The organism is Methylobacterium sp. yr668, assembly GCF_900116245.1.
GTDB lineage: Bacteria > Pseudomonadota > Alphaproteobacteria > Rhizobiales > Beijerinckiaceae > Methylobacterium.
On the sequence record NZ_FOZY01000005.1, the window covers coordinates 1 to 55,517 of the forward strand.

A 55,517-nucleotide genomic window follows, 5' to 3' on the forward strand; every position below is an offset into this window, starting at 1 on the left:
CCTTCGTGCGGCTCTCACGCGGGCCGGTGACCGCGACCGTGCCGCTGACCACGGTGGTGTCGAACCCGCGTGAGAACATCTACCTGCGGCCCAACGACGTGCTGACGCTGGTGCGCGACCCGCAGACCTTCATCGCGGTGGGCGCGCTGGGCAACAGCACCGAGCTGCCGTTCCAGGCCGACGGCATCACGCTGGCGCAGGCGCTGGCCAAGGCGCGCGGCCTGTCGGACTTCGCCGCCGACCCGGCCGGGACGTTCATCTTCCGGTTCGAGCCGGCCAGCGTCGTGCGCCGGCTCAGCCCCGGCTCGAAGCTGCTCGGCACGCCTCTGGTGCCGGTGGTCTACCGGATCGACATGCGCGACCCCAACAGCCTGTTCGTGTCCCAGGCGTTCCGGATGCGCAACCGCGACCTGATCTACGTGTCGAACGCCCCCTTCACCGAGGTCCAGAAGGTCCTCACCGCCTTCAACGGCGTCACCGGACCGGTCGCCTCCGCCGCGACGGCCTACGCCTACGCCAAGTAGGGACCAGGTCGTCGACAGGACCGCCGCGGAAAAAAATCGCGTTTCGCCGCGTCCTCGCGTATGGGCACTGGGTGCGGGGCGGGATCGAGGCTACGGAGCCGCATCCGCCGTCGCGCCGACGTGTCGCGCAAGGATGCCCAGAAGAGCCCGATGAAGATCGGACGTTTCGTCCCCGCCCACGGGCCGCTCCGGCCCGCGCTGATCGCCCTGAGCCTGTGTCTCGCGCTCCTGCCGGCCACCCAAGCGGTGGCCGACGTGGTGGTCGGCGTCGCGGTTCCGCGGTCTGGTCCCTACGTGGCGGTCGGCGAGCAGGTTCTGCGCGGTGTCGAGGCCGCCGCCCGGGACGCCAACGCCATGGGCGGCCTCGACGGCCAGCCCGTCACCCTCGACGTGCAGGACGATGCCTGCGACTCGAACACCGCCATGGCGGTGGCCAACCACTTCGTCCGGTCGAACGTCCGTCTCGTCGTCGGCCATGTCTGCTCCAACGCCTCCATCGCGGCCTCCGACATCTACGCCCAGAACGGGGTGGTGATGATCACCGCGGCCTCGGTGGCGGCCCGGCTCACCGACCGGGGGCTGCCGAACATCTTCCGGGTCTGCGGCCGCGACGACGACCAGGCGCGCCTGTCCGCCGCCGTGCTGGCCGAGCGGTTCCGCGACCGGAAGATCGCGCTGATCCAGGACCAGACGCCGGCGGCGCGCAGCCTCGCCGCCGCCACCAAGGACAACCTCAACCGCATTGGCGTGAACGAGGCGCTGTTCCTGTCGTTCTCGCCGAGCGACGCCGACGACGCCGCCCTGGTCGACCGCCTCAAGGGCGCGGGGATCGAGGTCGTCTACTACGGCGGCGACGCCGCCGAGATGGGCCGCCTCGTGAAGATCGCGGCGGACCGGGGCTTCCGGCCGCAATGGTTCGGTACCTCGGCCATCGCCACGCCGGACTTCGCCAAGATCGCCGGATCGGCCAGCAACGGCGTGCTGATGACCTTCTACCTCGACCCGAGCCGGCAGCCCGCCGCCGCGGCCGTCGTGAAGGCCTTCAAGGCCGAGGGCGTCGATCCCACGGGCTCGACGATCTACGGGTACGCGGCCATGCAGGCGCTGGTGGCGGCCGGCAACTTCGCCCACTCCACCGAGCCGAGGCCGATCGCGCAGGCCCTGCACACCGAGCGCTTCGATCTCGTGCTCGGCACCGTCGGCTTCGATGCCAAGGGCGACGTCACCGCCCAGGGCTACGTGCTCTACGTGTGGAAGGACGGGAGCTTCACGCCGGCCGGCAAGTGAGGGGCGGACCCCGCACAGGCAACCCACAAGGTCTCTGCGGCCTCGACCTCCGCGCCGCGCCCGAGGCCGCGCAGCAGCTCTGCCAGATGCGGGCGGACCCGCAATTGCAGGGCGTGCAGCCGCCGCACCGCCGCGCTGAGTTCCCCGTCCCGCCCGAGCATCGCGTCGGCGTAGCCGATCATGCGCGCGTTCGGCCAAGCCGGCTCGCGCAGGGCGTGGAGCCGCTCCACCAGGGCGGCGGCGGACGCGTCCGGCTCGGCCTGCGCGAACAGGGTCAGCAGCGCCGCCGTGGAGCGCGACAGGCCGTAATGGCAGTGGACCAGGAGATGGCCGGCCCCGTCGAGCGCCCGCCCGAAATCCAGGATCGCCGCGACGTGCTCCGGCTCGGGCGGGACGAGACCGTCGCCCGGGCCGAGGCAGTCGTGGAACCGGAGGGTCGTGCGGGCGTGGGCGCCGTAGGCGGTGAAGGCCGCGGGCTCCGGCGTGCCGGGATCGAGCAGCGACAGGACGTGGCTCACGCCGCGCGCGCCGTGGCCGGCCAGTTCCTCCAGGCCGCAGACGGTGTGCAGGGTGACGGCGGGCTCGGTTCGCATCCCGGGCGCCTAGCACGGGCACGGTCCGGTTTCGAGGCGCCACGGAACTGCCCGGGCCGCCCGCGGCTTTCGAGAACCGGCACGCACGTGCTACCTGCGACCCCCGATCCGGCCCGGACGGGTCGGACCTGCTCGGACGAGACGCCGTTGGACGAACCTCACCTCGCGCGATCCCCCGCGGCCGGGACGCGGCGCCGCAGCGTGCTGACCGCCGGCCTCGGCGCCGCCGCGGCCCTGACCGGGCCGCTCGCCGCGCCGGCCCGGGCCGAGTCCGCCCCGGAGCTGCGCTGGCGCCTGTCCTCCGCCTACCCGAAGACCCTCGACATCCTGTACGGCGCCCCCGAGGCGCTCAGCCGGATCGTCGCGGAGGCCACCGACGGGCGCTTCCAGATCCAGGTCCAGGGCCCCGGCGAGCCGGTCCCGGCCGAGGGCCTGCTCGACGCCGTGGCCGCCGGCACCGTCGAGATGGGACACGGTCCTGCGACCCTCGGCATGGCCAAGGATCCGACCTTCGCGCTGGCCACCGCGGTGCCCTTCGGCCTCAACGCCCGGGGCGCCGCCGCGTGGTGGCAGGCGGGCGGCGCCGCCGAACTCTTCGCCGAGGTCTTCGCCAAGGCCGGGCTGGTCTGCCTGCCGGGCGGCAACACCGGCGCCCAGATGGGCGGCTGGTTCCGTCGCGAGATCAAGACCCTCGCGGACCTGCAGGGCCTGAAGTTCCGGATCGGCGGCATGGGCGGCCAGGTGCTCGCCAAGTTCGGCGTCCAGCCGCAGGCGGTGCCGGGCCCGGAGATCTACGCGGCCCTGGAGAGCAAGAAGCTCGACGCCGCCGAGTGGATCGGGCCCTACGACGACGAGCGGCTCGGCCTGCAGAAGGTCGCGCCGATCTACCATTATCCCGGCTTCTGGGAGGGCGGCGCCCTGCTGCACTTCTGGTTCAACGCCGAGAAGTGGAAGGCGCTGCCGAAATCCTACCAGGGGATCCTTCGGGCCGCGGCGGCCGAGGTCGGCGCCGACGTCCAGGCCAAGTACGACGCCCGCAACCCGCAGGCCCTGCGCCGGCTGGTGGCCGGGGGCGCGCAGCTGCGGCCGTTCCCCCAGGACGTCATGGAGGCCGCCCTCAAGAACGCCAATGACGTCTACGCCGAGATCGCCACCAAGAACGCCGATTTCCGCCGCGTCTACGAGGCGATGCGGACCTTCCGCAACGAGGAGTACCTCTGGTTCCAGGTGGCAGAGTACACCTACGACAACTTCATGATCCGCGCCCGGGCGCGGGGCTGAGGCGCGCGCCGCCGCGGGAGGCCGGCGCGGCGCCCCGGGGGCGCTTCAAAGATGGGGACGTCGGGGCCGCGCCCGATTGCCACGCGATCGGGAACGGCTCTAGCGTCCGGCACGGCATCCGCGAGGGGAGGGCTGCATGTTCGGGACGCTGCGGGTCGGATTGGCTCTGCTCGGGGCGGCGCTGCCCCTCCAGGCCTTTGCACAGTCGGCCGCCAACCTGTCGGCCCTGCGCGGGCTGGTCCCGGTGGCCCGGCTGCAGTTGACCCCCGACGGCAAGGCGGCGCTCGACGCGAACCTGCGGGTCACCGGCGACATCCAGAGCGGCGCGCTGAAGCAGCCGACGCTCCTGCCGTTCCCCGAGCAGCAGCAGCTCGCCCTGCAGGACTGCTTCATCACCGACGGCAACGCCGCCAACCTCGCCGACGGCCTCGGCACCACGCTCGCCCGCGCCTACCACGCCAAGGCGACCTACAGCGACTACAAGACCTTCACCAGCATCGCGCCGGCGGTCGCCAACCTGATCGGCTACACCAACAACGTGACCAAGTCGGATTCGAATTCCGGCAAGTACTTCTTCGCCAACGCCACGACCAACGGCAAGCATCCGGTCTCGGACGAGGCCGCCGCGATCCTGTCGAACGGTGCCGTCACCGACGTCTTCGGCAAGGCCTACGACCGGCCGGCCGGGAGCCCCGGCGCCGACCGCTACGGCAATTCGCGGCCGTTCCAGACCCTGCCACGCCTCCTCTCGTATCGCGGCAAGGACTATTTCGGTGACGCGTCCGACAGCCTCGACTGGCTGCGCGGCCCCTCACAGGACCTCGTGAACAGCCCGTCCTACCCGAGCGGGCACACCACCTACGGCTACACCGAGTCCATGGTGCTCGCGCTCCTCGTGCCCGAGCGCTACCAGCAGATGGTCGCCCGCGCCGCCGAGTACGGCAACGACCGGATCATCGTCGGGGCGCACTACGCCATGGACGTGCTGGGCGGCCGGGCGACCTCGCTGCACGCCCTCGCGCACCTGCTCGCCAACGATCCGGCCTATGTCGGCCAGATCCGGAAGAACCCGGCCGTCCTCGACAAGGCGTCCGCCGAGGCCGACAGGACGGTCGGCGTGACGGATTACCGGGCGCTCCTGACGGAGGCCCGCGCGGCGATGACCGAGGCGCTGAAGGCCGGCTGCGGCGACGCGGTGTCGGCCTGCGCGGCGAAGGATACCGGCCGGTTCAAGGACGCGGCCGCCAACGCCGCCTTCTACGCGGCGACCCAGACCTACGGCCTGCCCGTGGTGCATCCGGACACCGCCGGCCGGCGGGAGGACGTGGGCAAGGTCGCGCCGGAGGCCGGCCACCTGCTGACCGCGGCCTTCCCGGCGCTGACGCTCGACGAGGCCAACGCGATCCTCACCGAGACGCAGGGGCCGGGCGGCGGTTTCCTCGACGACGGCTCGGAATTCGGCGTCTACGCGCGCCTCGACCTCTACACGGCGGGCGGCAAGGCCGCCGCGCTGGCGGCGAGCCGGGCGGGGTCCAGCGCGACGCGCTGACACGCCGTGGCCGAGGGCCTGTCGGATCGCCGGCGGCGCGGATCTCCCAGAGAGGCAGGGCCGCCGGAGAGGAGTCCGTCGCGCCCCGGGCGCTCAGCTTGCGCGGGAAGCGCGCTGCCCCTCACCGCGCTCGTGGAAGGGCCGGACCGGGGCCCGCGCCTGCTCCGGACAGAAAAAAGGCCACTCCCGAAGGAGCGGCCCGAAGTCTAGGGAGGAAACGCCCAAGAAGGGCTGCGGAAGGGCGACGCCATCGCCTTCCCGCGCTGCACAATCTGCGCTCCTCGACGGAAAATTCAAGAGCATCAGGACAGCAGGGCTGTCCTTTCGTGCGCTCGCGCACGCGTCGCTTCCCGCCTGTGTTGAAAATGTCGCAGGCCATCGAGCGCGATCGAAACCTGCATTGTCGCGGGCGGGACCGATCGATCGCCGTGCAAGTCCCTGATGAGGCGGGGTTTTGGCGGCTGGAGCCGGAGTTCGGCCCGTCGCCTCGACTGCGGCTTTTCATCCGTCCGGTCCGGACGGACGAAAATCCCGCCCGCTCTACCTTCTCCGGCCAAGGTTCCGGCGCGGCGCGCCAAGCAAGGAGCAGGTGAGCATGGCGATCCAGGGCGAACGGATCCGGATCCTCAACGATGTCGAGCCGCGCGAAGACGGCGCCTACGTCCTGTATCTCCTGCAGCAGGCCAACCGGGCGACGTTCAATCCGGCCCTTGAACTCGCCATCGAGGAGGGAAACCGCCTCGATCTGCCGGTCGTCGCCTGCTTCGGCCTGCTGGACGGCGCGAGCGGCTTTCCCGAGGCCAATGCCCGGCATTACGCCTTCCTGCTCCAGGGTCTCGCGGACGCGAAGGCAGGCCTGGAGAAGCGCGGGATCGGCTTCGTCATGCGCAAGTGCTCGCCCGCCGAGATCGCCATCGCCCTCGCCGAAGACGCCGCGCTCCTCGTGCTCGACCGCGGCTACCTCGCGATCCAGAAGGGCTGGTACCGGGAGATCGCCAAGTCGGTGAAGACGCGGATCGTCCAGGTCGAGGGCGACGTCGTCGTGCCGGTCGAGACGGCCTCGCCGAAGCACGAGTACGCCGCCCGGACGCTGAGGCCGAAGCTGAACCGGCTGTGGGACCCGTTCCTCGCGGCGCTGAAACCCCGCCGGGTGAAGCGCGCGGCCGATCGCCTGACGCTGAAGAGCGCGATCGACGTCTCCGATCCGGAGGCCGTGCTGGCCGGCATGACCCTCGACCGGGAGGTCGGCCCGGTGAAGCGCTTCACCGGCGGCGAGACGCAGGCCCGCAAGCGCCTGAAGGCGTTCCTGCAGGACGGGTTCTCGGGCTACGGCGCGGGGCGCAACATGCCGGAGGCGGCCGCCGCCTCGCACATGAGCCCCTACCTGCATTTCGGGCAGATCTCGCCGGTGGAGATCGCCCTGGCGGTGCGGGAGGCCAAGGTCGGCGATGCCGACGACCGCGGCGCCTACCTGGAGGAGCTGATCGTCCGGCGCGAGCTCGCCATGAACCACGTCTTCTACACGGAGGGCTACGACGCCTACGGCAGGGCCGTTCCGGACTGGGCGCGCAAGACCCTGGCCGAGCACGCGAAGGACGAGCGCCCCTACGCCTACTCGGAGGCGCAGCTCGCCGCCGGCGAGACCCACGACCGCTACTGGAACGCCGCGATGCGCGAGATGCGCGAGACCGGCTACATGCACAACCAGCTGCGGATGTACTGGGGCAAGAAGATCCTCGAATGGTCCCCGTCGCCCGAGGAGGGCTTCGCGCGGACGCTCCGCCTGAACAACCGCTACTTCCTCGACGGACGCGATCCGAACTCCTTCACCAACGTCGCCTGGGTGTACGGCCTGCACGACCGGCCCTGGCAGAGGCGCGAGATCTTCGGCACGGTCCGCTATCAGAGCGAGAACTCGCTCAAGAAGTTCGACGCCAAGGCGTATGTGCGGGCGGTGGAGAAGCTCTGCGCCGCCGAGGGCTGAGGCGGGACGGCCGCGCGGCCGCTGGGGCGCTTCGGTATCCTCGCAATCGTCGCACGATGACCGGACCGGGCGGCAGCGTATTGCGACGCTTGTCTTCGCGAAGGCTCAGTCGTCTCGCGCGCACAGGTTCGTGAAGAAACGCTTCCCTGGCCTCGGATGTTTCGAGCCCACTTCCGGCCCGTCGCGGACGGCCGGACATGATCCGGCGACAACTCGGTCGGACCGGGGCCGGATCATCGCGCTGCTCGAAACTGAACGGAGGACGACGATGCGGATGAAGCTGGCAGGCGCAGCACTCCTCGCGCTCGGAACCTTGGCCGCCACGGCCGGTACGGCGGAGGCTGCCCAGGGCTGCGGCCCGGGCTTCCACCGGGGCTGGTCAGGCTGGTGCAAGCCGAACTGGCGCCCCTACGCGTACCGCCCGGTCTACTACGCCCGGCCGGTGGCCTACGGCTGGGGCCGTCCCTGGGGCTGGCACCATCGGTGGGGCTGGCGCCACGCGGGCTGGCATCGCCCCTGGGGCTGGCACCATCACGGCGGCTGGCATCGGGCCGCCTGGCACCACAGGTGGTGATCGGTTGAGCGGCGGGGCCGGCACGCCGGTGCCGGCCCCCGTCTAGCCCGCGGAGGGGCCTTTCCTTGACCATTGCGCTATAGCGTCCGCTCTCACTGCGCGGACGAGGTGCTCTTTCATGGTCGAGAAGCGGGACGAGGTGCGGGACACGACGGATGCTCCGCCCCCGCAACGGTCGCGCTACCGCCGCTCGATCATGCGCCTGCGGTCGGCCTCGATGGAGGCCTATCCGCTCTGGCGCGGGCGGCTGCTCTTCCTCGTGGGCGGCATCGGCGTGGGCCTCGCCGCCGTGCTGATGGCCAAGGGCGCCGACCTCGCGCAGGACGGGTTCCGGCGGCTCACCGCGCCGTCGCCGCTGATCGCCCTGGTGCTGACGCCCGCGGGCTTCGCCCTCGCGGCGCTGCTCGCCCTCACGGTCTTCCCGAACTCGCAGGGCTCGGGCATCCCGCAGGTGATCGCCGCCCGCCACGCCCGGGATACCGGCTTCCGCTACTCCCTGATCTCGCCGCGCGTGGCCTTCGGCAAGGTGCTGGTCCTGTTCCTGGGCCTGTTCTGCGGCGCCTCCGCGGGCCGCGAGGGGCCGACCGTGCAGGTCGGCGCCGCGATCATGGCCGCCTTCGGCCGCCTGACCCCGGAGCGCCTGCCCGGGCTGCTCCTCGCGGGTGGCGCGGCCGGCGTCGCGGCGGCCTTCAACACGCCCCTCGCCGGCATCGTGTTCGGCATCGAGGAACTGGGACGCGCCTACGAGGCGCGCTCCTCCGGCCTGATCGTGGCCGGGATCGTGGCCGCGGGCCTGACCTCGCTCGGGCTCCTCGGCAACTATACCTATTTCGGGACGACCGACGCCGCCCTGCCGCTGGCGGCCAGCTGGATCGTGCCGCTGATCGCCGTGGTCGGCGGCCTCGCCGGCGGCCTGTTCAGCCGCCTCGTCATCCTGTTCGCCCGCGGCCTGCCGGGCGCGGCCGGACGGTTGATCCGGAAGCGGCCCGTGATCTTCGCGGCGGCCTGCGGGCTGTGCGTCGCTCTGTGCGGCCTCGCATCCGGGGGCGCCGCCTACGGGACCGGCTACGAGGAGGCCAAGGCCATCCTCCACGGCGACGCGACGGCCGGCTGGACCTACGCGCCCCTGAAATTCGCCGCCACCGTGCTCAGCTCGATCAGCGGTATCCCGGGCGGCCTGTTCGCGCCGTCCCTGGCGGTCGGGGCCGGCCTCGGCGGCACGGTCCACGGATTCCTGCCGGGCATGCCCGTCGGCGCCGTCGTGCTGATCGGGATGGTGGCCTACCTGACGGGCGTGCTGCAGGCGCCGATCACCAGCTTCGTCATCGTCACCGAGATGACCCAGAACCACGCGATGGTGATCCCGTTGATGGTCGCGGCGCTCCTGGCCGACGCGGCCTCGAAGGCGATCTGCCGCGGCGGCCTCTACCACACTCTGGCGGAGATCATGCTGGAACGGGCCGACGTGCCGGCGCAGCCCGTGGCGAAGACCGGCTGACCGCGTCCCCGACCGAGCGGCCGGACGCGGGTAAGAATAAAAGCGGACCGTTCCGGAATCCGCGGAACGGTCTCGCTTGGCGTCGGTTGAGGCAGCAGCATCAGGCCCCGCGCCGGGGCGCAGCCGGAGTGACGCCATGACCCTTCTGAAATGGGCCCTCATCTGCTTCGTGATCTCGCTGATCGCCGGCGGTCTCGGCTTCACCGGCATCGCCTCCGGCGCCGGCTCGCTGGCCCGCATCCTGTTCGGCCTGTTCCTGCTCATCGCCATCGTGATCGTGGTCATCGCCTTCGCGGTCGGCCAGGCGGTGTTCTGAGGCCGGCGCGGTGCGCGGCGCGGTCTGCCTCGTCACCGGGGCGACCGGCGGCATCGGCTACGAGACGGCCCTCGGTCTCGCGCGCCTCGGCGCGCGGGTCGCCATGGTCGGCCGGGACAGCGGGAAGCTGCAGGCCTGCGCCGACAGGATCCGCGCCGCGGTACCTGGCGCCGCCGTGGAGCCGCACCGCGCGGACCTGTCCGCGCAGGCCGAGATCCGCCGGCTCGCCGGGACCCTGCGGGCGGCCTATCCGCGCCTCGACGTGCTGGTGAACAATGCCGGCGCGATCTTCGACCGGCGCACGCTGACCGTCGACGGGATCGAGCGGACCTGGGCGCTCGACCATCTGGGCTACGTGCTCCTGACCCTCGAACTCCTCGACACGCTGAAGGACGCGGCGGCGGCGGGCGGGAAGCCGCGGATCGTCAACGTCGCATCGGCGGCCCATTACCGGGGGCACATCGACTTCGACGACGTCGAGGGCGCCCGGCGCTACCGGGCGATGGGCGCGTATGCCCAGGCCAAGCTCGCCAACGTGCTGTTCACCTACGCGCTCGCCCGGCGCCTGCGCGACAGCGGCATCACGGCGAACGCCGTCCATCCGGGGGTGGTGAATACCGGCTTCGCCAAGAACACCGGCGGCCTGCTCGGCGCGGCCTGGGCGCTGATGCGGCCGTTGCTGATCACGCCCGAGAAGGGCGCGCGGACCTCCCTCCACGTGGCCAGCGACCCGGGCCTGGACGGGGTCACGGGCCGATACTTCTCCCACGGTCGGCCGAAGGTCTCCTCGGCCGAGAGCCGCGACGAGGCCGTCCAGGAGCGGCTCTGGGCGCTGAGCCTCCGGCAGGTGGGCCGGAGCGACTGAAGATCGGAGCGTTCGGTGGCGGCGGTCTCAGGGCGGCGGCGGGTCGAGAAGCACCCAGAGTCGCGCGATCCTGCCGTCCACGATCTCGGCAACGTCCGTCCCGGTGACCGCGACCGGGCCGCCCTCCGGACCGGCTTCCCAGCGCAGCGATCCCACGCCGTGGTGTCCAGCGGCCGTGCCGACGGGCACGAAGCGGAAGGTCGGCCCGAACCGGTCCAGGAGCGCCCCGGCGACCGCAGCGATCGCGGCCCGCCCGCGCACGACGTTGTCCGGCTCGAACAGGGTCGGCTCGGCCACGTAGAGCTCGGCCAGGGCGGCCGCCCGCGCGCCGGCGTCCCGCGCGTTGAAGATCCGCGCGAGATTGGCGCGCAGCAGCCGGTCGTAGTCGGGCTCTGCCGCCGGCGCGGCCTCCGTGCCATCGGACATCGCGCGTCTCCTTCGAAGGGGGTTGTCGGGCGTGCCGCGCGGCGGCCGGCGGCTCATATCAGGCGGCCGCCGCCGTCGATGTGCAGGGTCTCGCCGTTCATGAAGCCGTTGCTCATCAGGAAGACGACGGCGGCACCGGCCTCCTCGGCGGTGCCGAGGCGTCTCTGCGGCAGCCTCTCGGTCAGCCCGGCCACGTAGGCGTCGCGGTGGGCGCCGAGTGTGCGGGCCAGGAGCGGGGTGTCGGTGGTGCCGGGCGAGAGCGCGTTCACCCGCACCGGTGCCAGTTCGAGCGCGAGGCCGCGGGCGAAGGCCTCCATCGCGGCCGACGCCGCCGCCAGCACGGCGGTCCCCTGCGCGCTCGGGCGGTCCGCCAGGGCGCCGGAGATGAGGGTGACCGAGCCGTCCCCGGCGAGCCGGCCGCCGAGGGCGCGCAGGGCATGAATGGCGGCCCAGATTCGCTCGTCGAAGGCCCGCGCGAGGTGCTCGACCTCGGCCTCGAGGACCCTGCCGGCCACGAAGGTCCCGGCCAGCAGCGCGAGGTGGTCGACGCGGGGGATGTCGGCCAGAGCGGTCGCGATCGTCTCGGGCCGCGTCACGTCGGCGGCGCGCCAGCCGGCGAAGCCGTTCTCCGCCGCGGCGCCCTCGGCGCCCGCCGCGTGGCGGCCGACGACGACGACCTCCGCGCCCGCCGCCCTGGCCTGGCGGGCGGCCGCGAGGCCTATGCCCGAGGTGCCGCCGAAGACCACGACGGTGCGATCCTGAAGGGTGCTGCTCATGGCGGGAAACCTGGCCGGTCGTCGCCAGCGCGGCGCCGATGGACGGGAGATTGGGCCAGCGACCCCTCCTTGATAATCGGTCCGCTCTTCGCTTCAGTCGTGCCGTCATGGAACAGATCGGCCTCGACCGGCTCACGGGCATCGTCGCCTTCGCCCGCTCCGCCTCCCTCGGCAGCTACTCGGCGGCCGCCCGCTCCCTCGGCATCTCGCCCTCGGCGGTGAGCAAGAGCGTGCAGCGGCTGGAGGCGCGGCTCGGCGTGAGCCTCTTCACCCGGACCACCCGCTCGCTGACCCTGACGCCGGAGGGGCGCGACCTGCAGGAGCGCGCGCTGCGGCTCCTCCGCGAGGCCGAGGCGATCGAGCAGGCGGCGGTCGCGGCACGCTCCGAGCCCGCCGGCACCCTGAAGGTGGCGGCGTCGATCCCGGTCGGCGTCCACCTGCTCGCGCCGGCCCTGCCGCGCTTCCGCGCGCGCCACCCGAAGCTGTCGGTCGACCTGCGCCTGAGCGACCGCTTCGTGGACCTGATCGAGGAGGGCATCGACGTCGCGATCCGGGTCGGCGACCTCGCGGATTCCCGGCTGGTCTCGCGCCGCCTCGCGCCGCACCGGGTCTGCGCCTTCGCGGCCCCGGCCTATCTGGCGCGGCGCGGCACGCCGCGGCATCCGGACGATCTGGTCCACCACGACTGCGTGAACTTCCGCTTCCAGAGCACGGGGCAGGCCCTGCGCTGGCCGTTCCACGTGGGCGGCCGCAGGGTCGAGATCACGCCGGATACCGGCATCGTCGCGGATTTCAGCGACGCGGTGACGGCGGTGCTGGTGGCCGGTGGCGGTATCGGCATCTCGCCGACCTACATCGCCGCACCGCATGTCGGGCGGGGTGCGCTCATCCCGATCCTGCAGGACTTCGCGGTCGAGCGCTCGGTCTTCACGGCGCTCTGGCCGGAGAGCCGGCGCGGCAGCCCGAACGTGCGGGCGTTCCTCGCTTTCCTCGACGAGGTCTTCCCGTCGCCTGTCCCCTGGGACGGCGTGCTCGCGCCGGCCCCGACGCCCGGTGCGGCCGCCTGACAGAGATCCGTGCGCGCCGGCGAGGCGGCACCCCTCAGGCCGCCGCCCGGACCGTGTGGTCGCCCTGCTGCTGGATCTCGATGAAGACCCGGGTCACGTCGGGGCTGCGCGCCTTCAGCGCCCGGTCGAGGCGCGTGACGAGGCTCTCGACCTCGCCGGCGCTGAGATCGTCGGTCATGTCGATGCTGAGATTGACCAGGATGTCGGACGGGCCGAGGTGCTGGGTCAGCACCTCGTTGACGTGGACCACGCCCGGCTCGCCGCGGACCAGCTCCGCGATCGCCGCTACGACCTCGGGATCGGCCGCCTCGCCGATCAGCAGACCGTGCGTCTCGACCATCAGGAACGCCGCCATGCCGATCAGCACGAGGCCGATGCCGACCGACGCCCAGCCGTCGAGGCTCGGCATCTCCAGGAGGTGGGACAGGGCCACGCCGGCGAGCGCGATCAGCAGGCCGATCAGGGCGGCGGTGTCCTCCGCGAGCACCGTGAACAGGGTCGGGTCCTTGCTGCGCCGGATCGCCCGCACGGCCGAGTGCTTGCCCTTCTCGGCCCAGAACTGGCGCATCGCAACGAAGAACGACGTGCCCTCCGCCGCGATGGCGAAGCCCAGGATCGCGACGTTCACCCAGAGGCCGGGCAGGCGGTAGCCGAACAGCTCGGCATCGACGTCCGGCTCGGGATGGCGGACCCGCTCGATCCCCTCGTAGACGGCGAACAGTCCGCCGCCGAGGAAGATCATCAGCGCGACCACGAAGGCGTAGAAGTAGATCTCGCGCCCGTAGCCGAACGGGTGGCGGGCGTCGGCCGGGCGCTCGGCCCGCTTCATGCCGACGAGGAGCAGCACCTGGTTCGCCGTGTCGACCACCGAGTGTACGCCCTCGGCGAGCATGGCGGTCGAGCCGGTCAGCGCCCCGCCCACGAACTTCGCCGCCGCGATGGCGAGGTTGGCGCCCGCCGCCGCGTAGATCGCTCCCGTGCTCTCGTGCGCCATCCGGAACTCCCTGCGCGGTCTGGGGGACACCGGGCTCTCGGACCCCGGCACGGCGCCGCCGCCGCGGCGATGCAAGCGTCGCGGCGCGCATGTTGTTCCCGTGTGGACGCGGGCCGGTGCCCCGTGCAACCTGCGGCCGCTCAAGGAGTCCCGGAGGCAGCATGGCCGACGCCCGCTACGATCCCGACAACATCTTCGCCAAGATCCTGCGGGGCGAGATCCCCTGCCACCGCGTCTACGAGGACGCCCACACCCTGGCCTTCATGGACGTGATGCCCCAGGGCGAGGGCCACACGCTGGTGATCCCGAAGGCGCCGGCCCGGGGCCTGCTCGACGCCGACCCGGACTCGCTCGGCGCCCTGATGGCGAGCGTCCAGAAGGTCGCCCGCGCCGTGAAGGCGGCGTTCCGGGCCGAGGGTCTGACCGTGTTCCAGTTCAACGAGCCGGCCGGCGGCCAGACCGTCTTCCACCTGCACGTCCACGTCATCCCACGGCGCGAGGGCGTGCCGCTGAAGCGCCACGAGGGCGGGATGGCCGATAACGGGGTCCTCGCCGAGCACGCCGCCCGCATCCGCGCGGCGCTCGAGGCTCAGGCCTGACGGTCAGGCCTTACGATCAGGCCGCGCTCGCCGAGTCGCTCGACTGGGCCATGCTGGCGAGCAGCCGGCGCAGGGCGGCGTTCTCAGTCTCGAGCTCGCTGATGCGCTTCAGCAGCAGGGTCACGGAGGCGTCCGTCGCGGCCGGATCGGGCGAAGCGGGCGCGGTGCCGGCCCGGGCCGGCGCCTCGAAGGTCACGCCGATTCCGTCCTCCCGGCGCCAGCGCAGGGTGGCCCGGTAGGTCCGGTCCTTCTGCGGGATGTAGAGATCGAACGCGTCCGGAAGCGTGGTGGCCTCGCTCATCACGAGGCGCGCGCCCGTGGGGGACATGTCGCGCACCAGGCAGTCGAGGCTCGACGACCCGTTGTTGAAGACGATGCGGCCCTTGAGGAAGACCCTCTGGCGCGCCTCTCTGCGATGCTCCGACATGCGGGCGGCTCCGGACAGCTGACGGTTCCGCGAAACCTGCACGCGAGCCCTTAAGGAATCTTGGTCGCGATCGCCGAGTCGAGGCCCGCTATAGGGCTCGATACCGGTAACGTGCTGCCGCCAAGGCTCCGGAAGAGCGAGTCCGCGCCCCGGGCCGGTCCGATTAACGCGCGACGACTTCGGTTCGTCGTTCCGTGGCCGGAGCGGCGACCCGGCAGCGCCGCGCCGATCGTCCCGACGCCGGCCTGCTCGCCGTGACGGACGGGGCCCGCTCAGGCGATGAAGCGCCGGTCCACGGTCTGGAACAGGTAGAAGCCGTTGAAGCGCACCGCGGTGTCGGCGGCCCGCCCGTCGAAGTCGAGGGGCTGCCGGCCGCCGTCGCCCAGCTTGCCGCCGAAGGTCCAGCGACCCGCGCCGATGAAGGGCGGGACCGTGCTGGCCTCCGGCACCGCGCAGCAGAGGCCCTCCTCGCCTTTGAGCTGGAACAGGTTGTAGCTTCGCATCCGAAGTCCTCCGCCTGGCCGCCCTCGAAGCCAATTTTCCCAATACAAGATTTCGCATTGCGAAGAATCGGCTTGACCGTGCTCATAATGGCACAATCGGTCGAGTTTGTGACGGTCAAGTTTCAGGGACGTTTCGGTTCAACTCGTCGATCCAGATCCGCGCCGACCCGTCGGAGGGCGCGCGCCAGTCCCCCCGGGGCGACAGCGAGCCCCCCGCCGAGACCTTCGGCCCGTTCGGGAGCGCCGAGCGCTTGAACTGGCTGAAGCCGAAGTAGCGGCTCAGGAAGACGCCGAGCCAGCGGCGGATCTCCGGGAGATCGTAGGCGACCCGCTTGCTCTCCGGGAAGTCCGGCGCCCAGGTGCCGCGCTCCCTGTCGCCCCAGGCGTGGAGCGCCAGGAAGGCGATCTTCGAGGGCCGGAACCCGTAGCGGAGCGTGTAGAACAGGTTGAAGTCCTGCAGCGCGTAGGGGCCGATCGTGCCCTCCGTGCTCTGCGGGCTGTCGTCCTGATCCACCGGCACCAGCTCGGGGGAGATCTCGGTGTCGAGGACAGCCTGGAGGGTGCGGGCCTCGTCCGGGCCGACCTCGCCGTTGCCGATCACCCAGCGGATCAGGTGCTGGATCAGCGTCTTGGGCACGCCGGCATTGACCGCGTAGTGGCTCATCTGGTCGCCGACGCCGTAGGTGCACCAGCCGAGCGCCAGCTCGGAGAGGTCGCCGGTGCCGACCACGATGCCGCCGGCGTGGTTCGCCAGCCGGAACAGGTAGTCGGTGCGCAGGCCCGCCTGCACGTTCTCGAAGGTCACGTCGTAGACCGCCTCGCCCTTGGCGAAGGGGTGGTCCATGTCGGCGAGCATCTGCTTGGCGGCCGGGCGGATGTCGATCTCGGCGGCCGAGCAGCCCAGCGCCTTCATGAGCGCGTGGGCGTTGGTCTTGGTGGCGTTCGAGGTGGCGAACCCCGGCAGCGTGTAGGCCAGGATGTCCGAGCGCGGGTATCCCAGGCGGTCGAACGCCTTGGCGATCACGATCAGCGCGTGGGTCGAATCGAGGCCGCCCGAGACGCCGATGACGGCCTTGCGGGTGCCGGTGGCCTCCAGGCGCTTGGCGAGGCCGGCGACCTGGATGTTGTAGGCCTCGTAGCAATCCTGCGCGAGGCGCGACGGGTCGGCCGGCACGAACGGGAACCGCTCGATCCGCCGGATCAGGCCGAGATCGGCCTCGGGCGGGTTGAGCCGGAACGGCACCCGGCGATAGGGCAGGGCGCGGCCGCGCGCGTCGTCGTCGAAGCTGCCCGCCTGCAGGCGCTCCTGGGCGATCAGGTCGAGGTCGATGTCGGCCAGCGTCGTCACCGGCTTCTCGGGGAAGCGCTCGCCCTCGGCGAGGCGCACGCCGAGCTCGTCGACGCTGGTCTGGCCGTCCCAGGACAGGTCGGTGGTCGATTCGCCCTGGCCGGCCGCCGCGTAGACGTACGCGCAGGCACCCCGCATCGAGGCCGCCCGGGACAGGAGCGCTCGCGACTCGGCACGGCCCACCGTGATCGGGCTGCCCGAGAGGTTCGCCAGCACGGTGGCGCCGGCGAGCGCGGCGCGCATGCCGGGGGGCTCGGGCACCCACAGGTCCTCGCAGATCTCCACCCCGACCACGAGGCCCGGCAGGTCCTCGGCCGGGAACAGTAGGTCGGTGCCGAACGGCGCGTCCTGACCGGCGACCCGGACGGTCTCGCCGACGATCCCGGCGCCGGAGGCGAAGTGGCGCTTCTCGTAGAACTCCCGGTAGTTCGGCAGGAAGGTCTTCGGGACGACGCCGAGCAGGCGGCCGCCCTGGATGGCGAGCGCGCAATTGTAGACGCGGTGCCGCCAGCGCAGGGGCGCGCCGACGATCAGCAGCGGCCGGAGACGGGCCGAGTCGGCGATCACGCGGGCGGCCGCGACCTCGACCGCGTCGAGCAGGGTCTGCTGGAGCAGCAGGTCCTCGATCGCGTAGGCCGAGAGGCCGAGCTCGGTGAAGACCGCCAGCACCGCGCCCGAATCGTGGCAGGTCCGGGCGAGGTCGAGGACGACGTCGGCGTTGCGCTCGGGCTCGGCCGGATGGCTCCGGCCGGTGCAGGCCGCGACCCGGGCGAAGCCGTGGCGGTAGAGGGAGCGGAAGCGGGCCGACGATTCGGAGGTGGCTGGAGACACGGGCACCTGTCCGGGTGAGGGGTGGCTGCGGGTTACTATAGCGGACGCGGGCGGGGGGCGGCGCGGAGCCTGTTCGCGCCCTGGCCTGTTCCCGACGTCATCGCGAGAGACTGCGCTGCGGCGGATCGGGACGGGGCCCAGATCGCGATTTCCGGTCCATCGGGCGTCGTTACCTCGAGATTCCGCGTTCGAATCGGTCGCCGGTGGCCGTGACGGCCCGGCCGCGGCGATGCGGGGCCCTGCCGGAGCGCCGGGCCGATCGTCCCGCATGGTTTCCGCACCGCGGCCGACGGCAAGCCTCCATTAACGACGAATGGCCTAACTCAGGAACAGCCGCCGCGCGTCGGCGGATCCCTGTTTCGAGTATCGTCTGAGAACCCATGCGCGCATCGGGACGGCCTCCGTACTCCCACCGTGACCCCGCCCGCCCTGTCCGCGGCGGCGACCGCTCGGGCCTCTCCCTGGGAGCCCTGGCGCACCGGCTAATGGCGCTCCGCGCGAGCCTCACCCGCCGCCTCTCCGGCTCTCCCGCGGGCCTGCCCGCCCGCCCGTCCTACGGCGCGCCCGGGCGCCGGGCCGAGCCGAGCTGGCTCACCCCGCCGGGCGCGATGGTCGGCCGCGAGGGCTCCGAGCGCGCCCCGCGCGCCGCGGCGCCCGAGCCACACTGGCCGGCCCAGGTCTTCGACGACCGGGCGAGCCTCGACGCCCTGGACGCCCCGATCTTCGAGAGCCGGATCGACCGCAGTGCCTCCTCGCCGGGCGTGCTGGTGCGCCAGCCGCGCCGCCCCGCCGCCATCGCCCCCGACTACGCGCCGGCCGCGGCTCCGCTCGCGGGCCATGCCGCTGGCCATGTGACCGGCCACGTGACCGACCACGTCGCGACGCCGGCCGCCGCGCCGGCGCCGGCCGCGCCCTCGGCGGTCCGCTACACCCGCACTCCCGATTCGGTTCTGCAGGAGCGCCGCCAGCGCGCCCTCGAGGCCGAGCGCGTCGCCCTGGAGCGCGCCCGTGCCGAGGCGCAGGCCGCTGCCCTCGCCCTGGAGACCGAGCGGGCCGTCCGCGAAGAGGCCGAGCAGGAGCGGGTCGAGCGCGCGCGGATCGCGGCCGAGGCGGCCGAGCGCGCCGCAGCCGTGCCGGCCCTGCCCGAAGCCGCCGCGCCGGACGCGGAGCCGGTGCCGCTGTGGCGCCAGCCCTTCGTCGCGCCGCCGGGCGTCCGCTTCTTCCGCACGCCGGACCGCCGCCCGGTCCGGCCCGCGGTCGAGCTGGCCGCCTCCACGGCGGCGATCGCCCCGGTCGCGGCCGCGTTGGTCGCCGCCGCCCCGGTCGAGACGGTCACCGAGGCCCCGGCCCGCGACTGGTCGGACCTGCCGGACTGGTCCGAGGTCCAGCCCTGGTTCGACGGCGGCGACTGGTCGTCCGTCGATGCCTGGTCGGCCCTGGAGGCGCAGCCCGCCGAGGTCGCGCCGACCCCGGCCGCCGTCTCGGCGCCGGCGGCGTCCGACGAGCGCTTCGTCTCCATGCCCCTCGACATCTCGCACCTGCGGTCGCTGCCGCCGCGGCCGGTCTACGTGCTCGACCGGCTCGTCCGGTTCGACCAGCCGCCGCGTCCCGCCGACGGGCAGGATAATGGGACGGAGACCGGCCAGCGGATGGACGAGGCCGCCTCGATCCGGAGCGCCTTCCTGCCGCCCGTCGCGCCGCCGGCCGCGTCCGGCCTGTCGCTGGTCTTCGGCCCCGGCAGCGCCGCGGCCGAGCCTCCGGCCGCCCCCGCGTCCGAGGCGCCCCGCCGCGCGCCGGCTCTCAGCGCCATGGCGGCCCGGGCGGCGATCCGCGCGGCCGGCCAGCCGACCGCCGTCCCGCCGGCACCCCCGGCCGTGCCCGAAGCCGGTCCCGCCCCGGTCGTTGCCGCCCCGGTCGTTGCCGCGCCGGTCGCCGCGCGCGCCGAGGCGGAGCGCGTTGTGATCCCGATGACGCCGCGCCCGGTCCTGCTCCGCGGCAAGCTGGCGCCGCAGCCGGAGCCGGTCGAGGCGGAGATCGAGGCGGAGATCGAGGCGGAGATCGGGGTCGAGGCCGAGCCGGTCGCCGCTGCCGTCGAGACGATCGAGAACGCGGCCCTGCCGGCCCCCGCGCCGGCGTCGGTCCCCCTGGTGGCGCCGCGGGCACACCTGATCCCGGCCGGCCGCCACCTCGAGATCGCGCCGATCGAGAACGCCGATTACGAGCTGCCGTCCCTCGAACTGCTCGCCCTGCCGGCGCCGGGCGGCAGCGAGGAGGTCGACGCCGACGTGCTGGAGCAGAACGCCCTCAACCTGCAGCAGACGGTCCAGGATTTCGGCGTGCGCGGCGACATCCTGGCGGTGCGGCCGGGCCCGGTCGTCACCCTCTACGAGCTCGAGCCCGCGCCCGGCACCAAGTCCAGCCGCGTGATCGGCCTGTCGGACGACATCGCCCGGTCGATGTCGGCGGTCTCGGCCCGCGTCGCGGTCGTCCCCGGCCGGAACGTCATCGGCATCGAGCTGCCGAACGAGACCCGCGAGACCGTGTACCTGCGCGAGCTGCTCTCGTCGGCCGACTTCGCCGAGAGCAAGCACAAGCTGGCGCTGTGCCTGGGCAAGAACATCGGCGGCGAGCCGATCATCGCCGACCTCGCGCGCATGCCGCACCTCTTGGTCGCCGGCACCACCGGCTCGGGCAAGTCGGTGGCGATCAACACCATGATCCTGTCGCTGCTCTACCGGCTGAAGCCCGAGGAGTGCCGCCTGATCATGGTCGACCCGAAGATGCTGGAGCTGTCGGTCTACGACGGCATCCCGCACCTGCTCTCCCCGGTCGTCATCGACCCCAAGAAGGCGGTCATCGCCCTCAAGTGGGCCGTGCGCGAGATGGAAGAGCGCTACAAGAAGATGGCCAAGATCGCCGTCCGGAACATCGACGGCTACAACGCCCGCATCAACGAGGCCCCCGACCGCGGCGAGACCATCACCCGCACCGTCCAGACCGGCTTCGACCGCCACACCGGCGAGGCGGTGTTCGAAGAGGAGGCAATGGATCTGACGCCGCTGCCGTACATCGTGATCGTGGTCGACGAGATGGCCGACCTGATGATGGTGGCCGGCAAGGACATCGAGGGAGCGATCCAGCGTCTGGCGCAGATGGCGCGCGCGGCCGGCATTCACCTGATCATGGCGACGCAGCGCCCGTCGGTGGACGTGATCACCGGGACGATCAAGGCGAACTTCCCGACCCGGATCAGCTTCCAGGTGACGAGCAAGATCGACAGCCGCACGATCCTGGGCGAGATGGGCGCCGAGCAGCTTCTGGGCCAGGGCGACATGCTGTTCATGGCCGGGGGCGGGCGCACGACGCGGGTGCACGGGCCGTTCTGCTCGGACAGCGAGGTCGAGAGCGTGGTCGCCCACCTCAAGCGCCAGGGCCGCCCCAGCTACCTCGACGCCGTCACCGCCGACGATTCGCCCGAGGAGCCCGCCAAGGAGGGCGGCCGATCCGGCCGGGGCAAGGCGGCCGCGGCCGACAAGGCCGAGCGGTCCGACGAGCCCGAGGAGGAGGCCCCCGTCTTCGACATCGGCGCCTTCGCGGCGGCGAGCGGCGGCGACTCCGACGACCTCTACAAGCAGGCGATCGAGGTGGTGCTGCGCGACCAGAAGGCGTCGACGAGCTACATCCAGCGCCGCCTGCAGATCGGCTACAACCGCGCCGCCTCCATCATGGAGCGGATGGAGATCGAGGGCATCGTCGGCCCGGCCAACCACGCCGGCAAGCGCGAGATCCTGGTCGCCGGGGCGACGCACAGCTCGGCCGGGATGTACGACGACGAGTGAGACGCTGTCCGGGCCGCCTCGCCACGGGGCGGCCCGGACGTCGCATCTTCGCCACAGGGCGAGGTTCTAAAAGGGGGCTGCGAAGCCCGCCCCGTCTCTGCGAGCGGAGCGAAGCAACCCAGAGTAGCGCGACCTCCGGTATCGTGGCGCACCTGGATTGCCTCGCTCCGCTCGCGAAGACGAGGGGACGGCAAGGCGTCCGCAGCGGCCCGCCCACCTCTGTTTCGCCGCCGGAGCTTGCCCGCGGCTCCTCAGGAGACTCTGCCGATGATCGGCCGCCGCACCCGCACAGCCGGCTCCGTGATCGCCGCCGGGCTGTGGCTCGCGACCGCCAACCCGGCCCACGCGCAGGTCGGCGCCTTCATCGACAGCCTGTTCGGCCACAAGGAGGAGCCCGCCCCACAGCCGGAGGCCGCCCCGGCGGCCCCCGCGCCGGCCAAGAAGGCCGCGCCCAAGGCCAAGGAGGCGAGCAAGGAGACGAAGCCCGGCACGGCCAAGTCCGGCAAGGGCGGCGACAAGGCCGCTGACAAAACCGACCACAAGGCATCCGAGCCGAAGGTCGCGGCGGTGGGCGCGCCGACGGCGATCGTCACCGCCGACTCGGCCGATCCCGCCGCGCTGCTGGCGCAGGCCAACGCCTACTTCAACGGCATCAACACCCTGACGGGCAATTTCGTGCAGATCGGCGCCGACGGCCGCCGGATCGGCGGCAAGCTGACGCTCGTCAAGCCCGGCCGCCTGCGCTTCGACTACGACCAGCCCTCGCCGCTGGAGGTGGTCGCCGACGGGACCTCGGTGGCGGTGCGCGACCGCAAGCTGAACACCCAGGACCTCTACTTCATCGCCCAGACGCCGCTGAAATTCCTCCTGCGCGAGAAGATCGACCTCGCCCGCGACCTCACCGTCACCGACGTGGCGAGCGATCCGGGCAGCGTCCGCATCAGCCTGGAGGACCGCGCCACCCTCGGCGGCACCTCGAAGATCCAGCTGTTCTTCGACGCCGAGATGAAGACCCTGTCGCAGTGGCGGATCACCGACCCGCAGGGCTACGTCACCACGGTGACGCTCTCGAACCTGCAGAAGGGCAAGAGCGTCGACGGCAGCCTGTTCTTCATCAATTATGGACGGTCCGAGGACAAGGCGATGCAGCAGCAGATCCAGCAATCGCAGAAGTGACGGGGTCGCCCCGTCAGGGGGCGCCGATCCCGGCCGCGTCGCCGGGCCGCCACCGGTTCAACTCCCGATCGATCGCGCCCTCCGTCCCGTGCAGGAACTCCGCGGTCGACAGGCCGGGGGCCAGGGCCGCGAGGTAGCTCACCACCACCGTGCCGGACCGGGTCGCCGCGCCCCCGGGCCAGAACAGGCCGGAATTGAGCGCCACCGGCACCACCGGCAGGCCGAGACGGCCGTAGAGCAACTCGACGCCGCGCTTGAAGCGCAGCGGCTCGCCGATCGCGCCGCGGGTGCCCTCGGGGAAGATCAGGACCGACCGCCCCGCCGCGACCGCCTCCCGACCGCCGTCGATCATGGTGCGCAGGGCCTGGGTGCCCTTGGCCCGGTCGATGACGATCATCGGCGAGCGTCGGAGGAACCAGCCGACCACCGGGATCGCCAGCAGCTCCCGCTTCGCGACGATCGCCACGTCCGGCACCAGGACCAGGAAGGCCAGCGTCTCCCAGGTCGACTGGTGGTTGGCGACGATCAGGCAGGGCTCGTCCGGCAGGTGCTGGCGGCCCTCCTCGACGTAGCGCAGCCCCACGATGCGCCTGAGCCCGCCCAGGATCCCGCGCGCCCAGAGCCGCGTCGCCCTGCGGATCGGCCGCTGGGGCGATCCGGACAGGAGGAAGATCGCCAGCGGCGCGAGGAACAGGGTCGTCCAGGCGGCCCAGTAGACGGCGAACAGGAGCGAGCGGGCGTGCGCCATGGCGGGCCTCGACGAGGGGCCCGGGACAGGGCAGGGCCCGGACATAGCGCCTGCCGGCCGGGCGCGCACGGCCTTTCGCCGGGCGGGCGGTGAGCGGACTGTCGCGGGCCGCGAAATCGGCTATCGGAGCGCAACGCCGTCAGAACCCCAGCGCCGCCCGTGCAATTCACCGTCACCACTTGGAACATCAACTCGGTGCGCCTGCGCATCGACCTCGTGCTGCGGTTCCTCGCCGAGCACAGACCGGACGTGCTCTGCCTCCAGGAGACCAAGTGCCCGGATGACGCCTTCCCGCTGAAGGCCCTGCGCGGTTCGGGCTACGAGCACGTGATGTTCGCCGGCCAGAAGGGCTACAACGGCGTCGCGATCCTCTCCCGCTTCCCCCTGCACACCCGCGCCGTGATGGGCTTCTGCGAGCGTCAGGACGCCCGCCACATCTCGGCGGTGCTGGGGCCGGAGGCCGGGGCGGCCTCGGGGATCGTGCTGCACGATTTCTACGTCCCGGCCGGCGGCGACGTGCCGGACCGCGACCTGAATCCGAAATTCGCCCACAAGCTCGACTTCCTGTCCGAACTGCGCGCCTGGGGCGGCAGGCGCGTCTCCGGGCCGGCGATCCTCGTGGGCGACCTCAACGTCGCGCCCCTGGAGCACGACGTCTGGTCGCACAAGCAGCTCCTCGACGTGGTCAGCCACACGCCGGTGGAGACCGAGGCGCTGGAGGTGCTGCGCGGGGAGGCGGGCTGGATCGACGCGGCGCGCCACCTCACCCCGGAGCCGGAGAAGATCTACACGTGGTGGAGCTACCGCTCCCCCGACTGGTCGGCCGCCAACAAGGGGCGGCGCCTGGACCACGCCTGGGTGTCGCCGGACCTCGCCGGCACCGTCCGCAAGGTCGAGGTGCTGCGCGAGGCCAGGGCCTGGGAGCGCCCCTCGGACCACGCCCCGGTGACCCTCACGCTGGAGCTGTGACCGGGCGCGGAACTGCGGCGCGGTCCGAGCATTGCCCGCTCACGAACCCGTGACGTGAGCGAGCCCCGATGCGCAAGATCCTGATCGCTTTCCTCCTTCCCAAGGTCGTGTCCTACCTGCGCCGCCGCTACGGCGGCCCGCACGCCAACCGCAACCGGGCCTTCTGAGACGGCCCGGTCGCGGCCACCGCCTGTGACCCCCGGGCGCAGGCGGTGGCCGCGGCGACGGCCCTAGATCCTGCGGGTCCCAAGCCGAGGAGCCGCACCCGATGACCCAGGACCCGCGCGAGGCCGGCCCCCGGCCGCCCTTCCCCGGCGACCAGCAGCAGACCCGCCCGGGCCTCACCACGAAGATGACGCCGCGCCCCGACCACGGCGAGGAGAGCTACGTCGGCAAAGGCCTGCTCACGGGTCAGGCGGCGCTGATCACCGGCGGCGATTCCGGCATCGGCCGGGCGGTGGCCATCGCCTACGCCCGCGAGGGCGCCGACGTGGCGATCTCCTATCTCGAAGCCGAGCAGGAGGATGCCGAGGACACGAAGGCCTGGGTCGAGAAGGCCGGCCGCCGCTGCCTGCTGCTCCCCGGCGACATCCGCGACGAGGCCCGGTGCCGGGATCTCGTGGCGCGCACCGTCGCGGCCTTCGGGCGCCTCGACATCCTCGTGAACAACGCCGCCGCCCAGGTGGTGAACGAGGGCCTCGACGATCTGGCGGCGTCCGACATCGAGGGCTCGTTCCGCGCCAACGTCTTCGCCATGTACTACCTCGCCCAGGCGGCGGTGCCGCACATGAAGCCGGGCGGCGCGATCGTGAACAGCACCAGCGTGCAGGCCAAGGTCGCCGACCCCAGCATGCTGATCTACGCCGCCACCAAGGGCGCGATCGCGAGCCTGACCATCGGCCTGTCGAACCTTCTGGCACCGAAGGGGATCCGGGTGAACTGCGTCGCCCCCGGGCCGGTCTGGACGCCGATCCAGCCGATCGTGAAGAGCCCGGAGCAGATGGAGCAGCTCGGTGCGCAGACGCCGCTCGGCCGCGCCGGCCAGCCCGCGGAACTCGCGCCGGCCTACGTGCTGCTCGCCTCCCGCGAGGGCAGCTACATGTCCGGGGCACTGGTGCCGGTCACCGGCGGCATGCCGATGCTCTGATCCCGCACCCGTCGCCGCTCTTTGCGGCGGCACCACGCCGTCGTCCCGAGCGCAGCGACGTGCCCCGGACCCGCGGGACATCCGCCGGGCGTGGCGCTCCCGGGCCGCTTCGCTGACGCCGGTCATCGCCGCACGGATGTTCGGGCAGACCCTCGACGGCGCGCGCGCGATCCATCAGACGTTGCGGGCGGATCGGTTCACAACGGCGGGACGGCCCGGAAGGCCGCCCGGGTCCGGCGCGCGGTGATGGCACCGCCGCGGACCCGAACGCTGACCCGCGCCATCCGGGCGCCGCCGATCCCGACGGAGACGACCATGAGCGACGCCCAGGCCCGGACCGCGCTGGTGACGGGGGCCGCCCGCGGCATCGGCCTCGCCACCGCGACCCGCTTCCTCACCGACGGCTGGAACGTCGCCCTTCTCGACATCGACGGCCCGGGCGCGGCGGCGGCGGCCGAGCGGCTCGGCCGTCCGGAAGCCACGCTCGCGGTGACGGCCGACGTCTCCGACCCCGAGGCGGTGGCGGCGGCGATCCAGCAGGTCGCCGACCGGTTCGGCCGCCTCGACGCCCTGGTCAACAATGCCGGCATCGCGATCTTCAAGCCGCTGACGGAGACCACCTTCGCCGACTGGTCGCGGGTGCTCGCCGTCAACCTGTCCGGCCCGTTCCTGTGCACGCAGGCGGCCGTCCCGCTCCTGTCCGAGCGCGGCGGCGCCATCGTGAACATCACCTCGATCTCGGGCCTGCGCGCCTCGACGCTCCGCACCGCCTACGGCACCAGCAAGGCGGGCCTCGCGCAGCTCACCAAGCAGCAGGCCGCCGAGCTGGCGCAGTACGGGATCCGCGTGAACGCCGTCGCCCCCGGTCCGGTGGACACCGCGATGGCCAAGGCGGTGCACAGCCCCGAGATCCGGGCGGATTACCACGATGCCGTCCCGCTCGGCCGTTACGGGCTGGAGACGGAGCTCGCGGAGGCGATCGTGTTCCTCTGCTCGGAGCGCGCCTCCTACATCACCGGTCAGCAACTCGCCGTCGACGGCGGCTTCGAGTCGACGGGAATCGGCCTGAAGACGCTGCGCGGCGCGCGCAACATCTGAACGCGTCGGCCCGATCCGCCGGGTTCGGACAGGGTTCGTTAACCCTGCCGCCGTAGCCCGGAGGCTTGGTCAACAGGCGCGGGCACCATGCCGAGACTCGGCTCCATGATCGTCGACGGTCTAGCGTTCGTCCTCGTGGCGATCGCCCTCGCGGCGGTCGTCGCCGGCTACGAGCGGAACCTGCCGGATCCGTCCGCGTCACCCGCGCTGGTCGCCGCGGGCGCCCCCGTCTGGACCGACCCCGAGACGACGGGCTCGATCGCGCCGGCCGCGGGCCCGGTCGCCCGCTGGGCGGACGCGCGACCCCCGTTCGCGGCGCCGGAATCGGATCGCGCCGCCGGCGGAACCTGGGTGAGCCCGCCCCGCCGCTGAGGCGCCGCGGGGCGGCTCACCGGGGCTCCCGCCGCGATCACAACTGATCGTTAACTATGGTTGCCGAACCTTCCACCGCACAGCGAAGCGGAGAGGCACCCATGGCGCGCGACGGCAACCGACCCCACCCGAGCGCCCTGGCGCGGTATCCGGTTCCGATCGAGCTGATCTCGGCCCTGTTCCGCGCCGACGACGCGGAGCGCGACCGGCTGCTCGCGCCGATGCCGGCCTACGGCCGCGCCCGGATTGCCGCCTACTGCGCCGAGCACGCGCGGCTCGAGGCGCTCGGCCTGAAGGTCGCGCGCTCCTGCGACGAGGCCACGCTGGTCAGGGCTGCGGGCGAAACGGTCGGCGCCGACCTCTTCGCGCGCTCGCGGGCGCCCGAACCGGCGCCGATCCAGCTCCAGGCCGCCTGACCGACCCGCCGCGCGGAGGCCCGGCCGAGAGTGTCGGCTTGATGAATGCCCAAGCCTGTCCGGGTTCACAGCGGCCGGCGCATCCTCCTGTCATCGGCCCGGCGCGTCCGGGCCGCAGGTTCAGGAGATCGTGTCATGATGCGCGCCAAGGTGATCGGCCTCGTCGCGGTGGCCGCCGCGGCCCTCGCGACCACCACGACGGCCAACGCGGCGCCGTTCGGCTACGGGCCGCCCGATGCCGGATCGGTGATCGAGCGCGTGGCCGGAGGCTGCGGTCCGGGCTTCCATCCCAAACCCTGGGGCCATTGCCGGCCGAACGATCGCGGCTGGGGCTGGGGCGGACCGCGGCAGCCCTACGGCGGCCGGCCCGGCTACGGCGGCTACGACCGCGGCTACGGCGGCTACGGCGGCTACGAGGGCCCGCGCCGGTCCTACGGCGGCTGGTGATCCGCGTCGGCGACCCGAGTTGGGGTCGCCGCGTCCAGAGCTCGGCCTGCCGCGCGCGATCCGGATCCGCGGCCGGCCGGTGCCGGGTCAGTGCTCGGCCATCGCGTTGTCCCCTGGAACGGACAAACCCATATTCACGACGGCATAGAGCCGTATTAATCTCTTTCGGGACGCAACATAGTGTCCCGGAGATTCTTCGTCATGAGTCGCTATGTATTTGCATCCCTGATGATCGCCGGCCTGGTGGCCGGCGCCGCGCCGGCCGCCGCGCTCTCCGCGAAGGATTGCTCGGTCAAGTATCAGGCCGCCAAGCAGGCCGGCACGCTCAACGGCCAGAAGTGGAACGACTTCCGCAAGGCCGAGTGCGGTGCGGCGGCCGACAACGCCCCGACGACCGCGCCGAACCCTGTCTCGCCGACCGCGACGACAGCTCCGGCCGCGCCGCCGGCCGCCCCGCGCGCCGGGACGACGTCCGCCGCCGCGGCGTCGGCCACGTTCCCCCGCGCCGTCGATCCGAAATACGCCAAGGAATCGGCCGGCAAGGCCCGGATGCACACCTGCCTCGACAGCTACAACGCCGCGAAGGCTGCCGGCACGCTGGGCGGCATGAAGTGGATCGAGAAGGGCGGCGGCTACTACTCGGCCTGCAACCGGCAGCTCAAGGGCTGAGCGGCGGCGCTCCGGGGCGCCGAAGGCGCGCGGCCCGAGACGTACGCAGGCGGATCTGGATCCCGGGCACCGCCGCGCGGTCCCGGGATGCTGCCTTGAAACGGCTGCGCTGACGCAGCCCAGATGTCCGGGTCACCCGGGTCGGGCAGGCCGACTCGGGTGACGGTACAGGGCCTCCGGATCGCAGGCGGTCCTAGAAGGGGATGTCGTCGTCGAGGTCGTAGCCGCCGCGGCTGCCACCGCCACCGCCGCCACCCGAGGAGGCTGGGGCCGGACGCCGCTCGCCGCCCTGGGCCCGACCGCCGCCGAAATCGCCGCCGCGATCACCACCCCGGCCACCGCCGAAGTCGCCGCCGCGGCTGATCTGGCCGCCGCCCTCGTCCTCGCCGGCGAAGTCGCCGCCCCCGCCGCCGCGCCCGTCGAGGATCGTCATCTCGCCGCGGAAGCGCTGGAGCACCACCTCGGTCGTGTACTTCTCGACGCCGGAATTGTCGGTCCACTTCCGGGTCTGGAGCTGGCCCTCGATGTAGACCTTCGAGCCTTTGCGCAGGTACTGCTCGGCCACCCGGGCGAGGTTGTCGTTGTAGATCACGACCGAGTGCCACTCGGTCTTCTCCTTGCGCTCGCCGGTCGCCTTGTCCTTCCACGACTCCGACGTCGCGAGCCGCAGGTTGCAGACCGGGTCGCCCGAACCGAGGCGGCGCATCTCGGGATCGCGCCCGAGATTGCCCACCAGAATCACCTTGTTGACGCTGCCCGCCATCGCTCTCTCCTAGTCGTACGGATCTCACAGGGCATCTGCCCGGCGGCGCGCGAACCATGCGCCCGGGCCTCCGGAGCGGCAACCGGCGGGGCGGGCTTGTGCCCGCTTTCCGCAGCGCCGACGGATCGATTTGTTCTATATCTGTTCCGTTTCGGCAGCAAGCCGCTCTCAGGCGACGCGGACGACGAGCTTGCCGAAATTCCGACCTTTCAACAGGCCGATGAACGCCTCGGGGGCGTTCTCCAGCCCCTCGACCACGTCCTCGCGGTAGCGGACGCGCCCGTCCTGGATCCAGCCGGCGACCTCCTTGCGGAACGTGTCCGCCTGCTCGGCGAAGTCCCAGACGATGAAGCCCTGGATGTGCAGCCGGTTGGTCAGGACCGCGCGCATCAGGCCGGGCAGGCGGTCCGGGCCGGGGGGCACCTCGGTGGCGTTGTAGGCGGAGACGAGGCCGCAGACCGGGATCCGCGCGAACGGGTTGAGCAGCGGCAGCACGGCGGCGAAGACCGCGCCGCCGACATTCTCGAAGTACACGTCGATGCCCTTCGGGCAGGCGGCCGCCAGCGCGCCCGGCAGGTCGGACCCGCGATGGTCGATCGCGGCGTCGAAGCCGAGCTCCTCGGTGAGGTAGCGGCACTTCTCGGGGCCGCCCGCGATCCCGACGGCGCGGGCGCCGTGGATCTTGGCGATCTGGCCGACCAGGGAGCCCACGGGGCCGGCGGCGGCGGCCACCACGACGGTCTCGCCGAATTTCGGCCGGCCGATGTTGAGGAGGCCGGTATAGGCGGTCATGCCCGGCATCCCGAGCACGCCCAGCGCCGTGGAGGGCGGGGCGGCATCGGGGTCGACCTTGCGCGAGCCCTTGGCGTCGGTGACGACGTACTCCTGCCAGCCCGCGAAGGCTGTCAGCAGGTCGCCCACGGCGTGATCGGGGTGGTTGGAGGCGACCACCTCGCCCACCGTCTCGGCGGTGATCGGCGCGCCGATCTCGACGGGCGCCGCGTAGGATTTCGCGTCGCTCATCCGGCCGCGCATGTAGGGGTCCAGCGACAGCCAGCGGGTGCGCAAGAGGACCTGGCCGGGTCCGGGCTGCGGCACCGGCACCTCCTCCAGGCGGAAATTCTCGGGCCGCGGCTCGCCGTGCGGGCGCGAGGCCAGGACGATGCGGCGGTTCATGGCGGTGGTCATTCCGGACTCCGGGACACGGGCTTCCGCCCCGATCTGGGGCGCCGGGCCCGCGAGGCAAACGCGCCGCCGCGATCGCGCGGCCGAGTCGCGCGTTGTCCCGACTCGAGAGCGCGGAGCGGTTGCATGCGGGAGACGGCACTGGGACTCGGGCTGGCAGCTATGGCGGCGGGGGCCGCCCTGGCCGGTCCCCTCGATGGCTATCGCGACCGGGCGCGGGTGCTGGTGCTGTCGGCGCCCGAGGCCGGGGACGCGCAGCTCCGGGCGTAGCGGGCGGCGCTGGCCTCGGTCCGCACCGGCGTCGCCGAGCGCGACCTCGTGGTGCTCGAAGCGGTCGGCGCGGGGGCCGAGGCGCGGGCCCTGCGCGAGCGCCTCGGCCTGCCCGCGGACAGCTTCCGCGCGGTCCTGGTCGGCAAGGACGGCGGTGCCAAGATCACCGAAGCGGCGCCGATCGCGCCGCAGAGGCTGTTCGCCACCATCGACGCGATGCCGATGCGCCGCAGCGAGATGCGCGAGCGCCGCTAGGGCCCGATCCCCTGTGAACGGCGGGGCCGCGGACACCATCGGTTAAGCCTACCGGCCTATCACCGAAACGTGTCGACGGCCGCGCACCGGCCGTCCGTTGAGGCCCGCCAGGACGTTCGGACGAGACGCTCGAATCGATGACCCGACAACAAGTCGCCACCGCCATCCGCCGCCTCGTCGACCTGCAGGTCGAGGATATCGAGCGCGCGGTCCGCGACGGCCACAAGACCATCGCGCTGAACGAGCTGGCGGATCTGAACCGCCAGCTCAAGGCCTTCGCGGCCGCCCTCAGAAAGGCGCCGGCCCGCATCTGAGCCGGATTCCCGCGCTACCAGCGCGGCCCGCCCCAGCGACGGGGCGGGATGTCCTCCGGCGGCGGGGGAGGCGGCGGCGGCCCGCGGTCGACGACCGGCTCGTCGCAGACCCGCACCCGTCGCAGCACCGGCTCCCCGTCCGGACCGAAGCGCCGCCGCACGAATTCCCGGCACGCCTCCGGGGACGCTTCTGGGGGCGCCGCTGTGAAGCGGGGGCCGCGGACTTCGGGTTCGGGTCGCGGTCCCGGAGGGGGCGGGGGCGGCGGTGGCCGGCGCTCCGGCTCGTCGTCCTGGGCGGGCCCGCCGTCGCCGTGCGGCGGGTAGGGGCCGTCGAAATCGGCGGCCAGGGCCGGGCCGGCGGCGAGGAGCAGGGCGCAGAAGCCGGTTCGTAAGAGGAGACGACGAGCGGGCACGGTGGCCTCGGCGTGAGCGGGCGCGCGGGGATCGCGGCCATCATCGCCGGAGGATGCGACCGGGTGCCTGAACCGCCTCCGAGCCGCGGTGTCGGCCGCCGTTCAGCCGGCTACTTCTGCATCGCGTTCACTTCGCACTGGGCGTAGTCCGCGCTCGCCTTCACGTAGGCATTGAGCTTCTGCAGGTAGGCCTCGGCGATCGGCCGGAAGGCCTGCGCCTGCAGGTTATAGGCCTTGATCGCGTCGTTGTAGCTGTAGGCCTCCCAGCCCGGGCAGCCCTCCTTGGCGTCGAGGCAGGCGGGCTTCGGCGGCAGCTCCGGCTTGGCCGGGCGCGCGGAGGCCGGCGGCGGCGCGGGCGGCGTGCAGGCCGCGGCTGCCGGCGCGGCGGCGGCCGGCGGCGGCGCGGCGGGCGCCGCCTTGGCGGCCGGCTTCGCGGCCTGGGTCGCGGGGGGCGTCGCGAAGGCGAGGGTCGGCGCGAGCAAGCCCGCGATCAGGAGAGGCGTGCCGCGCATGGCGTCTCGAAAGCTCCGCTGGGCCCGGGGCCGCCGGCGGCGGAGGACCGGGAGCGGGTTCTGCGGCATCAGGCCGACGGCGACAAGGGCTCCCGGACGGGCTCCCGGACGGGTTCCCGGATAGGCTCCCGGCGGGCCGCCTGGGCCGGTCGCCTGCCCGGTGCCGGGGCCTTCGGGCCGCGCACGAGCGCCACGAGCGGGAGCGACAGGCCGACGGACAGCACCCACCAGGCCGGCCGGATCGGCCCGGAGAAGTCCAGGTTGGCGGCGAGGACGAGGTTGGCCGGCACACCGCTGGCGAGGCCGTACCACGCGGCCTCCAGCCCGGCGGTCGCGAGCCCGGCGACGATCGCCAGGAGGAGGAGCGACCAGGGCCGCTCCGGCCACTGGAAGCGCCGCATCACCCGCCAGCCCATCAGCAGCAGGAACAGGCCCGCCGAGAAGACCGGGTCGGTGACGTCGATCTTCGACTGCAGGAAGTAGTGGACCAGGGCCGCCACGGCGATTGTGTAGGTGAGGCGGTGCAGGCGGTTCCAGTTCGGGCCGAGGTTGCGGATCGCCGCGTCCGTGGAGGTCAACCCTAAGGCGATCAGGCCGATCAGGGCCACGAAGCCGATCGTCAGGTAGAGCCGGAGCGCGATCTCGGAGATCACCTTGGTGAGGATCAGGTTCTGGTCGACGGCGTAGAGGGTCAGATGGGCCACCGCGTAGGCCATCACGGTGACGCCGAGCATGCGCCGCACGACGAGGACCTTCGGCCAGTCCGCGAGGCGGCGCAGCGGCGAGATCGCCAGCGAGAAGAGCAGGAAGCGCACCGCCCACTCGCCGGTGGCGTGGATCAGCGCGGTGATCGGCTTCGCCCCGAGGGCGTCGAGCCGGTAGGCGGCCGCGAGGTAGAGCGCGGGCGCCACGCAGCACGCGAACACCGCGAGCTTCAGCCAGGAGAGGCGGCCGGCCCGGTCGAGCCAGGGGAGGGGGATGCCGAGGGCGGCGGCCGAGCGATCGATCATGGGTCCGAACGGAAGCTTCGCGGTGGACGACGGCGCCGCGCCGATGGCCCGGGCCACCGGCGGGAACGGCTGCCCGGGCCATCGGTGCCGTCACGGGTCGGTTCGCCGCGGGCGTTCGCGGGTTACAGGGCGGCGTTGACCTGTGTTGTGGTTGACCGCGCCGTTCCTGCGGCGAGATAGCGGGACGACGGACGTTGGAGGGATCCCATGCAGTATCGCACGCTCGGCCGATCGGGCCTCAAGGTCTCGCCGATCTGCCTCGGCACGATGATGTTCGGCGGCCCCACCGACGAGGCCACGGCCGGCCGCGTCGTCGCCAGCGCCCGGGAGGCCGGGATCAACTTCATCGACACGGCCAACGTCTACACGGAGGGCCGCTCGGAGGAGATCACCGGCCGGGCGATCAGGGCCGAGCGCGACGCCTGGGTCCTGGCCACCAAGGTCGCCAACCCGACCGGGCCGGGCGTCAACGACCGCGGCCTCTCGCGGGTCCACGTGATGAAGGCGGCCGAGGACAGCCTGCGCCGCCTCGGCACGGATTTCATCGACATCTACTACCTCCACAAGGAGGACCACGACACGCCGCTGGCCGAGACGGTCCGGGCGATCGCCGACCTCGTGCGGGCGGGCAAGATCCGCCATTTCGGCGTCTCGAATCACCGCTCCTGGCGGGTCGCCGAGATCTGCCGGCTCTGCGACGAGGCCGGGATCGACCGGCCGGTGGTGAGCCAGCCCTACTACAACGCCTTCAACCGGATGCCGGAGACCGAGCACCTGCCCGCCTGCGCGCATTTCGGGCTCGGCGTGGTGCCGTACTCGCCGCTCGCGCGCGGCGTGCTCACCGGCAAGTACGACCCCGACGCGCCGCCGCCGGCCGAGTCGCGCGCCGGCCGCCAGGACGCCCGGATGATGCAGACCGAGTGGCGCCCGGAATCCCTGCGTATCGCCCGGACCCTGAGGGAGCACGCCGAGGCCCGCGGCATCACGGCCGGCCAGTTCGCCACCGCGTGGGTGCTGAACAACCGCCTCGTCACCGGCGTCATCGCCGGGCCGCGGACAGAGGCGCAGTGGCAGGAATATCTCGGCGCCCTGGACTACGCCTTCACCCCGGAGGACGAGGCGCTGGTCGACGGGTTCGTGGCCGCGGGGCATCCGACGACGCCGGGCTACAACGATCCGGCCTATCCGCTGGAGGGGCGGGTGCCGCGCAGCGGCTGAGACGCGGCCGATCTTCGACCGATCCCCTCATCCTGAGGTGGCCGCGAAGCGCGACATCGAAGGATGAGGCGGAGCTGGGGACGGGCAGGGTTGCGCGGCGCGGCGGATCCACCTTGCGCTCCGGGCCGAGGGCCGCTATCTAGCTCTCAACAGTTCTGATGGCAGTCGAGAGGCTGCGGTTCGGGAGTGGGCCCCACCGGGTCCGCTCTTTTTTTTCGCCGCACACCCTCTCGCCGCACGAGGCCCCACGCCGCGGGCGGCCAGGCAGAACGCCGCGAAGGTTGCGCGCTGAACACCCATGTCGTCCGAGATTGAAGCGGATCTGTCCGAGAAGCGCCTCGTCCGCGAGGCCGGAGTCGCCGCGCGCGTCGCGCAGGCGATCGAGGGGCCGCTCGCGGGCCTCGGCTTCCGGCTGGTCCGGGTGCGGATGTCCAACGTCAACGGCTGCACCGTGCAGATCATGGCGGAGCGGCCGGACGGCACCTTCACGATCGACGATTGCGAGGCGGTGAGCCGCGCGATCTCGCCGATCCTCGACGTCGACGACCCGGTGGGCGGCGCCTACAACCTCGAAGTATCCTCGCCGGGGATCGACCGGCCGCTGGTGCGGGTCTCGGACTTCGCCCGCTGGGCCGGCTACGAGGCCAAGGTCGAGCTGAGCCCGCCGCTGGACGGGCGCAAGCGCTTCCGCGGCATCCTCGGCGCGCCGGACCCGACGGGCGCGACCGTCCCGATCGACCTGCCCGACGTGAAGGAAGGGCTGCCGAGCCGCATCGACCTGCCGCTCAAGGACCTCGCCGAGGCCCATCTCGTCCTCACCGACGAGCTGATCCGCGAGTCGCTGCGCCGCGGCGGGCCGCCCGCCACGGACGAGGCCGACGAGGCCGAGGACGAGGAGGACGCCGCGGAGAGCGCGCCGCCGGCGCGCGCGCCGTTCCAGCCGAAGGGCCCCCGCAAGGCCAGCCCCGCGGCCAAGCCCCAGAAACAGGCCCGGACCGGCCCGAAGAAGCCGGTCGTGACCAAGGCGTCCCGGCTCAAGGACCGCGACTCCCTGCACTGAGACCCCCCGCGCCGGCCGCCCGGCGGCCGGCCCGAAGATTTGACGGAAGAGAAGGACCGACACCGATGGCCGTCGTCAGCGCCAACAGGCTCGAACTCCTCCAGATCGCCGACGCGGTCGCCCGCGAGAAGGTGATCGACCGCTCCATCGTGATCGACGCGATGGAGGAGGCGATCGCCAAGGCCGCCCGCTCGCGCTACGGCGCCGAGACCGACGTTCACGCCGAGATCGACCCGAAGACCGGGGCGCTGCGCCTCTCGCGCCACCTCCTGGTCGTCGATCAGGTGGAGAACGACGCCCGCGAGATCACCCTCGACCAGGCCCGCCGCTACAACCCGGGCGCGCTGGTCGGCGACGTCATCTCCGACACCCTGCCGCCCTTCGATTTCGGCCGCGTGGCCGCGCAGTCGGCCAAGCAGGTCATCGTCCAGAAGGTGCGCGACGCCGAGCGCGCCCGCCAGTTCGACGAGTACAAGGACCGCATCGGCGAGATCCTCAACGGCATCGTGAAGCGGGTCGAGTACGGCAACGTCATCGTCGATCTCGGCCGCGGCGAGGGCATCGTGCGCCGGGACGAGATGATCCCGCGCGAGACCTTCCGGCCGGGCGACCGCATCCGCTCCTACCTGTTCGACGTGCGCTCGGAAGTGCGCGGCCCGCAGATCTTCCTGTCGCGCTCGCACCCGCAGTTCATGGCCAAGCTGTTCGGCCAGGAAGTGCCGGAGATCTACGACGGCATCGTCGAGGTGAAGGCGGTGGCCCGCGATCCGGGCTCGCGCGCCAAGATCGCGGTGATCTCGCGCGACGGCAGCATCGATCCCGTGGGCGCCTGCGTGGGTATGCGGGGATCTCGCGTGCAGGCCGTCGTCGGCGAGCTGCAGGGTGAGAAGATCGACATCATCCCGTGGTCCGAGGACGAGGCGACCTTCATCGTCAACGCCCTCCAGCCCGCCGAGGTGGTGAAGGTGGTGCTCGACGAGGAGGCCGACCGCATCGAGGTGGTGGTGCCGGACGACCAGCTGTCGCTGGCGATCGGCCGCCGCGGCCAGAACGTGCGCCTCGCCTCGCAGCTCACCGGCTGGGACATCGACATCCTGACCGAGGCCGAGGAATCGGAGCGCCGCCAGAAGGAGTTCGCCGAGCGGACCCAGGTGTTCATGGAGGCGCTCGACGTCGACGAGACCGTCGGCCAGCTGCTCGCCGCGGAAGGCTTCCGCAACGTCGAGGAGATCGCCTACGTCGACATCCAGGAGCTCTCCGGTATCCAGGGTCTCGACGAGGAGACCGGCACGGAGATCCAGGCCCGCGCCCAGGACCACCTCGCCCGGATCGAGCAGGCGCACGACGCCCGCCGCACCGAGCTCGGCGTCGCCGACGAGCTGCGCGAGATCGAGGGCATCACCACGCCCATGATGGTCGCCCTCGGCGAGAACGACGTGAAGACCGTCGAGGATCTGGCGGGCTGCGCCACCGACGACCTCGTCGGCTACACGGAGGGCCGCGGTCCCGAGGCCGTGCGCCACGCCGGCTACCTCGACGGGTTCGACCTGTCCCGCGCCGAGGCCGAGGCCTTGATCATGGCCGCCCGCCTGAAGGCCGGCTGGATCGAGGCCCTGCCGGAGCCGGAGGCCGAGGAGGGTGCCGAGGCGGCCGAGGGCGACGAGGCCGCCCCCGCGCAGGCCGAGGCCTGAGGCGGGCGCCGGCGGCGGAGGCGCGATGGTCGCGGTCGACACGACCCTGCCCGAGGACGGGCTGGATGCCGGGGGGCTCGATGCCGGCCCCGGCCGCCGCTCGCCCGAGCGGACCTGCATCGTCACGCGCGTCGTCCAGGCGCCGGACGCGATGATCCGGTTCGTGCGCGGGCCGGACGGCAGCGTCGTGCCCGACCTGCGCGCCAAGCTTCCGGGCCGAGGCGCCTGGATCAGCGCCCGGCGCGAGGCGGTCGCGACCGCGGTGCGGAAGAACCTGTTCTCGCGGGCGTTCAAGGGGCCGACCCCGGCCGCCCCCGACCTGCCGGACCGGATCGCCGCCGGGCTGCGGGACGACCTGCGACAGGCCATCGCCATGGCCAACAAGGCGGGCTGCGTGGTCGCGGGCTTCTCGAAGGTCGAGGCCGCGATCGGCGGGCAGCCGGGCGCCATTGCGGTGATTCATGCCGCCGAGGCGAGCCCGGACGGCCGGCGCAAGATCGCGTCGGCCTTGCACAGGCGCCACGGCGGGGCCATGTCAAGGATCCCGATCATCGATGACCTGTCCGAGGACGAATTGGACATGGCCTTAGGTCGGGATCATGTGATACACGCTGCGCTCGTCGCAGGAGCCGGAGCCGCCGGCTGCCTGTCGCGTTGGCGTCGGCTACGCTCCTTCGAGGGCGCCGCCGCGGCGACCGGGGAGCCCGATCCAGCCCGAATCGGCGGGATCGACGAAGCCTCACGTTGACGACGCAGGACTATTTTGACCGGCGCCACCGGGTGTCGGTTCACGGGACGATGGAAACCCTCAGGGTTCAGGCTGAATGAGCGATACGAACAACCCGGGCGACAAGACTCTGAACCGGACTTCCCCGAAGCCGCTCGGCCTCAAGCGGCCGATCGAGGCGGGCACCGTGCGTCAGAGCTTCTCCCATGGCCGCTCCAAGCAGGTCGTGGTCGAGACGGTGAAGCGCCGCGTCATCGGTGCGGCGCCGGCCGCCCCTGCCCGTGAACCCGCGCCGGCCCCACGCCCGGCGGCCCCCGCGCCGACGGCGCCGGCCCCGCGTCCGGCGCAGCGCGCCGCTTCGGGGGTCGTCCTGCGCACCCTGAGCGAGCAGGAGAGTGCGGCCCGCGCCGCCGCCCTCGCCGACGCGCAGCGCCGCGAGGCCGAGGCCCGCCGCAAGGTGGAGGCCGAGGCCGAGGCGCGCCGTCGCGAGGCCGAGGAGCAGGCCCGCCGCGAGCGCGAGGCCGCCGAGGCCCGCCGTCGCGAGGACGAGGAGCGCAAGGCCGCGGCTGCGGCCGCCGCTGCCGCGGCGGCTGACGCTGCCAAGGCCGCCGAAGCTCAGGCCGCCGCTCCCGCACCCGCGGCCGACGCCCCCGCCGCGACACCGGCCCGTCCGGCCGAGGCGCCGGCCCAGTCGACCCAGCCGGCCGCTGCCCGTCCCGCCGCCGCGGCGCCCGCGCGCCCCGCGGCAGCGCCGGCCCGTCAGACCGAGGCGGCCCGTCCGGCCGCCGCGCGCCCGACGGCCTCCGCGGCGGCTCCGGCCGCTCCGCGCCCGCCGCTGACGCCGCGCCCCTCCACGGGCGAGCCGCGCAAGACCATCACGGCCGACTCGCGCAAGCCGCGCGACCTCAACTTCATGGCCCGTCCGGCTCCGGCGCCCGAGCCCGAGAAGAGCGCGACGCCGGCGACCGCCGCGCGTCCCGCCGGCGCGGGGGCCGCGGCGCGCACCGCCGGTCGCGGTGCCCAGACCAACGAGGACGAGTCCGAGACCAAGCGGGTGATCCGCCGTCCCGGCATGCCGCTCAAGATCATCGCGCCGCCGAAGACCCCGAAATCCCCGGGCGGCGACCGCAACCGCGGCCGCCTGACCATCGCCAACGCGACCTCGGGCGAGGACGAGCGCACGCGCTCGGTCGCCTCGTTCCGCCGCCGCCAGCAGCGCATGAGCGGCCGCGGCCACGTGGAGCAGAAGGAGAAGCTGTCCCGCGAGGTGACGATCCCCGAGACGATCACCATCCAGGAACTCGCCAACCGCATGTCGGAGCGGGCCGTGGACGTGATCCGTCTGCTGATGAAGCAGGGCCAGATCCACAAGATCACCGACGTGATCGACTCGGACACCGCCCAGCTCATCGCCGAGGAACTCGGCCACACGGTGCGCCGCGTCGCCGAGTCCGACGTCGAGGAGGGCCTCTCCTCCGACGAGCCGGATCTGGAGGAGGATCTCGATCCCCGTCCGCCGGTGGTCACCATCATGGGCCACGTCGACCACGGCAAGACGTCGCTGCTCGACGCGATCCGCAAGGAGAACGTGGTCGAGGGCGAGGCCGGCGGCATCACCCAGCACATCGGCGCCTATCAGGTCGCGTCGCCCTCCGGCGACATGATCACCTTCATCGACACCCCGGGCCACGCGGCGTTCACGTCGATGCGCGCCCGCGGCGCCAAGGTCACCGATATCGTGGTGATCGTGGTGGCGGCCGATGACGGCGTCATGCCCCAGACCATCGAGGCCATCCAGCACGCCAAGGCGGCCGGTGTCCCGATGATCATCGCGGTCAACAAGATCGACAAGCCGGATGCCAAGCCGGAGCGGGTCCGCACGGAGCTGCTGCAGCACGATATCCAGGTCGAGTCGATGGGCGGTGAGACCCTCGAGTTCGAGGTCTCGGCCAAGACCGGCGCCGGCCTGCCGCAGCTCCTGGAGGGCATCCAGATCCAGGCCGAGATCATGAACCTGCGCGCGAACGAGAAGCGCGACGGCGAGGGCACGGTCATCGAGGCCCAGCTCGACCGCGGCCGCGGCCCCGTGGCCACGGTCCTGGTCCAGCGCGGCACCCTGTTCACCGGCGACATCGTCGTCGCGGGCGCCGAATGGGGCCGCGTGCGTGCCCTGATCGACGATCTCGGCGAGAACGTGCAGTACGCCGGGCCGTCGGTGCCGGTGGAGGTGCTGGGCTTCAACGGCACGCCGGATGCCGGCGACCGCGTGATCGTGGTGCCGAACGAGGCCCGCGCCCGCGAGGTCACCGAGTACCGCGCCCGCCAGAAGCGGGAGCGCCAGAACGCGCGGACCGGCGGTGCCAACCGCTCGCTGGTCGACATGATGCGCGACCTCAAGGAAGGCGCCGGCCGCAAGGAGCTGCCGGTCGTCATCAAGGGCGACGTGCAGGGCTCGGTCGAGGCGATCTCGGGCGCCCTGGAGAAGCTCGGCAACGACGAGGTCGCGGCCCGCATCCTCCTGGCCGGCGTCGGCGGCATCACCGAGTCGGACATCACCCTGGCGCAGGCGTCGAAGGCCGTCGTGATCGGCTTCAACGTGCGCGCCCACAAGGAGGCCCGCGAGGCCGCCGAGCGGGCGGGCATCGAGATCCGCTACTACAACATCATCTACGACCTCGTGGACGACATCAAAGCCACGCTGTCGGGGATGCTGCCGCCGACGCTCCGCGAGGAGCGCCTGGGCGAGGCGACGATCCAGGAGGTCTTCGAGGTCTCCAAGGTCGGCAAGGTCGCGGGTTGCCGCGTCACCGACGGCATCGTGGAGCGCGGCGCGCATGTCCGCCTCATCCGCGACAGCGTCGTGATCCACGAGGGCAAGCTCAAGACGCTCAAGCGCTTCAAGGACGACGCGAAGGAAGTCACCTCCGGTCAGGAGTGCGGCATGGCCTTCGAGAACTTCGAGAACATGCGCGCGGGCGACGTGATCGAGTGCTACCGGGTCGAGGAGATCCGCCGCACCCTCTGACGCTCCGGACTCATCCGGACAGGGCGGCCGCGGCACCTGCCGCGGCCGTCTTTTCTTTTTTCAGGACGTGCGCCGTCCGCTCCGGCGGGCCGGCCCGAGACAGAATGGCCCAGAAACCGACCTCCACCGGCCCCTCGCAGCGCCAGCAGCGCGTGGCCGAACTCGTGCGCCACGCGCTGGCCGAGGTGCTCCAGCGCGGCGATATCCAGGATCCGGTGCTCGGCACGCATGTCGTGACCGTGCCGGAGGTGCGGATGTCGCCGGACCTGAAGCTCGCCACGGCCTACGTGATGCCGCTCGGCGGCCTCGACGAGGCGCCGGTGATCGCCGCCCTGGAGCGCCACCGGAAGGTGCTGCGCCAGGAGGTGGCCCGGCGGGTGAACCTGAAATTCGCGCCGGAACTGCGGTTCCGGCGGGACGAGACCTTCGACGAGGCCGCGCGCATCGACCGGCTGCTGCGGGACGAGCGGGTCCAGCGGGACCTCGAGTCCGGGCCCGAGGACGACGAACCGGAGACCGGGACGGGGCATTGAGTCCCGATACCAAGCAGAAAGGGACGGGGCATCGACCCCGGGGGACACGCGGACATGACGGTTTCCATGGAAGATTTTCCGCCGGCCGAGCGCCAGGCTCCCCCGCCGAGCGCTGAGCGCCGCGGGCCGGAGGGGCGCCGTCCGCAGCGCGGGCCGCGTCCGGACCGGCCGAAGCGCCGGGACGTCTCGGGCTGGGTGATCCTCGACAAGCATGTCGGCATGACCTCGACCCACGCGGTCGCGGTGGTGAAGCGCGCCTTCAACGCCAAGAAGGCCGGCCACGCCGGCACCCTCGACCCGCTGGCCTCCGGCATCCTGCCGATCGCCCTCGGCGAGGCGACCAAGACCGTCCCGTTCGTGATGGACGGCCGCAAGGCTTACCGGTTCACCGTCCAGTGGGGCATCGAGACCGACACCGACGATGCCGAGGGGCGTCCCGTCGCGACGAGCGACGCCCGCCCGGACCGGGCGGCGGTCGAGGCGGCGCTGCCGGCCTTCGTGGGCGCGATCGAGCAGGTGCCGCCGCGCTACTCGGCCATCAAGATCCAGGGCGAGCGCGCCTACGACCTCGCCCGCGAGGGCGAGACCGTGGAACTGGTCGCCCGGCCGGTGCAGATCGACCGACTCGCCATCGTCGAGCACGACGGCGAGCGCACCGTCATCGAGGCCGAGTGCGGCAAGGGCACCTACGTGCGGGCCCTGGCCCGCGATCTCGGCCGGATGCTCGGCTGCTACGGCCACGTGGCCGCCCTGCGCCGGACCCGCGTCGGCCCCTTCTCGGAAGCCGAGGCCTGCCCGGTCTCGGCCCTGACCGACGGCAGCCCCGAGGCGGCCCTCGCCTACCTGCGACCGGTGGAGACGGCCCTCGATGCCATCCCGGAGGTCGCGGTGTCGCGCGATCTGGGCCTGCGCCTGATGCGGGGGCAATCGGTCATCCTGCGGGGCCGCGACGCCCCGGTGGAGGGCAAGGCCTTCGCGACCTGCGCCGGGATCCTGGTCGCCGTGGGCGACGTGGAGCGCGGCCAGCTGGTCCCGCACCGGGTGTTCCACCTCGGCGGCACGGCCCCTGGCCGCAGCGCCTGACACGCCGGCTCCGCGCAGCCGGAGCGCGCGGGGCCCCGGCCGGTCCAGGCCGGGCTGAGACGAGAGCGCGCAGGCGGAACGAACCTGAGCCGTGACGCTTTGGCCCCGGCGGACGGTCCGGAATGCTGATGCGTGAACTCGACTACGACGTGGCGGTGATCGGTGCCGGGACCGCCGGAATCGCGGCCCATCGCGCCGCGACGGCGGCGGGGGCGCGGTCGGTCCTGATCGAGCGCGGCCCCGGCGGCACGACCTGCGCGCGGGTCGGCTGCATGCCCTCGAAACTCCTGATTGCCGCGGGCACCGCCGCCCACGCGGCCCGCACCGCCGACCTGTTCGGCATCCGGGTTCCGGACGTCGCGGTGGACGGGCCCGCCGTGCTGCGGCGCCTCCGCGAAGAGCGCGACCGGTTCGTCGGCAGCGTCCTCGAAGGTCTCGACGATCTCCCCGAAGACGAGCGCCTCGGCGGCACGGCGCGGTTCGAGAGCGACCGCACCCTGCTGATCGACGACGCGATCCGGATCCGCTTCCGGGCCGCGGTCATCGCCACGGGCTCGAGCCCGATCGTCCCGGAGCCCCTGCGGGGCCTCGGCGCGGACGTCCTCACCACCGACACGCTCTTCGAGATCCCCGATCTCCCGGCCTCGCTGGCCGTTCTCGGGGCCGGTGCCGTTGGGATCGAGATCGCCCAGGCCATGGCCCGGCTCGGCGTCGCCGTCACGGTCATCGACGCGGGCGACACCGTCGCCGGCCTGACCGAGCCCGACCTCGCCCGGCAGGCCGCCGCGATCTTCGCTTCGGAGATGGATCTTCACCTCGGCGCCGAGGTTCGGGACGCCGTTGCGGACAGCGACGGCGTGCGTCTCGGCTGGGTCGACCGCCACGGTCGCGACCAGGTCACGCGGGCGGCGCGGGTGCTGGCCGCCACCGGCCGTTCTCCGAACCTGGAGCCCCTCGGGCTGGAGGCGACCGGCCTTCGAATCGGCGAGACGGGCGTGCCGGACTTCGACCGGCGCAGCCTCGTCTGCGCCGGGGCACCGATCCTGATCGCCGGCGACGTCGACGGCTGGCGACCGGTGCTGCACGAGGCGAGCCGCCAGGGCACGATCGCGGGCGCCAACGCGGCCGCCCTCGCGGCGGACCGCCCGGTCGCGACGCCGGAGCCGTGGACGAGCCTCGCGATGGTCTTCACCCATCCCCAGGCGGCGGTGATCGGCGCACCCTACGACCCGGAGGACGATCGACGGATCGTCGGCACCCTGGATTTCTCCGACCAGGGGCGCGCCCGCGTGGAGGGACTGAACCGCGGCGGCATGCGGATCTGGGCCGATCGGTCCGGGCGACTGCTCGGGGGCGAGATGCTCGGGCCGGCCGTGGAACACCTCGCGCACCTGCTCACGTACGCCGTCGCCGACAAGCAGACGGCCCAGGCCGTGCATGATCGCCCGGTGTACCATCCTACGGTTGAAGAAGGGCTTATCAATATTATGTCTAAGATCATACAGAGAAGCTGAGGCGTTGATCTTGCTGACATCGCTAGCATTGCGCTCGGCCATTTCGGTCGCCATACCGGTCTGAATGAGCCGGTTTCGCTCCTGATGCCGCCCAGCCAGGCCCCCGATACGGACGTCGATCTCGACGTCATCGCGCCGGACGCGCTCGACCGCCTCGACCAGGGCGTGATCGGGCTCGATGCGGCCGGCACCGTCGTGGCCTTCAGCGAGGGCGCGAGCGCGATCTCCGGGCTGTCGCGCGAGGCCGTCCTCGGGCGCGACTATTTCCGCGACGTGATGCCGGGCACCAACGTGCCGAGCTTCCGCGGCCGGTTCCTGGCGGGCGCGCGCCGCGGCGCCCTGGACGAGACCTTCGACTACGTCTTCGGCCGGCTACCGCAGCCGCTCCGGGCCCGGATCCACATGCGTCACGGCCAGATCGGCGGCACGCGCCCGGTGACGTGGCTGACCATCGATCCCGTCGAGAGCCTCGGCGCCGACCTGTCGCGCGAGGCCGTGATGGCGGCGATCGGCCGGCGGGTGCGCGCCGAGCCGGTGGATGCCAGCCTCTGCGAGCGCGAGCCGATCCACATCCCGGGCTCGATCCAGCCCAACGCCGTGATGCTCGCGGCCGATGCCGGAACCCTCCTGGTCGCGGCCTACTCGGCCAATGTCGGCGAGATCATCGACCCGATCGAGCCGCCGCTGGCGGGCCGGCCCCTGGCGGACGTGCTTCCGGCCGAGGTCGTCGCGGCGATCCGCGCGCGGCTCGCGAGCGGGACCCTCGAGGACGGCGCCTCCATCCGCCGGACCCTGACCTTCCCGGATCGCGGCGCCTATCACGCCGTCGTCCACGCCCATGCCGGCCGCGTCATCGTCGAGATGGAGCTGGAGCCGGATTCGGCCGACGATTTCGCCACGGCAAGTCAGGTCGATACCGAGCTGGCCGTCGGTCGCCTGCGCGAGGCCGCGACCCTGGCCGAGGCCGCCCGGATCGCGGCTCTCGAGATCCGGGCCCTGACCGGCTTCGAGGCGGTGCTGGTCTACCGCTTCGACCCGGACTGGAACGGCGAGGCCGTGGCCGAGGACAAGGTGCCGGGCTGGTCGCGCAGCCTGCTGGGCCTGCGCTTCCCCGCCTCCGACATTCCCGCCCAGGCCCGGGCCCTCTACACCAAGGCCAAGAGCCGCTTCGTCATCGACCGTGACAGCGTCCCGGTCGGGCTGGTCTCGGCCCCTGGCGCCGGCAACGGCCCGATCGACCTGACCTTCGCCCAGCATCGCACGCTCTCGCCGATCCACCTGGAGTACCAGCGCAACCTCGGCGTGAACGGGTCCATGTCGATCTCGATCATGGTCGAGGGACGGCTCTGGGGCCTGATGATCGGCCACCACCGCCGCCCGCACTACGTCACGCCGGAGACGCGCGCGGCCGCCACGGTGCTCACCGACGCCTTCGCCATGCGGGTGCAGGAGATCGAGTCGCGCCGCCTCTGGGCCGAGCGGCAGGCGCATCTCGACGTCGAGGGGCGCCTCGTGCGCGGCCTGACGCGATCCGACGACTTCGTGGCCGCCCTGACGGCCGGGACGACGACGCTGCTCGACCTGTTCAGCGCCACCGGCGCCGGCATCGTCTCGGGCGAGCGGGTCACGCTGATCGGCCGGACGCCGCCGGCCGAGACGGTGGCGGCGATCGCCAGCTGGCTGCGGGCGCGCGTGCCGGAGGGCGAGGTCGTCTACAGCAGCGACAGCTTCGGCGCCGATTTTCCGGAGGCCGGGCCGCATCGCGAGATCGCCAGCGGCCTGCTCGCGGCCTTCGTGGACGATTCGCGCGAGAACTTGCTGGTTTGGTTCCGGCCCGAGGTGCCCAGCACGGTCACGTGGGGTGGCGACCCGCGCAAGCCCGTGCTCGCCGGAAGCGGTCCCGTGGCGGTGCTGCCCCGCCGCTCGTTCGAGCGCTGGGTCGAGGAGCGCACCGGCTTCGCCGCGCCGTTCGCGGAATGGCAGGTCCAGCTCGCCGGCTCCCTGGCCGAGGCGGTCGAGGGCGTGGTGCTGCGCCAGCGGCGCAAGATCGACGAGCTCACCGGCCTGCTCGCCGAGAAGGAGCGTCTGCTCGAGCAGAAGGACCTGCTCACGCGGGAGATCGACCACCGGGTCAAGAACTCCCTGCAGATCGTCTCGGCCTTCCTGCAGATGCAGCGGCGCCAGATCGCCGACGGCGAGGCCCGGCAGGCCTTCGCCGACACCTCCGCGCGGGTGATGAGCGTCGCGCGGGTGCACGACAGCCTGTACCAGGCGGATCGGTTCGACGAGGTCGATCTCGGCCAGACCATCGAGAGCCTGTGCAACGACCTCGCGGGGCTGGCCGGCGACGGGCACGCGGTCGACCTGTCGGCGGAGCCCGGCCTGATGGTGCCCTACCGCAAGGCCGTGGCGCTCTCGCTGATCGCCACGGAACTCGTCACCAACGCCTTCAAATACGCGGCCAACCCGGCGGGCATCGGCCGCGTCGAGGTCAGAGTCTCGGCCTCCGGCCCCGGCGAGATCCAGCTGCGCGTCTGCGACGACGGGGCCGGCCTGCCCGACGACTGGGCGGACGCCAAGGCGCGGAGCAAGGGCTCCGGCCTGGGCATGAAGCTGATCCGGGCGATGCTCGACCAGATCAACGCCAAGCTCACCGTCGCCAACACTCCCGGCGCCTGCTTCACGATCACCGCGTGAGATCCCGCGAAGGCCTGCACGCGCGGCTGCGCGCCGCGACCGATCCGGCCCACCGGGCGCTGGAGGCGTCCCTCGACTGGCAGGCGCGGGTGGCGACGCTCGGCGGCTACCGGGAGCTGCTGGGACGCCTCTACGGCTTCCACGCGGTCTGGGAATCGGCCATCGGGTCCGGGCTCGCCGACGAGCCGTTCCTGGCGCCGCGCCGCCGACTCGCGCTCCTCGCGGCCGACCTCGTCCATCTCGGCCTCCAGCCCGGCGCGGTCGCGGCGCTCCCGAGACCGGCCGCTCCGGTTCTCCGCGGGCCGGCCGCCGCCATGGGCGCGCTCTACGTGCTGGAGGGATCGACCCTCGGCGGGCAGCTGATCGGCCGCCACATCGCCGGCCTGCACGGCTTCTCCGACGCGGGGCTCGCCTATTACCGGGCGCACGGGCCCGCCGCGGGGGCGATGTGGGCCGCCTTCCGCACGCGCCTGGACGCGTTCGGCGACGACCCGGCCGCGGAGGCCGCGCTCACCGGCGCGGCCGTGTCGACCTTCGCGGCGATGCGCGCGTGGCTCTGCCCGGTCCCGGAGCTGCCGGCCGCCGCCTGAGCCGCTCAGGCGGCGCCGAGGGCGTCGCGCTCCGCCGCCAGATGGAGCATCAGCCGCTCGACGAGCCGCCCCGGTGGCCGGCCCGCCGGCCGGAGCAGCAGCGTCTCGATGGGGATCTCGGGCCGGAACGGCCGCAGCACGATGGGCAGCCCGCCGAGCGCCCGTGCCGGGACCGGATCGACGATGGCGGCGCCGAGTCCCTCGGCGACGAGGCCGCAGCGGGCCGCCGTGTACTCGGCCATCAGGGCGAAGCGCGGCGTCGCGCCGGCGCTCGCGAAGGCCGCCTCGGTGGCCGCCTGCACGGGGCTCGACCCGGCCGCGATCAGCGGCACCCCGGCGAGATCCGCCGCCGTGACGACGCGCCGGCGGGCCAGGGCGTGCCCGCGGGGCAGCGCGCACACGGCCGCGACCCGCAGGAACGGCTCGGCGCTCACCCCGGCATGGCCGGAGCGCGGCCGGGCCAGGCCGAGGTCACACTGGCCCGAGGCGGTCCACGACCAGATCGTGTCTGGGCTGGGGACGTGGACCGAGATCCGCAGATCCGGGCATTCCGCGTCGAGGCGGCGAATGGCGCGCGGCAGCAATCCGGCGGCCAGGGAGGGCTGGCAGGCGACGCGCAATCCGCCGGTGCCGCGCTCGCGGATCCGGCGCGCGGCCTGCTGCAGGTGATCGAGGCCCGCGTAGGTCTGCGCGACCTCCTGGGCGAAGGCCTCGCCCTCCGGGGTCGGGAACGCGTTGCCGTGCCCGCGCACGAACAGCGCGAAGCCGAGGGCCGCCTCCAGCTGCGCGATGGCGCGGCTGATATGGGGCTGCCCGATGCCCAGGACCTCGGCGGCCCGCGTCATGCCGCCGTGGCGCATCACGGCGCGGAAGAGGTCGAGATGTGCGGGGTTCATCATGCCGAAACTGCATGGACGCGGGTCAGCGCGGCATTTGACGGCATCGACCGGGACGGTTGTCAATGCCGCCCGCCGTCCCGACCCCGAGGCCCGTCCCGCAATGCTCGCCTTCGCGCTCTCCGCCCTGCTCGCCGTGCTGGCGGGCGCCGGCCTCGTCCTGCAGCAGATCCTGAACGCGAATCTCCGCGCGGGCCTCGACTCGGCGTCCTGGGCCGGCGTCTCCAGCTACGCCGTCGGGCTCGCCTGCATGGCGCTCCTCGCCGCCGTCCTGCGCGACCCGGTACCGACGGCCGGCGTGGCGGAGCGCATCCCGTGGTGGACCTGGAGCGGAGGCCTGTTCGGCGCGGTGTTCATTGGCCTCGCGATCCTGCTGGTCCCGAAGCTCGGCGCCGCGACCTTCTTCGCGCTCCTCGTCACGGGCCAGATGGTCGCCTCGGTGCTGTTCGACCACGCCGGCCTGCTCGGCCTCGCCCAGCGGCCCGTCGACCTGCCGCGCCTCCTGGGGATCGCGCTCCTGATCGGCGGCGTCGTGCTGATCCGCCGCTAGAGCCGTGCGCGATCGCGCTGCAATCGGGCACGGCTCCAAGCCTTTGTTTTGACACGCTCTCTTGCGCCGGACCGGTATCCACTTCGGCGGAGAGCGCTCCAGGGCCGGATCACGGCGTCTCGGCCAGCAGGCCCTCGACGAAGGGAGCGAGCCCGGTGCGGCGCGCCCGCCGGAGGCGCTCGGCCGCCAGGATCCCCTGGAGGGCCCGGAAGGCGTTCTGCAGGTCGTCGTTGACGATGACGTAGTCGTACTCGACCCAGCGCTGGATCTCGGTCCGGGCGTTGGCGAGACGCTTCTCGATCGTCTCGGCGGAATCCTCCGCCCGGCGCTCCAGGCGCTGGCGCAGCTCGGCCATGCTGGGCGGCAGGATGAAGACCGTCACCACGTCCTGGGCGAGCTTGGAGCGCACCTGCCGCGTGCCCTGGTAGTCGATGTCGAAGATCATGTCCCGGCCGGAGCCCAGCACCTTCTCCACCGGCCGACGGGGCGTGCCGTAGAAGTTGCCGTGCACCTCGGCCCATTCGAGCAGATCGTCGCGCTCGCGCAGGTCGTCGAACGCCTCGCGATCGATGAAATGGTAGTGCCGCCCGTCGATCTCCGAGGGGCGCCGCCCCCGCGTGGTCACCGAGATCGACAGGTCGAGCGCCCAGCTCGGATCCTGCGCGATCGCCCGCGTCAGGGTGGTCTTCCCCGCGCCCGAAGGCGAGGAGAGGATCAGGATCAACCCGCGCCGCGCGATCGAGTCGGAGACGCTCCCGGCCGGCTCGGTCATGCGCGTGGCTCCCCGACGTTTCGCATCCGTATCCTCACGTCCCGATCCGGCATCGTGCCCAGCATCGTGCCCGGCATCATTCGATGTTCTGCACCTGCTCGCGGAACTGCTCGACCACGGCCTTCAGGTCGAGTCCGATCCGCGACAGGCTGATATCGTTGGCCTTGGCGCACAGGGTGTTGGCCTCGCGGCCGAATTCCTGGGCCAGGAAGTCCAGCCGCCGGCCGATCGCGCCACCGGCCGCCAGCAGGTCCCGGGCGCTCGCCACGTGGGCGCGGAGCCGGTCCAGCTCCTCGCGGACATCCGCCTTGCCGGCGAGCAGCATCGCCTCCTGGTGCAGGCGGTCCGGGTCGAGGCCGCTGCCGCCGAGGGCCGCGACGGCCGCCTCCAACCGTGCCCGCACGGCCTCGGGCTGGCGGGCCGGGTTCTCCTCGACCGCCTGGGTCAGCGCGGCGATCCGGTCGACCTGAGCGGTGACGACCTGCTCGAGCTGGCGCCCCTCGGCGCGGCGCGCCTCGACGAGATCCGCGACCAGCTGGACCACGCCCGCGGCCAGGTCCCGGGCGAGGGTGTCGGTGTCGGCCGCCTCGTCCTCGACCTCGATCACGCCGCGCACGCCGAGCAGCCCGTCCATCGTGGCGGGGGCCACGCCCTCGGGGACCGGCACCCGGGCCACCGCCTGGGCGAGGCTCGCCAGGAGGGTCTCGTTGATCCGCACCCGCGCGGTCGTCTCCGGCTTGGTGAGGGTCAGCGTCAACTGGCACTGCCCGCGGGTGAGTGTCTTCTGGAGCGCGGTGCGCGCGGTCTCGCCGAGCCCGTCATAGCCGGCCGGCACGCGGGTGCGCACGTCGAGGCCGCGCCCGTTGACGCTGCGGACCTCCCAGGCCCAGTGCACCGGTCCGGCACTGCCCGCCGTCCGGGCGAAACCGGTCATGCTCGCGATCTGGGCCACGCCGACCCCCGTCCCCGTGAAGATCGGGGCCTGTAGCACGGATCACTCCGGTGGGAAGAGGCCGGTCGCCGCCGTCGCCGCGTCGCGAGGCGCGCCGGGCGCGCGTCGGACGCGCCGCGCGCCCGGCCATCTCGGGCGGCGCCGTGCAGTCGGGCGGCACCCGGCACGCTGTTGAGACCGGTAGGGCCGCCCGCCCGCGACGCGGGCCCCGTCCGCCGTCGCCCGCGCGGTCGCGGTGGTCACGTTTTCACTTTCGTGTCGCGCGGCCGACGTTGCATTCCGCAGTGAAGGTGTGCTCGAAATCCCGCTCGTCTGCACATGAACTCGGATGGCGCATGCCGCGATCAGTATTGGGGAGGACCGCGCTCACGCCGTTCGGGATGTCCGCGCTGGGCGTCGGCATCTGGGAGGATGCGCCGCACACGGGATGCGTGCGCGGGGACGCGACGATGGCGCGGATCTTCGGCCTGACCGAGGCCGAGGCGGCGGACGGCATCACCTGGGAGCAGCTCTCCGCGCTCTTCCACCCGGAGGACCTCGCCCGGGACCAGAGCGAGCGCCGTCGCGTCCGCGAGGAGGGCGGTCTCTTCGCCTGGGAGCACCGCATCGTGCCCGCGCCGGGCGTCGTGCGCTGGGTCCTGGCGCGGGGCCGGTTCGAGCGCCGCGCGGACGGGCACATCTACGGCCGGGGCATCGTGATCGACATCACCGACAGCCGGGTCGACGGCCCGTACGAGCCGCCGGTCGGTTTTCTCGGGGCTCCGACCGAGTCGGGGACCGCCGTCGAGCGGATGGCCGATTACGCGATGCGCCTGTGGGAGCTGGTCGGCGATCTCGGGCCCGGCGAAGCGACGCGGGTGCAGCCGCTGCTCGAAGCGCTGCTCTACGAGCTGGGACGGCAGATCGCGGCCTCGCTGTCGGGCGAGCCGCCGGAGGCGCCGCGGCGCCCGCGGAACCCGCGGGCGCATTGAGGGCGACCCCGACGGCGCCGAAGCCGGCGGCGCGGACCGGCGCCGCTGCCTAGCGGCGGCCCCGCGGCGCCGGTGCCGGCTCGCTCAGGGTCGGGACCGTCTTGGGCGAGCCCAGATCGTAGCTGCGGTTCTTGAGGGGATCGAGGCGGGTGCCCTCGGAGGCGTCGAAGGCGCGCGTGCCCGGCGTGCCGGTATCCAGGGCGAAGGCCGCGTTGGTGTTGATCCCGTTGCCCGCGGGGGCGCCGCCCGGCGCGTAGGCCGAGGCGCGGCCCGGCGTGGTCGAGTCAGGGCTCGGCTCGACCTTGTCGACGGCGTCCGGCGGCGCCTGCCGGCTCTTCTCGACCGCCCGCCAGCGGGCGACGTTGCGCTGGTGCGCCTCGAGGGAATCGGCGAAGGCGTGGCCGCCGGTGCCGTCCGCGACGAAGTACAGGTCCTTGGTCCGGGAGGGGTTGGCCACCGCCTCCAGGGCGGCGCGGCCGGGATTGGCGATCGGCCCCGGCGGCAGGCCCTCGATCACGTAGGTGTTGTAGGGGGTCGGCCGGTCGATCTCGGAGCGCAGGATCCCGCGGCCGAGGGTGCCGCGCCCGCCCACGAGGCCGTAGACGATTGTGGGGTCGGATTGCAGCTTCATCCGCTTGTTGAGGCGGTTGATGAAGACGCCGGCCACCCGGGGCCGCTCGTCGGCGCGGCCGGTCTCCTTCTCGACGATGGAGGCGAGGGTCACCATCTCGGCCGGGGTCCGCACCGGCACGTCGGCGCTGCGCCGCAGCCAGATCTGGTTCAGGACCTCGCGCTGCTTGGCCTTCATCAGGTTGACGATCTGCTGCCGGGTGGCGCCGCGCTCGAACTTGTAGGTGTCCGGCAGGAGCGAGCCTTCCGGGGGGATCTCGTTGATCTCGCCGGCGAGCACGTCGTTGTCGTTGAGGCGGGTGACGATCTGCTCGGAGGTCAGGCCCTCCGGGAAGGTGATGGCGTGCTGGACCTGCCGGCCCGTGGCGATCGTGTCGAGCGCGTCGGAGATGCTCGCGTGCGCCTTGAAGACGTACTCGCCGGCCCGCAGCGCCGGCCGGCCGCCGAAGCGGGCGGCGAACTCGAACAGGCCGGTATGGTCGATCACGCCCTCGCGCTTCAGGGTCTCGGCGATCTCGGCCGTTCCGCTGTGGGTCGGGATGACCACGACCTTGTCGGCCGCGAGCGGTCCCGGCTCGCGCACCTGCCGCTGGAACAGCGTGATCCCGATCATCGCCGCGATGGCGATGACGACCGCGAAGGTCAGGGCGCCGCTGATCAGGCCCACGAGGCCGCTCCGCTCGCGCTCGGGTTTCTCCGGCGGCGGGGGCGCGACGGTCGGCTTGATCGCCTCGCCGGGCGAGCGCGGCGCCAGCCGCTGCGGCAGGGCGGGCTCGTCCGTCGGATCCTGCGCGGCGGTCTCGGGCGCGGGCGTCTTTGAGCGGCGGAAGAACATCGGGATCCTGTCTGGGCCCGCGCGACCCGTCACGCGCCGCGGGCCGGGATCGGCTGCCCGCAACTGGGTGCGCACGTCGAGGGGCGTAACCCTAGTCGGGTTTGTGGCGAAATTGCCGTTCCGCGGCGCGATAGGCGCCGATCGGCGCGCTCAGCCCGGCGGCTGGCAGGTGGCGCAGTAGAAGGTCGAGCGGTTCGCCTGCACGATGCGCGTGATCGCGCCGGCGCATCCGGGCCGGCTGCAGGGCAAGCCGACCCGGTCGTAGACCCGGAAGGCGTGCTGGAACGCGCCCGCGCTGCCGTCCGTGTGGGCGTAGTCGCGCAGGGTCGAGCCGCCGGCCTTCACGGCCTCCTCGAGGACCTGCACGATCGCCTTGGCCAGGGCGTTGGCTTTGGGCGTCGGGCGCCCGTCCGGCCGGGCGAGGCTCCCGGCCGGCGCCTCCGGATGCAGGCGCGCCCGGTGCAGCGCCTCGCACACGTAGATGTTGCCGAGGCCCGCGATCAGGCGCTGATCGAGCAGGGCGGCCTTCAGCGGCGCGATCTTGTGGCGGAAGAGCTGCGCGATCACAGCCCCGGTCAGCCCGTCGAGGGGCTCCACGCCCATCCGGGCAAAGTGGCGGCAGGCCGCGAGCTCCGCGCTCGGGACCAGATCCATGAAGCCGAAGCGGCGGGCGTCGTTGTAGGTCACCGTGGCGCCGGTGCTCATCGCCATGACCACGTGGTCGTGCCGAGGCGTGCCCTGGGCGCCCTCGAGGTAGAAGTCTCCCGGGGACAGGTTGCTGCCGTCGGGCAGGGCCACGTCGAACCGCCCGCTCATGCCGAGATGCATGACCAGCGTCTCGCCCGAGTCGAGGGCGGCGGTGAGGTACTTCGCCCGGCGCGCGAGGTCCGTGACGGTCCGCCCCTCGAGGCGGGCGGCGAAGCGCTCGGGGAACGGGAAGCGCAGGTTGGGCCGGCGCAGGGTGACGCGGCTGAACCGCGCGCCGACCAGGGCGGGCGCCAATCCCCGCCGCACGGTCTCGACCTCTGGAAGCTCCGGCATCGCTCTCGCGGCATCTCCGTGCGCGGCGCCCCGTGCGCCGGATCCGGATATCGGCGGGATCGGTCCGGGCCGCAACCGCGGGGAACCGGCGCGGTTTGCCGCGCGTCCCGCGCCGAGGCCCGCCCTAGCGGCGGCGCAGGCGGACGTAGAGGGCGCCGCCGCCGCCATGGTGGCGGGCGGCCTCCTCGAAGCCGAGGACGATGCCGTGCAGATCCGGCCCCCGCAGCCAGTGCGGCACGCTGCGGCGGAGGACGCCCCGCTCGGAGAAGGCGTCCGCGTGGCCCGGGCCGCCCTTGCCGGTGACGACCAGCACGTAGGAATGCCCGGCGGCCCGGGCGCGGAGCAGGAAGCCCGTCAGCGCGGCGTGGGCCTCGGCCTGCACCATCCCGTGCAGGTCGATCCGCGCCTCGATCGCGAGCCGCCCCCGGCGCAGGCCGAGCTTGGCGTTCCGCTCCAGCCCGGCACTCGGCGCGTGCCGCTGGGGCGGCGCCTGGTAGGGAGCGGCGGTGGCCGGGCGCGCCGGCTCCGAGGCCGGCTTCGGCGGGTGCTTCGCCCGCGGCCTCTTGGCGGCCGGCGGCGCGCTGGGCTTCAGGATCGGCGCCGAGAGGGCCGGCATGGTGGCGGTCGGGCCCGGCGGCGGAGGTGTCTCGGGCACCGGGGCGGCGCGGCCCTGCAGCGGCGTGACCAGCTTGGCGATCGCGTCCCAGAGGCGGGTCTCTCCCGCGGTGAGGCGGCGCCCGCGGCGCGGGGCCCTCACGGCGCGGCTCCGGGCACCGCCGCGCGGCGCGGCAGCAGGACCACGAAGCCGATCGCGTCGCGGAGGTTGCCGGCGGCTACGCCGGCCTCCGCACCGGTACCGACGAAGAGGTCGCCGCGGGCAGGGCCGACGATCGCCGAGCCGGTATCGGCGGCGATGACGAGGCGCCCGGCCTCACCTGGAGTCGCGCCGGGGAGGGGGCCGGCGAGCCAGAACGGCAGGCCGTAGCGCCAGAGGGTCGAATCCACCGCCAGGCTGCGGCCCGGGCTGAGCGGGGCGTTCGCGGCGCCCGGCGGCCCGAGGGCCGGATCCGCGACCGGAGCGAGGCGGAAGAAGATGTAGGAGGCATTGGCGCGGATCAGGCGCTTGGCGGTCTCGGGATGGGCGCGCAGCCAGCCGGTCCAGCGGGCGAGCGTCAGGCCCTCCAGGGGCAGGTGGCCCTCCTGGACGATCAGCTTGGCCACCGCCGTGTAGGGGCGGCCGTTGCGGCCGTCGTAGAGCACCCGCACCGCGCCCCCGTCCGGCAGCCGGACGCGCCCGGAACCCTGGACCTGCAGGACCAGCAGGTCGACCGCGTCGCGCAGCCACAGGATCGGCTTCGCCCGCGCGCCGAGGGCGCCGTCGTCGATCGCGGCGCGGTCGGGGTAGGGGGCGAAGCCGTCCGCGGTGGCGCGGGCGGCACGCAGGCCCGGGTCGAGCCCCGGGCGGGTCTCGCCGGGGCCGAGGGAGATCAGGTCGTCGGGGCGGGCCAGGACCGGCGTCTGGAAATCCGGGCCGGGCTCCAGGGAGCCGGTGAGTTCCGGCTCGAAATAGCCGGTCAGGAAGCCGGGTCGGTCCGCGCCGGGCCGCGCGACGCGGAACGCCTCGAACCGCTCGTGGAAGAAGGCGGCGGCGTCGGGCACGGGGCCGGCGGCGGCCGCGCAGGCCTCG

At 72.8% G+C, this 55,517-nt stretch carries 52 protein-coding genes and 2 pseudogenes (1 of these 54 running past the window's edge); 34 read left to right on the plus strand and 20 right to left on the minus strand.

Going from position 1 to position 55,517, the window contains the following annotated elements:
- Both BM419_RS07925 and BM419_RS07930 read left to right on the plus strand, forming a co-directional pair.
- Positions 1–524: pseudogene (locus tag BM419_RS07925) on the plus strand (sugar transporter); the annotation flags it as partial.
- 150 nt (positions 525–674) lie between these two features.
- A complete protein-coding gene (locus tag BM419_RS07930; RefSeq protein WP_026604861.1) occupies positions 675–1,811 on the plus strand; it encodes a branched-chain amino acid ABC transporter substrate-binding protein in 1,137 nt (378 codons plus the stop codon).
- Here BM419_RS07930 and BM419_RS07935 read toward each other — a convergent pair.
- Positions 1,769–2,404 (minus strand): tyrosine phosphatase family protein, encoded by a 636-nt coding sequence (locus BM419_RS07935; RefSeq protein ID WP_244540722.1) that lies wholly within the window; start codon positions 2,402–2,404, stop codon positions 1,769–1,771. The genes BM419_RS07930 and BM419_RS07935 overlap by 43 nt on opposite strands.
- Positions 2,405–2,551: 147 nt before the next feature.
- On the opposite strand from BM419_RS07935, the gene BM419_RS07940 reads away from it, so the two are divergent.
- The 7 genes from BM419_RS07940 (at position 2,552) to BM419_RS07970 (ending at position 10,471) form a co-directional block, all read left to right on the plus strand.
- A complete protein-coding gene (locus tag BM419_RS07940) occupies positions 2,552–3,685 on the plus strand; it encodes a TRAP transporter substrate-binding protein (RefSeq protein ID WP_091926061.1) in 1,134 nt (377 codons plus the stop codon).
- A 136-nt stretch (positions 3,686–3,821) separates the two neighbouring features.
- Positions 3,822–5,234: a phosphatase PAP2 family protein gene (locus BM419_RS07945; protein WP_091926063.1), complete on the plus strand. Its 1,413-nt coding sequence runs from the start codon at positions 3,822–3,824 to the stop codon at positions 5,232–5,234.
- Positions 5,235–5,829: 595 nt separating this feature from the next.
- On the plus strand, positions 5,830–7,218 hold the full coding sequence (locus BM419_RS07950) for a deoxyribodipyrimidine photo-lyase (protein ID WP_091926065.1): 1,389 nt from the start codon (positions 5,830–5,832) through the stop codon (positions 7,216–7,218).
- Positions 7,219–7,492: 274 nt separating this feature from the next.
- Entirely contained in the window at positions 7,493–7,792 is a 300-nt protein-coding gene (locus BM419_RS07955) for a GCG_CRPN prefix-to-repeats domain-containing protein (protein WP_091679795.1), read from the plus strand.
- Positions 7,793–7,910: 118 nt separating this feature from the next.
- Entirely contained in the window at positions 7,911–9,290 is a 1,380-nt protein-coding gene (locus tag BM419_RS07960; RefSeq protein WP_091926067.1) for a chloride channel protein, read from the plus strand.
- Positions 9,291–9,426: 136 nt separating this feature from the next.
- Positions 9,427–9,606 (plus strand): DUF1328 domain-containing protein, encoded by a 180-nt coding sequence (locus BM419_RS07965; protein ID WP_010685332.1) that lies wholly within the window; start codon positions 9,427–9,429, stop codon positions 9,604–9,606.
- A gap of 10 nt (positions 9,607–9,616) precedes the next feature.
- Positions 9,617–10,471 carry an SDR family oxidoreductase gene (locus BM419_RS07970; RefSeq protein WP_091679749.1) on the plus strand — a complete coding sequence of 285 codons (855 nt, stop codon included), beginning with the start codon at positions 9,617–9,619 and terminating at the stop codon, positions 10,469–10,471.
- A gap of 27 nt (positions 10,472–10,498) precedes the next feature.
- On the opposite strand, the gene BM419_RS07975 is transcribed toward BM419_RS07970, so the two are convergent.
- Together BM419_RS07975 and BM419_RS07980 are read right to left on the minus strand one after the other, a co-directional pair.
- Positions 10,499–10,897 (minus strand): nuclear transport factor 2 family protein, encoded by a 399-nt coding sequence (locus BM419_RS07975; RefSeq protein ID WP_091679746.1) that lies wholly within the window; start codon positions 10,895–10,897, stop codon positions 10,499–10,501.
- Positions 10,898–10,950: 53 nt separating this feature from the next.
- Positions 10,951–11,673, minus strand: a complete 723-nt coding sequence (locus BM419_RS07980) for an SDR family oxidoreductase (protein WP_091926069.1) — start codon at positions 11,671–11,673, stop codon at positions 10,951–10,953.
- A gap of 107 nt (positions 11,674–11,780) precedes the next feature.
- Between BM419_RS07980 and BM419_RS07985 the strand changes: the two genes are divergently transcribed.
- A complete protein-coding gene (locus BM419_RS07985) occupies positions 11,781–12,740 on the plus strand; it encodes a LysR family transcriptional regulator (RefSeq protein ID WP_056525717.1) in 960 nt (319 codons plus the stop codon).
- Positions 12,741–12,774: 34 nt separating this feature from the next.
- Here the strand turns inward: BM419_RS07985 and BM419_RS07990 are convergent, their stop codons facing one another.
- Entirely contained in the window at positions 12,775–13,734 is a 960-nt protein-coding gene (locus tag BM419_RS07990) for a cation diffusion facilitator family transporter (RefSeq protein WP_091926071.1), read from the minus strand.
- Positions 13,735–13,895: 161 nt separating this feature from the next.
- Here BM419_RS07990 and BM419_RS07995 point away from each other — a divergent pair, with 161 nt between their 5' ends.
- Positions 13,896–14,333, plus strand: a complete 438-nt coding sequence (locus BM419_RS07995; protein WP_091679740.1) for an HIT family protein — start codon at positions 13,896–13,898, stop codon at positions 14,331–14,333.
- A gap of 16 nt (positions 14,334–14,349) precedes the next feature.
- On the opposite strand, the gene BM419_RS08000 is transcribed toward BM419_RS07995, so the two are convergent.
- From BM419_RS08000 to BM419_RS08010, 3 genes are all read right to left on the minus strand, one after another.
- Positions 14,350–14,760, minus strand: a complete 411-nt coding sequence (locus BM419_RS08000; protein WP_091926073.1) for a PilZ domain-containing protein — start codon at positions 14,758–14,760, stop codon at positions 14,350–14,352.
- Positions 14,761–15,032: 272 nt separating this feature from the next.
- On the minus strand, positions 15,033–15,263 hold the full coding sequence (locus BM419_RS08005; RefSeq protein WP_020092738.1) for a hypothetical protein: 231 nt from the start codon (positions 15,261–15,263) through the stop codon (positions 15,033–15,035).
- Between the two features lie 115 nt (positions 15,264–15,378).
- On the minus strand, positions 15,379–17,442 hold the full coding sequence (locus BM419_RS08010; protein ID WP_091926074.1) for an NAD(+) synthase: 2,064 nt from the start codon (positions 17,440–17,442) through the stop codon (positions 15,379–15,381).
- A 485-nt stretch (positions 17,443–17,927) separates the two neighbouring features.
- On the opposite strand from BM419_RS08010, the gene BM419_RS08015 reads away from it, so the two are divergent.
- Both BM419_RS08015 and BM419_RS08020 read left to right on the plus strand, forming a co-directional pair.
- The gene (locus BM419_RS08015) at positions 17,928–21,281 is read left to right on the plus strand and encodes a DNA translocase FtsK (RefSeq protein ID WP_091926076.1); all 3,354 of its coding nucleotides are present in this window, start codon (positions 17,928–17,930) and stop codon (positions 21,279–21,281) included.
- A 267-nt stretch (positions 21,282–21,548) separates the two neighbouring features.
- Positions 21,549–22,457, plus strand: coding sequence for a LolA family protein (locus tag BM419_RS08020; RefSeq protein ID WP_091926078.1), 909 nt, complete (start codon positions 21,549–21,551; stop codon positions 22,455–22,457).
- A 13-nt stretch (positions 22,458–22,470) separates the two neighbouring features.
- Here the strand turns inward: BM419_RS08020 and BM419_RS08025 are convergent, their stop codons facing one another.
- Positions 22,471–23,205 carry a lysophospholipid acyltransferase family protein gene (locus BM419_RS08025; protein WP_091926079.1) on the minus strand — a complete coding sequence of 245 codons (735 nt, stop codon included), beginning with the start codon at positions 23,203–23,205 and terminating at the stop codon, positions 22,471–22,473.
- Between the two features lie 159 nt (positions 23,206–23,364).
- On the opposite strand from BM419_RS08025, the gene xth reads away from it, so the two are divergent.
- The 7 genes from xth to BM419_RS08060 all read left to right on the plus strand — a co-directional run bounded on the left by xth (position 23,365) and on the right by BM419_RS08060 (position 28,323).
- Positions 23,365–24,174 (plus strand): exodeoxyribonuclease III, encoded by an 810-nt coding sequence (xth, locus tag BM419_RS08030; RefSeq protein ID WP_091679731.1) that lies wholly within the window; start codon positions 23,365–23,367, stop codon positions 24,172–24,174.
- Between the two features lie 268 nt (positions 24,175–24,442).
- On the plus strand, positions 24,443–25,321 hold the full coding sequence (locus BM419_RS08035) for an SDR family oxidoreductase (protein ID WP_091926081.1): 879 nt from the start codon (positions 24,443–24,445) through the stop codon (positions 25,319–25,321).
- Positions 25,322–25,636: 315 nt separating this feature from the next.
- Positions 25,637–26,419, plus strand: coding sequence for an SDR family NAD(P)-dependent oxidoreductase (locus BM419_RS08040; protein WP_091926083.1), 783 nt, complete (start codon positions 25,637–25,639; stop codon positions 26,417–26,419).
- An 87-nt stretch (positions 26,420–26,506) separates the two neighbouring features.
- Positions 26,507–26,791, plus strand: a complete 285-nt coding sequence (locus BM419_RS08045; protein WP_244539825.1) for a hypothetical protein — start codon at positions 26,507–26,509, stop codon at positions 26,789–26,791.
- 101 nt (positions 26,792–26,892) lie between these two features.
- Positions 26,893–27,207: a hypothetical protein gene (locus BM419_RS08050; protein WP_056525743.1), complete on the plus strand. Its 315-nt coding sequence runs from the start codon at positions 26,893–26,895 to the stop codon at positions 27,205–27,207.
- A gap of 135 nt (positions 27,208–27,342) precedes the next feature.
- Complete coding sequence (locus BM419_RS08055; RefSeq protein WP_091926085.1) at positions 27,343–27,654, plus strand: GCG_CRPN prefix-to-repeats domain-containing protein; 312 nt, start codon at positions 27,343–27,345, stop codon at positions 27,652–27,654.
- A 201-nt stretch (positions 27,655–27,855) separates the two neighbouring features.
- Positions 27,856–28,323 (plus strand): hypothetical protein, encoded by a 468-nt coding sequence (locus BM419_RS08060; RefSeq protein ID WP_091679723.1) that lies wholly within the window; start codon positions 27,856–27,858, stop codon positions 28,321–28,323.
- A 193-nt stretch (positions 28,324–28,516) separates the two neighbouring features.
- Here BM419_RS08060 and ssb read toward each other — a convergent pair whose 3' ends face one another.
- Both ssb and BM419_RS08070 read right to left on the minus strand, forming a co-directional pair.
- A complete protein-coding gene (gene ssb / locus BM419_RS08065; RefSeq protein ID WP_020092725.1) occupies positions 28,517–29,086 on the minus strand; it encodes a single-stranded DNA-binding protein in 570 nt (189 codons plus the stop codon).
- Between the two features lie 168 nt (positions 29,087–29,254).
- The gene (locus BM419_RS08070) at positions 29,255–30,274 is read right to left on the minus strand and encodes an NADP-dependent oxidoreductase (RefSeq protein ID WP_056525752.1); all 1,020 of its coding nucleotides are present in this window, start codon (positions 30,272–30,274) and stop codon (positions 29,255–29,257) included.
- Between the two features lie 123 nt (positions 30,275–30,397).
- On the opposite strand from BM419_RS08070, the pseudogene BM419_RS08075 reads away from it, so the two are divergent.
- A pseudogene (locus BM419_RS08075) lies at positions 30,398–30,796 on the plus strand (DUF4174 domain-containing protein).
- A 137-nt stretch (positions 30,797–30,933) separates the two neighbouring features.
- Positions 30,934–31,110: a hypothetical protein gene (locus tag BM419_RS32330; protein WP_012320668.1), complete on the plus strand. Its 177-nt coding sequence runs from the start codon at positions 30,934–30,936 to the stop codon at positions 31,108–31,110.
- Positions 31,111–31,124: 14 nt separating this feature from the next.
- Here the strand turns inward: BM419_RS32330 and BM419_RS31895 are convergent, their stop codons facing one another.
- The 3 genes from BM419_RS31895 to BM419_RS08085 form a co-directional block, all read right to left on the minus strand.
- Entirely contained in the window at positions 31,125–31,523 is a 399-nt protein-coding gene (locus BM419_RS31895; RefSeq protein WP_139257057.1) for a hypothetical protein, read from the minus strand.
- Positions 31,524–31,633: 110 nt separating this feature from the next.
- Positions 31,634–32,035 carry a hypothetical protein gene (locus tag BM419_RS08080; RefSeq protein WP_056525759.1) on the minus strand — a complete coding sequence of 134 codons (402 nt, stop codon included), beginning with the start codon at positions 32,033–32,035 and terminating at the stop codon, positions 31,634–31,636.
- Between the two features lie 68 nt (positions 32,036–32,103).
- Entirely contained in the window at positions 32,104–33,045 is a 942-nt protein-coding gene (locus BM419_RS08085) for a protein-methionine-sulfoxide reductase heme-binding subunit MsrQ (protein ID WP_091926265.1), read from the minus strand.
- Between the two features lie 207 nt (positions 33,046–33,252).
- Here BM419_RS08085 and BM419_RS08090 point away from each other — a divergent pair, with 207 nt between their 5' ends.
- The 10 genes from BM419_RS08090 to BM419_RS08135 all read left to right on the plus strand — a co-directional run bounded on the left by BM419_RS08090 (position 33,253) and on the right by BM419_RS08135 (position 47,183).
- Entirely contained in the window at positions 33,253–34,263 is a 1,011-nt protein-coding gene (locus BM419_RS08090) for an aldo/keto reductase (RefSeq protein WP_020092720.1), read from the plus strand.
- A 298-nt stretch (positions 34,264–34,561) separates the two neighbouring features.
- Positions 34,562–35,323: a ribosome maturation factor RimP gene (gene rimP / locus BM419_RS08095; protein WP_091679719.1), complete on the plus strand. Its 762-nt coding sequence runs from the start codon at positions 34,562–34,564 to the stop codon at positions 35,321–35,323.
- Positions 35,324–35,388: 65 nt separating this feature from the next.
- The gene (gene nusA, locus BM419_RS08100) at positions 35,389–37,014 is read left to right on the plus strand and encodes a transcription termination factor NusA (protein ID WP_091679718.1); all 1,626 of its coding nucleotides are present in this window, start codon (positions 35,389–35,391) and stop codon (positions 37,012–37,014) included.
- Between the two features lie 25 nt (positions 37,015–37,039).
- Positions 37,040–37,762 carry an RNA-binding protein gene (locus BM419_RS08105; protein WP_020092717.1) on the plus strand — a complete coding sequence of 241 codons (723 nt, stop codon included), beginning with the start codon at positions 37,040–37,042 and terminating at the stop codon, positions 37,760–37,762.
- Between the two features lie 76 nt (positions 37,763–37,838).
- Complete coding sequence (infB, locus tag BM419_RS08110) at positions 37,839–40,766, plus strand: translation initiation factor IF-2 (protein ID WP_091926087.1); 2,928 nt, start codon at positions 37,839–37,841, stop codon at positions 40,764–40,766.
- Positions 40,767–40,870: 104 nt separating this feature from the next.
- A complete protein-coding gene (rbfA, locus tag BM419_RS08115; protein WP_020092715.1) occupies positions 40,871–41,299 on the plus strand; it encodes a 30S ribosome-binding factor RbfA in 429 nt (142 codons plus the stop codon).
- Positions 41,300–41,365: 66 nt separating this feature from the next.
- Positions 41,366–42,382, plus strand: a complete 1,017-nt coding sequence (gene truB, locus BM419_RS08120) for a tRNA pseudouridine(55) synthase TruB (RefSeq protein WP_244540723.1) — start codon at positions 41,366–41,368, stop codon at positions 42,380–42,382.
- A gap of 128 nt (positions 42,383–42,510) precedes the next feature.
- Positions 42,511–43,896 carry a dihydrolipoyl dehydrogenase gene (locus BM419_RS08125; protein WP_091926266.1) on the plus strand — a complete coding sequence of 462 codons (1,386 nt, stop codon included), beginning with the start codon at positions 42,511–42,513 and terminating at the stop codon, positions 43,894–43,896.
- 84 nt (positions 43,897–43,980) lie between these two features.
- Positions 43,981–46,593: a histidine kinase dimerization/phosphoacceptor domain -containing protein gene (locus BM419_RS08130; RefSeq protein ID WP_091926090.1), complete on the plus strand. Its 2,613-nt coding sequence runs from the start codon at positions 43,981–43,983 to the stop codon at positions 46,591–46,593.
- Positions 46,590–47,183 (plus strand): biliverdin-producing heme oxygenase, encoded by a 594-nt coding sequence (locus BM419_RS08135; RefSeq protein ID WP_091926091.1) that lies wholly within the window; start codon positions 46,590–46,592, stop codon positions 47,181–47,183. Before BM419_RS08130 ends, BM419_RS08135 begins: the two co-directional genes overlap by 4 nt.
- A 5-nt stretch (positions 47,184–47,188) precedes the next feature.
- Here BM419_RS08135 and BM419_RS08140 read toward each other — a convergent pair whose 3' ends face one another.
- Positions 47,189–48,082: a LysR family transcriptional regulator gene (locus BM419_RS08140; RefSeq protein WP_091679706.1), complete on the minus strand. Its 894-nt coding sequence runs from the start codon at positions 48,080–48,082 to the stop codon at positions 47,189–47,191.
- 100 nt (positions 48,083–48,182) lie between these two features.
- Between BM419_RS08140 and BM419_RS08145 the strand changes: the two genes are divergently transcribed.
- Positions 48,183–48,629, plus strand: a complete 447-nt coding sequence (locus tag BM419_RS08145) for a DMT family transporter (protein ID WP_091926093.1) — start codon at positions 48,183–48,185, stop codon at positions 48,627–48,629.
- Between the two features lie 109 nt (positions 48,630–48,738).
- On the opposite strand, the gene gmk is transcribed toward BM419_RS08145, so the two are convergent.
- Positions 48,739–49,401 (minus strand): guanylate kinase, encoded by a 663-nt coding sequence (gmk, locus tag BM419_RS08150; protein ID WP_056525786.1) that lies wholly within the window; start codon positions 49,399–49,401, stop codon positions 48,739–48,741.
- A 76-nt stretch (positions 49,402–49,477) separates the two neighbouring features.
- Complete coding sequence (locus tag BM419_RS08155) at positions 49,478–50,335, minus strand: YicC/YloC family endoribonuclease (RefSeq protein WP_091926267.1); 858 nt, start codon at positions 50,333–50,335, stop codon at positions 49,478–49,480.
- 353 nt (positions 50,336–50,688) lie between these two features.
- On the opposite strand from BM419_RS08155, the gene BM419_RS08160 reads away from it, so the two are divergent.
- Positions 50,689–51,324, plus strand: coding sequence for a PAS domain-containing protein (locus BM419_RS08160; protein ID WP_244540724.1), 636 nt, complete (start codon positions 50,689–50,691; stop codon positions 51,322–51,324).
- Between the two features lie 49 nt (positions 51,325–51,373).
- Here the strand turns inward: BM419_RS08160 and mltG are convergent, their stop codons facing one another.
- The 4 genes from mltG to BM419_RS08180 form a co-directional block, all read right to left on the minus strand.
- Positions 51,374–52,789, minus strand: coding sequence for an endolytic transglycosylase MltG (gene mltG / locus BM419_RS08165; protein WP_091926097.1), 1,416 nt, complete (start codon positions 52,787–52,789; stop codon positions 51,374–51,376).
- A gap of 150 nt (positions 52,790–52,939) precedes the next feature.
- A complete protein-coding gene (gene mutM, locus BM419_RS08170) occupies positions 52,940–53,830 on the minus strand; it encodes a bifunctional DNA-formamidopyrimidine glycosylase/DNA-(apurinic or apyrimidinic site) lyase (protein ID WP_091926098.1) in 891 nt (296 codons plus the stop codon).
- 124 nt (positions 53,831–53,954) lie between these two features.
- A complete protein-coding gene (locus tag BM419_RS08175) occupies positions 53,955–54,587 on the minus strand; it encodes a Smr/MutS family protein (protein ID WP_091926100.1) in 633 nt (210 codons plus the stop codon).
- Positions 54,584–55,517 carry the 3' portion of a murein transglycosylase A gene (locus tag BM419_RS08180; protein ID WP_175556287.1) on the minus strand. The gene runs 245 nt beyond the window's last position, so only the last 934 of its 1,179 coding nucleotides appear in the window; its start codon lies off the right edge, out of view; its stop codon occupies positions 54,584–54,586. The genes BM419_RS08175 and BM419_RS08180 overlap by 4 nt, the downstream gene beginning before the upstream one ends.

What these genes read in the sequence shown, in the direction of transcription:
- nusA (WP_091679718.1), top strand. Translation starts at nt 35,389, where the DNA reads ATGGCCGTCGTCAGCGCCAACAGGCTCGAACTCCTCCAGATCGCCGAC.
- BM419_RS08040 (WP_091926083.1), top strand. Translation starts at nt 25,637, where the DNA reads ATGAGCGACGCCCAGGCCCGGACCGCGCTGGTGACGGGGGCCGCCCGC.
- BM419_RS07995 (WP_091679740.1), top strand. Translation starts at nt 13,896, where the DNA reads ATGGCCGACGCCCGCTACGATCCCGACAACATCTTCGCCAAGATCCTG.
- BM419_RS08130 (WP_091926090.1), top strand. Translation starts at nt 43,981, where the DNA reads ATGCCGCCCAGCCAGGCCCCCGATACGGACGTCGATCTCGACGTCATC.
- BM419_RS07965 (WP_010685332.1), top strand. Translation starts at nt 9,427, where the DNA reads ATGACCCTTCTGAAATGGGCCCTCATCTGCTTCGTGATCTCGCTGATC.
- mltG (WP_091926097.1), bottom strand. Translation starts at nt 52,789, where the DNA reads ATGTTCTTCCGCCGCTCAAAGACGCCCGCGCCCGAGACCGCCGCGCAG.
- BM419_RS08015 (WP_091926076.1), top strand. Translation starts at nt 17,928, where the DNA reads ATGGCGCTCCGCGCGAGCCTCACCCGCCGCCTCTCCGGCTCTCCCGCG.
- BM419_RS08140 (WP_091679706.1), bottom strand. Translation starts at nt 48,082, where the DNA reads ATGATGAACCCCGCACATCTCGACCTCTTCCGCGCCGTGATGCGCCAC.
- BM419_RS32330 (WP_012320668.1), top strand. Translation starts at nt 30,934, where the DNA reads ATGACCCGACAACAAGTCGCCACCGCCATCCGCCGCCTCGTCGACCTG.
- BM419_RS07960 (WP_091926067.1), top strand. Translation starts at nt 7,911, where the DNA reads ATGGTCGAGAAGCGGGACGAGGTGCGGGACACGACGGATGCTCCGCCC.
- rbfA (WP_020092715.1), top strand. Translation starts at nt 40,871, where the DNA reads ATGGCCCAGAAACCGACCTCCACCGGCCCCTCGCAGCGCCAGCAGCGC.
- BM419_RS08105 (WP_020092717.1), top strand. Translation starts at nt 37,040, where the DNA reads ATGGTCGCGGTCGACACGACCCTGCCCGAGGACGGGCTGGATGCCGGG.
- gmk (WP_056525786.1), bottom strand. Translation starts at nt 49,401, where the DNA reads ATGACCGAGCCGGCCGGGAGCGTCTCCGACTCGATCGCGCGGCGCGGG.
- BM419_RS07975 (WP_091679746.1), bottom strand. Translation starts at nt 10,897, where the DNA reads ATGTCCGATGGCACGGAGGCCGCGCCGGCGGCAGAGCCCGACTACGAC.
- BM419_RS08025 (WP_091926079.1), bottom strand. Translation starts at nt 23,205, where the DNA reads ATGGCGCACGCCCGCTCGCTCCTGTTCGCCGTCTACTGGGCCGCCTGG.
- BM419_RS07930 (WP_026604861.1), top strand. Translation starts at nt 675, where the DNA reads ATGAAGATCGGACGTTTCGTCCCCGCCCACGGGCCGCTCCGGCCCGCG.
- BM419_RS08070 (WP_056525752.1), bottom strand. Translation starts at nt 30,274, where the DNA reads ATGACCACCGCCATGAACCGCCGCATCGTCCTGGCCTCGCGCCCGCAC.
- BM419_RS08160 (WP_244540724.1), top strand. Translation starts at nt 50,689, where the DNA reads ATGCCGCGATCAGTATTGGGGAGGACCGCGCTCACGCCGTTCGGGATG.
- BM419_RS08085 (WP_091926265.1), bottom strand. Translation starts at nt 33,045, where the DNA reads ATGATCGATCGCTCGGCCGCCGCCCTCGGCATCCCCCTCCCCTGGCTC.
- BM419_RS08145 (WP_091926093.1), top strand. Translation starts at nt 48,183, where the DNA reads ATGCTCGCCTTCGCGCTCTCCGCCCTGCTCGCCGTGCTGGCGGGCGCC.
- infB (WP_091926087.1), top strand. Translation starts at nt 37,839, where the DNA reads ATGAGCGATACGAACAACCCGGGCGACAAGACTCTGAACCGGACTTCC.
- BM419_RS08000 (WP_091926073.1), bottom strand. Translation starts at nt 14,760, where the DNA reads ATGTCGGAGCATCGCAGAGAGGCGCGCCAGAGGGTCTTCCTCAAGGGC.
- BM419_RS08080 (WP_056525759.1), bottom strand. Translation starts at nt 32,035, where the DNA reads ATGCGCGGCACGCCTCTCCTGATCGCGGGCTTGCTCGCGCCGACCCTC.
- BM419_RS08020 (WP_091926078.1), top strand. Translation starts at nt 21,549, where the DNA reads ATGATCGGCCGCCGCACCCGCACAGCCGGCTCCGTGATCGCCGCCGGG.
- rimP (WP_091679719.1), top strand. Translation starts at nt 34,562, where the DNA reads ATGTCGTCCGAGATTGAAGCGGATCTGTCCGAGAAGCGCCTCGTCCGC.
- ssb (WP_020092725.1), bottom strand. Translation starts at nt 29,086, where the DNA reads ATGGCGGGCAGCGTCAACAAGGTGATTCTGGTGGGCAATCTCGGGCGC.
- BM419_RS08060 (WP_091679723.1), top strand. Translation starts at nt 27,856, where the DNA reads ATGAGTCGCTATGTATTTGCATCCCTGATGATCGCCGGCCTGGTGGCC.
- BM419_RS08055 (WP_091926085.1), top strand. Translation starts at nt 27,343, where the DNA reads ATGATGCGCGCCAAGGTGATCGGCCTCGTCGCGGTGGCCGCCGCGGCC.
- BM419_RS07990 (WP_091926071.1), bottom strand. Translation starts at nt 13,734, where the DNA reads ATGGCGCACGAGAGCACGGGAGCGATCTACGCGGCGGCGGGCGCCAAC.
- BM419_RS07955 (WP_091679795.1), top strand. Translation starts at nt 7,493, where the DNA reads ATGAAGCTGGCAGGCGCAGCACTCCTCGCGCTCGGAACCTTGGCCGCC.
- mutM (WP_091926098.1), bottom strand. Translation starts at nt 53,830, where the DNA reads ATGCCGGAGCTTCCAGAGGTCGAGACCGTGCGGCGGGGATTGGCGCCC.
- BM419_RS08125 (WP_091926266.1), top strand. Translation starts at nt 42,511, where the DNA reads ATGCGTGAACTCGACTACGACGTGGCGGTGATCGGTGCCGGGACCGCC.
- BM419_RS07980 (WP_091926069.1), bottom strand. Translation starts at nt 11,673, where the DNA reads ATGAGCAGCACCCTTCAGGATCGCACCGTCGTGGTCTTCGGCGGCACC.
- BM419_RS07950 (WP_091926065.1), top strand. Translation starts at nt 5,830, where the DNA reads ATGGCGATCCAGGGCGAACGGATCCGGATCCTCAACGATGTCGAGCCG.
- BM419_RS08050 (WP_056525743.1), top strand. Translation starts at nt 26,893, where the DNA reads ATGGCGCGCGACGGCAACCGACCCCACCCGAGCGCCCTGGCGCGGTAT.
- BM419_RS08005 (WP_020092738.1), bottom strand. Translation starts at nt 15,263, where the DNA reads ATGCGAAGCTACAACCTGTTCCAGCTCAAAGGCGAGGAGGGCCTCTGC.
- BM419_RS07985 (WP_056525717.1), top strand. Translation starts at nt 11,781, where the DNA reads ATGGAACAGATCGGCCTCGACCGGCTCACGGGCATCGTCGCCTTCGCC.
- BM419_RS08090 (WP_020092720.1), top strand. Translation starts at nt 33,253, where the DNA reads ATGCAGTATCGCACGCTCGGCCGATCGGGCCTCAAGGTCTCGCCGATC.
- BM419_RS07945 (WP_091926063.1), top strand. Translation starts at nt 3,822, where the DNA reads ATGTTCGGGACGCTGCGGGTCGGATTGGCTCTGCTCGGGGCGGCGCTG.
- BM419_RS08045 (WP_244539825.1), top strand. Translation starts at nt 26,507, where the DNA reads ATGCCGAGACTCGGCTCCATGATCGTCGACGGTCTAGCGTTCGTCCTC.
- BM419_RS08035 (WP_091926081.1), top strand. Translation starts at nt 24,443, where the DNA reads ATGACCCAGGACCCGCGCGAGGCCGGCCCCCGGCCGCCCTTCCCCGGC.
- truB (WP_244540723.1), top strand. Translation starts at nt 41,366, where the DNA reads ATGGAAGATTTTCCGCCGGCCGAGCGCCAGGCTCCCCCGCCGAGCGCT.
- BM419_RS07935 (WP_244540722.1), bottom strand. Translation starts at nt 2,404, where the DNA reads ATGCGAACCGAGCCCGCCGTCACCCTGCACACCGTCTGCGGCCTGGAG.
- BM419_RS08155 (WP_091926267.1), bottom strand. Translation starts at nt 50,335, where the DNA reads ATGACCGGTTTCGCCCGGACGGCGGGCAGTGCCGGACCGGTGCACTGG.